Annotated in this window: 58 protein-coding genes, 1 tRNA gene and 2 pseudogenes (2 of these 61 only partly in view); 37 read left to right on the top strand and 24 right to left on the bottom strand. The window is 71.0% G+C overall.

Annotated elements, in window-relative coordinates; translation table 11 throughout:
- The 11 genes from ACW9J6_RS03775 to ACW9J6_RS03725 all read left to right on the top strand — a co-directional run.
- A protein-coding gene (locus ACW9J6_RS03775) for a methyl-accepting chemotaxis protein (RefSeq protein WP_457115082.1) crosses the window boundary here: on the top strand, nt 1-381 show its 3' portion. 1548 nt of this gene lie to the left of the window's left edge; only the last 381 of its 1929 coding nucleotides appear in the window; the start codon falls outside the window, past its left edge; it ends in the stop codon at nt 379-381.
- A gap of 97 nt (nt 382-478) precedes the next feature.
- A complete protein-coding gene (locus tag ACW9J6_RS03770) occupies nt 479-2011 on the top strand; it encodes a chemotaxis protein CheW (RefSeq protein ID WP_457115081.1) in 1533 nt (510 codons plus the stop codon).
- A 54-nt stretch (nt 2012-2065) separates the two neighbouring features.
- Complete coding sequence (gene cheB, locus ACW9J6_RS03765; RefSeq protein ID WP_457115080.1) at nt 2066-3115, top strand: chemotaxis-specific protein-glutamate methyltransferase CheB; 1050 nt, start codon at nt 2066-2068, stop codon at nt 3113-3115.
- Nucleotides 3116-3127: 12 nt separating this feature from the next.
- Entirely contained in the window at nt 3128-3721 is a 594-nt protein-coding gene (locus tag ACW9J6_RS03760) for a HEAT repeat domain-containing protein (protein WP_457115079.1), read from the top strand.
- 10 nt (nt 3722-3731) lie between these two features.
- On the top strand, nt 3732-4601 hold the full coding sequence (locus tag ACW9J6_RS03755; RefSeq protein WP_457115078.1) for a CheR family methyltransferase: 870 nt from the start codon (nt 3732-3734) through the stop codon (nt 4599-4601).
- Between the two features lies 1 nt (nt 4602).
- Nucleotides 4603-4974 carry a response regulator gene (locus ACW9J6_RS03750; RefSeq protein ID WP_457115077.1) on the top strand — a complete coding sequence of 124 codons (372 nt, stop codon included), beginning with the start codon at nt 4603-4605 and terminating at the stop codon, nt 4972-4974.
- Complete coding sequence (locus tag ACW9J6_RS03745) at nt 4971-7520, top strand: chemotaxis protein CheW (protein WP_457115076.1); 2550 nt, start codon at nt 4971-4973, stop codon at nt 7518-7520. Before ACW9J6_RS03750 ends, ACW9J6_RS03745 begins: the two co-directional genes overlap by 4 nt.
- Nucleotides 7517-7762 carry an STAS domain-containing protein gene (locus ACW9J6_RS03740; protein WP_457115075.1) on the top strand — a complete coding sequence of 82 codons (246 nt, stop codon included), beginning with the start codon at nt 7517-7519 and terminating at the stop codon, nt 7760-7762. The genes ACW9J6_RS03745 and ACW9J6_RS03740 overlap by 4 nt, the downstream gene beginning before the upstream one ends.
- Before the next feature lie 11 nt (nt 7763-7773).
- Nucleotides 7774-8535 (top strand): ParA family protein, encoded by a 762-nt coding sequence (locus tag ACW9J6_RS03735; RefSeq protein WP_457115074.1) that lies wholly within the window; start codon nt 7774-7776, stop codon nt 8533-8535.
- Between the two features lie 17 nt (nt 8536-8552).
- The gene (locus ACW9J6_RS03730) at nt 8553-8963 is read left to right on the top strand and encodes a response regulator (protein WP_457115073.1); all 411 of its coding nucleotides are present in this window, start codon (nt 8553-8555) and stop codon (nt 8961-8963) included.
- Between the two features lie 29 nt (nt 8964-8992).
- On the top strand, nt 8993-10255 hold the full coding sequence (locus ACW9J6_RS03725) for a methyl-accepting chemotaxis protein (protein WP_457115072.1): 1263 nt from the start codon (nt 8993-8995) through the stop codon (nt 10253-10255).
- Nucleotides 10256-10287: 32 nt separating this feature from the next.
- Here ACW9J6_RS03725 and ACW9J6_RS03720 read toward each other — a convergent pair whose 3' ends face one another.
- The 3 genes from ACW9J6_RS03720 to ACW9J6_RS03710 form a co-directional block, all read right to left on the bottom strand.
- Nucleotides 10288-10665 (bottom strand): response regulator transcription factor, encoded by a 378-nt coding sequence (locus ACW9J6_RS03720; protein WP_457115071.1) that lies wholly within the window; start codon nt 10663-10665, stop codon nt 10288-10290.
- Between the two features lie 64 nt (nt 10666-10729).
- Nucleotides 10730-11341, bottom strand: a complete 612-nt coding sequence (fixJ, locus tag ACW9J6_RS03715) for a response regulator FixJ (RefSeq protein ID WP_457115070.1) — start codon at nt 11339-11341, stop codon at nt 10730-10732.
- A 196-nt stretch (nt 11342-11537) separates the two neighbouring features.
- Complete coding sequence (locus ACW9J6_RS03710) at nt 11538-11870, bottom strand: hypothetical protein (RefSeq protein WP_457115069.1); 333 nt, start codon at nt 11868-11870, stop codon at nt 11538-11540.
- Between the two features lie 258 nt (nt 11871-12128).
- Between ACW9J6_RS03710 and ACW9J6_RS03705 the strand changes: the two genes are divergently transcribed.
- The 6 genes and pseudogenes from ACW9J6_RS03705 (at nt 12129) to ACW9J6_RS03680 (ending at nt 19187) form a co-directional block, all read left to right on the top strand.
- A tRNA-Arg gene (locus ACW9J6_RS03705) sits at nt 12129-12205 on the top strand.
- A 293-nt stretch (nt 12206-12498) separates the two neighbouring features.
- A complete protein-coding gene (locus ACW9J6_RS03700; RefSeq protein WP_457115068.1) occupies nt 12499-12753 on the top strand; it encodes a hypothetical protein in 255 nt (84 codons plus the stop codon).
- Between the two features lie 474 nt (nt 12754-13227).
- The gene (locus tag ACW9J6_RS03695) at nt 13228-13482 is read left to right on the top strand and encodes a hypothetical protein (protein ID WP_457115067.1); all 255 of its coding nucleotides are present in this window, start codon (nt 13228-13230) and stop codon (nt 13480-13482) included.
- Nucleotides 13483-13606: 124 nt separating this feature from the next.
- Nucleotides 13607-13906: pseudogene (locus ACW9J6_RS03690) on the top strand (transposase); the annotation flags it as partial.
- 687 nt (nt 13907-14593) lie between these two features.
- Complete coding sequence (locus tag ACW9J6_RS03685) at nt 14594-18676, top strand: beta strand repeat-containing protein (RefSeq protein WP_457115066.1); 4083 nt, start codon at nt 14594-14596, stop codon at nt 18674-18676.
- Nucleotides 18677-18914: 238 nt separating this feature from the next.
- Nucleotides 18915-19187 (top strand): hypothetical protein, encoded by a 273-nt coding sequence (locus ACW9J6_RS03680; protein WP_457115065.1) that lies wholly within the window; start codon nt 18915-18917, stop codon nt 19185-19187.
- A 34-nt stretch (nt 19188-19221) separates the two neighbouring features.
- Here the strand turns inward: ACW9J6_RS03680 and ACW9J6_RS03675 are convergent, their stop codons facing one another.
- The 4 genes from ACW9J6_RS03675 to ACW9J6_RS03660 form a co-directional block, all read right to left on the bottom strand.
- Nucleotides 19222-20283, bottom strand: coding sequence for an MBL fold metallo-hydrolase (locus tag ACW9J6_RS03675; protein WP_457115064.1), 1062 nt, complete (start codon nt 20281-20283; stop codon nt 19222-19224).
- A gap of 468 nt (nt 20284-20751) precedes the next feature.
- Nucleotides 20752-21147 (bottom strand): PilZ domain-containing protein, encoded by a 396-nt coding sequence (locus ACW9J6_RS03670; protein WP_457115063.1) that lies wholly within the window; start codon nt 21145-21147, stop codon nt 20752-20754.
- Between the two features lie 91 nt (nt 21148-21238).
- Complete coding sequence (locus ACW9J6_RS03665) at nt 21239-21457, bottom strand: hypothetical protein (RefSeq protein WP_457115062.1); 219 nt, start codon at nt 21455-21457, stop codon at nt 21239-21241.
- A 212-nt stretch (nt 21458-21669) separates the two neighbouring features.
- The gene (locus tag ACW9J6_RS03660) at nt 21670-22296 is read right to left on the bottom strand and encodes a cysteine hydrolase family protein (RefSeq protein WP_457115061.1); all 627 of its coding nucleotides are present in this window, start codon (nt 22294-22296) and stop codon (nt 21670-21672) included.
- Between the two features lie 257 nt (nt 22297-22553).
- On the opposite strand from ACW9J6_RS03660, the gene ACW9J6_RS03655 reads away from it, so the two are divergent.
- Entirely contained in the window at nt 22554-23186 is a 633-nt protein-coding gene (locus ACW9J6_RS03655) for a transglutaminase-like cysteine peptidase (RefSeq protein ID WP_457115060.1), read from the top strand.
- A gap of 147 nt (nt 23187-23333) precedes the next feature.
- Nucleotides 23334-24026 carry a transglutaminase-like cysteine peptidase gene (locus ACW9J6_RS03650; protein WP_457115059.1) on the top strand — a complete coding sequence of 231 codons (693 nt, stop codon included), beginning with the start codon at nt 23334-23336 and terminating at the stop codon, nt 24024-24026.
- A 72-nt stretch (nt 24027-24098) separates the two neighbouring features.
- On the opposite strand, the gene ACW9J6_RS03645 is transcribed toward ACW9J6_RS03650, so the two are convergent.
- Nucleotides 24099-24428, bottom strand: a complete 330-nt coding sequence (locus ACW9J6_RS03645) for a DUF6949 family protein (protein WP_457115058.1) — start codon at nt 24426-24428, stop codon at nt 24099-24101.
- 221 nt (nt 24429-24649) lie between these two features.
- On the opposite strand from ACW9J6_RS03645, the gene ACW9J6_RS03640 reads away from it, so the two are divergent.
- Nucleotides 24650-25327 (top strand): hypothetical protein, encoded by a 678-nt coding sequence (locus ACW9J6_RS03640; RefSeq protein WP_457115057.1) that lies wholly within the window; start codon nt 24650-24652, stop codon nt 25325-25327.
- A gap of 15 nt (nt 25328-25342) precedes the next feature.
- Here the strand turns inward: ACW9J6_RS03640 and ACW9J6_RS03635 are convergent, their stop codons facing one another.
- Entirely contained in the window at nt 25343-25540 is a 198-nt protein-coding gene (locus tag ACW9J6_RS03635; RefSeq protein ID WP_457115120.1) for a DUF3126 family protein, read from the bottom strand.
- A gap of 142 nt (nt 25541-25682) precedes the next feature.
- Nucleotides 25683-26537, bottom strand: a complete 855-nt coding sequence (gene cysE / locus ACW9J6_RS03630) for a serine O-acetyltransferase (RefSeq protein WP_457115056.1) — start codon at nt 26535-26537, stop codon at nt 25683-25685.
- Nucleotides 26538-26695: 158 nt separating this feature from the next.
- Here cysE and ACW9J6_RS03625 point away from each other — a divergent pair, with 158 nt between their 5' ends.
- Entirely contained in the window at nt 26696-27568 is an 873-nt protein-coding gene (locus ACW9J6_RS03625) for an alpha/beta fold hydrolase (protein WP_457115055.1), read from the top strand.
- A 10-nt stretch (nt 27569-27578) separates the two neighbouring features.
- On the opposite strand, the gene ACW9J6_RS03620 is transcribed toward ACW9J6_RS03625, so the two are convergent.
- The 8 genes from ACW9J6_RS03620 to ACW9J6_RS03585 form a co-directional block, all read right to left on the bottom strand.
- Entirely contained in the window at nt 27579-28568 is a 990-nt protein-coding gene (locus ACW9J6_RS03620) for a helix-turn-helix transcriptional regulator (RefSeq protein ID WP_457115054.1), read from the bottom strand.
- Between the two features lie 225 nt (nt 28569-28793).
- Complete coding sequence (pcaF, locus tag ACW9J6_RS03615; protein ID WP_457115053.1) at nt 28794-30008, bottom strand: 3-oxoadipyl-CoA thiolase; 1215 nt, start codon at nt 30006-30008, stop codon at nt 28794-28796.
- A 102-nt stretch (nt 30009-30110) separates the two neighbouring features.
- Nucleotides 30111-31079, bottom strand: a complete 969-nt coding sequence (locus tag ACW9J6_RS03610) for a transglycosylase SLT domain-containing protein (RefSeq protein ID WP_457115052.1) — start codon at nt 31077-31079, stop codon at nt 30111-30113.
- Nucleotides 31080-31312: 233 nt separating this feature from the next.
- A complete protein-coding gene (locus ACW9J6_RS03605) occupies nt 31313-32341 on the bottom strand; it encodes a MaoC family dehydratase (RefSeq protein WP_457115051.1) in 1029 nt (342 codons plus the stop codon).
- A 62-nt stretch (nt 32342-32403) separates the two neighbouring features.
- Nucleotides 32404-33069, bottom strand: a complete 666-nt coding sequence (nfi, locus tag ACW9J6_RS03600) for a deoxyribonuclease V (RefSeq protein ID WP_457115050.1) — start codon at nt 33067-33069, stop codon at nt 32404-32406.
- Nucleotides 33069-34166, bottom strand: coding sequence for a redox-regulated ATPase YchF (ychF, locus tag ACW9J6_RS03595; RefSeq protein ID WP_457115049.1), 1098 nt, complete (start codon nt 34164-34166; stop codon nt 33069-33071). Before ychF ends, nfi begins: the two co-directional genes overlap by 1 nt.
- Before the next feature lie 72 nt (nt 34167-34238).
- Nucleotides 34239-34850 (bottom strand): aminoacyl-tRNA hydrolase, encoded by a 612-nt coding sequence (gene pth, locus ACW9J6_RS03590; RefSeq protein ID WP_457115048.1) that lies wholly within the window; start codon nt 34848-34850, stop codon nt 34239-34241.
- Between the two features lie 85 nt (nt 34851-34935).
- Nucleotides 34936-35589, bottom strand: a complete 654-nt coding sequence (locus ACW9J6_RS03585; protein ID WP_457115047.1) for a 50S ribosomal protein L25/general stress protein Ctc — start codon at nt 35587-35589, stop codon at nt 34936-34938.
- A gap of 298 nt (nt 35590-35887) precedes the next feature.
- Between ACW9J6_RS03585 and ACW9J6_RS03580 the strand changes: the two genes are divergently transcribed.
- From ACW9J6_RS03580 to ACW9J6_RS03560, 5 genes and pseudogenes are all read left to right on the top strand, one after another.
- On the top strand, nt 35888-36400 hold the full coding sequence (locus ACW9J6_RS03580) for a retropepsin-like aspartic protease family protein (protein ID WP_457115046.1): 513 nt from the start codon (nt 35888-35890) through the stop codon (nt 36398-36400).
- A gap of 500 nt (nt 36401-36900) precedes the next feature.
- A complete protein-coding gene (locus tag ACW9J6_RS03575) occupies nt 36901-37053 on the top strand; it encodes a hypothetical protein (protein ID WP_457115045.1) in 153 nt (50 codons plus the stop codon).
- A gap of 130 nt (nt 37054-37183) precedes the next feature.
- Nucleotides 37184-37891, top strand: coding sequence for a sulfite exporter TauE/SafE family protein (locus tag ACW9J6_RS03570; protein ID WP_457115044.1), 708 nt, complete (start codon nt 37184-37186; stop codon nt 37889-37891).
- Nucleotides 37892-38064: 173 nt separating this feature from the next.
- Nucleotides 38065-38202 (top strand): annotated as a pseudogene (locus ACW9J6_RS03565) (transposase); the annotation flags it as partial.
- Between the two features lie 15 nt (nt 38203-38217).
- On the top strand, nt 38218-38415 hold the full coding sequence (locus ACW9J6_RS03560) for a hypothetical protein (RefSeq protein WP_457115043.1): 198 nt from the start codon (nt 38218-38220) through the stop codon (nt 38413-38415).
- Between the two features lie 100 nt (nt 38416-38515).
- Here the strand turns inward: ACW9J6_RS03560 and ACW9J6_RS03555 are convergent, their stop codons facing one another.
- The 3 genes from ACW9J6_RS03555 to ACW9J6_RS03545 form a co-directional block, all read right to left on the bottom strand.
- Nucleotides 38516-39217 carry a TadE/TadG family type IV pilus assembly protein gene (locus ACW9J6_RS03555; protein WP_457115042.1) on the bottom strand — a complete coding sequence of 234 codons (702 nt, stop codon included), beginning with the start codon at nt 39215-39217 and terminating at the stop codon, nt 38516-38518.
- Nucleotides 39214-39798: a TadE/TadG family type IV pilus assembly protein gene (locus ACW9J6_RS03550; RefSeq protein ID WP_457115041.1), complete on the bottom strand. Its 585-nt coding sequence runs from the start codon at nt 39796-39798 to the stop codon at nt 39214-39216. Before ACW9J6_RS03550 ends, ACW9J6_RS03555 begins: the two co-directional genes overlap by 4 nt.
- Before the next feature lie 90 nt (nt 39799-39888).
- Nucleotides 39889-40374 (bottom strand): pilus assembly protein N-terminal domain-containing protein, encoded by a 486-nt coding sequence (locus ACW9J6_RS03545; protein ID WP_457115040.1) that lies wholly within the window; start codon nt 40372-40374, stop codon nt 39889-39891.
- Nucleotides 40375-40710: 336 nt separating this feature from the next.
- Between ACW9J6_RS03545 and ACW9J6_RS03540 the strand changes: the two genes are divergently transcribed.
- The 9 genes from ACW9J6_RS03540 to ACW9J6_RS03500 all read left to right on the top strand — a co-directional run bounded on the left by ACW9J6_RS03540 (nt 40711) and on the right by ACW9J6_RS03500 (nt 49764).
- The gene (locus ACW9J6_RS03540) at nt 40711-40878 is read left to right on the top strand and encodes a Flp family type IVb pilin (RefSeq protein ID WP_457115039.1); all 168 of its coding nucleotides are present in this window, start codon (nt 40711-40713) and stop codon (nt 40876-40878) included.
- A gap of 239 nt (nt 40879-41117) precedes the next feature.
- Nucleotides 41118-41624: an A24 family peptidase gene (locus tag ACW9J6_RS03535; RefSeq protein ID WP_457115038.1), complete on the top strand. Its 507-nt coding sequence runs from the start codon at nt 41118-41120 to the stop codon at nt 41622-41624.
- A 161-nt stretch (nt 41625-41785) separates the two neighbouring features.
- Nucleotides 41786-42592, top strand: a complete 807-nt coding sequence (gene cpaB, locus ACW9J6_RS03530; RefSeq protein ID WP_457115037.1) for a Flp pilus assembly protein CpaB — start codon at nt 41786-41788, stop codon at nt 42590-42592.
- Nucleotides 42593-42630: 38 nt separating this feature from the next.
- Complete coding sequence (locus ACW9J6_RS03525; protein ID WP_457115036.1) at nt 42631-44112, top strand: type II and III secretion system protein family protein; 1482 nt, start codon at nt 42631-42633, stop codon at nt 44110-44112.
- Nucleotides 44113-44135: 23 nt separating this feature from the next.
- Entirely contained in the window at nt 44136-44885 is a 750-nt protein-coding gene (locus ACW9J6_RS03520) for a CpaD family pilus assembly protein (protein ID WP_457115035.1), read from the top strand.
- A 69-nt stretch (nt 44886-44954) separates the two neighbouring features.
- On the top strand, nt 44955-46199 hold the full coding sequence (locus ACW9J6_RS03515) for an AAA family ATPase (protein WP_457115034.1): 1245 nt from the start codon (nt 44955-44957) through the stop codon (nt 46197-46199).
- A 106-nt stretch (nt 46200-46305) separates the two neighbouring features.
- Complete coding sequence (locus tag ACW9J6_RS03510) at nt 46306-47760, top strand: CpaF family protein (RefSeq protein ID WP_457115033.1); 1455 nt, start codon at nt 46306-46308, stop codon at nt 47758-47760.
- The gene (locus tag ACW9J6_RS03505; protein ID WP_457115032.1) at nt 47757-48725 is read left to right on the top strand and encodes a type II secretion system F family protein; all 969 of its coding nucleotides are present in this window, start codon (nt 47757-47759) and stop codon (nt 48723-48725) included. Before ACW9J6_RS03510 ends, ACW9J6_RS03505 begins: the two co-directional genes overlap by 4 nt.
- A gap of 73 nt (nt 48726-48798) precedes the next feature.
- Complete coding sequence (locus tag ACW9J6_RS03500; protein ID WP_457115031.1) at nt 48799-49764, top strand: type II secretion system F family protein; 966 nt, start codon at nt 48799-48801, stop codon at nt 49762-49764.
- A 48-nt stretch (nt 49765-49812) separates the two neighbouring features.
- Here the strand turns inward: ACW9J6_RS03500 and ACW9J6_RS03495 are convergent, their stop codons facing one another.
- Nucleotides 49813-50358 carry a superoxide dismutase family protein gene (locus ACW9J6_RS03495; protein WP_457115030.1) on the bottom strand — a complete coding sequence of 182 codons (546 nt, stop codon included), beginning with the start codon at nt 50356-50358 and terminating at the stop codon, nt 49813-49815.
- Nucleotides 50359-50437: 79 nt separating this feature from the next.
- On the opposite strand from ACW9J6_RS03495, the gene ACW9J6_RS03490 reads away from it, so the two are divergent.
- Entirely contained in the window at nt 50438-51181 is a 744-nt protein-coding gene (locus ACW9J6_RS03490; RefSeq protein WP_457115029.1) for a TlyA family RNA methyltransferase, read from the top strand.
- Nucleotides 51178-52443: a class I SAM-dependent RNA methyltransferase gene (locus ACW9J6_RS03485; RefSeq protein WP_457115028.1), complete on the top strand. Its 1266-nt coding sequence runs from the start codon at nt 51178-51180 to the stop codon at nt 52441-52443. The genes ACW9J6_RS03490 and ACW9J6_RS03485 overlap by 4 nt, the downstream gene beginning before the upstream one ends.
- A 501-nt stretch (nt 52444-52944) precedes the next feature.
- On the opposite strand, the gene ACW9J6_RS03480 is transcribed toward ACW9J6_RS03485, so the two are convergent.
- Complete coding sequence (locus ACW9J6_RS03480) at nt 52945-53670, bottom strand: SOS response-associated peptidase (RefSeq protein WP_457115027.1); 726 nt, start codon at nt 53668-53670, stop codon at nt 52945-52947.
- 2 nt (nt 53671-53672) lie between these two features.
- Nucleotides 53673-54370, bottom strand: the 3' portion of a protein-coding gene (corA, locus tag ACW9J6_RS03475; protein ID WP_457115026.1) for a magnesium/cobalt transporter CorA. It continues 298 nt past the right edge of the window; the window shows 698 of its 996 coding nt (coding positions 299-996); the start codon falls outside the window, past its right edge; it ends in the stop codon at nt 53673-53675.

Here is a 54370-nt window from a genome sequence, read left to right as displayed (position 1 = left end):
GACCGGATTAAGGATCTCGTCAAGGCGATCCAGGACCAGGTCGTGGCGGTGCGCCGCGACCTGGAGGAGATCTCCAGCGCCGCCGCCGCCGAGGTCGAGAAGAACAAGGCGATCACCGCCGACCTGCGCACGGCCGAGCAGGACATGGCGATCGTGCTCGACGGCAGCCGCTCGATCCTCACCGGAGCCGACGAGATCATGACCAATCTCGGCGAGGCCAAGCGGGGCATCGACCAGATCTCCATCGCCGCCCAGCAGGCCGGCCGCGCCGCGATCGAGGCGCAGCAGGCGGCGCGCGAGCAGGCGAAGGGAGCCGAGGAACTCGCCGCGGCGATCGAGGAGATCGCCTCGCTCGCCGATGAGCTCCAGAACCAGGACTGAGCCCCCGTCGCGCGGGGCCGCCCTCAGGGCGCGGCCCCGCTCGCTCCGGCGGATGCCTCCGCCGCGCCTCCCTGTTGCCTCCCGCCCGGAGCCCCCGATGACCGATGACGTGCAAGACGCGGCCGCCCCGGCGGCCGGCGCGCCGACCGTCCGGCAATTCGTCACCTTCCTGATCGATGCCGAGACCTACGCGGTGCCCCTCGCCGAGGTGCAGGAGATCATCCGCCTGCCCGAGATGGTCGAGGTGCCGCTGGCGCCCGCCTCGCTCGCCGGCCTCGCGAACCTGCGCGGCGCCGTGCTGCCCGTGACCAGCCTGCGTCGGCTGTTCTCGCTGCCGGACCGGACGCACGACGACGCCACCCGCGTCGTGGTGATGAGCCAGGGCACGCCGCTCGGCTTCGTGGTCGACCGGATGGCGAGCGTGGTCACCAGCGAGATCTCCGAGATCGAGGGCACCGCCGCTCTGGGCGCCGGGGTCGATTCCGCGCTGCTCTCGGGCATGATCAAGCGGGACGGCGCGGTGATCACTATCATCGACCCGGCCCGGCTCCTCCAGCGCAGCGGCGGGGGCCGCGCGGCGTCCCGCGGCGAGGGCGGCGAGGGCGGCCCGCAGATGCGGGCCGAGGCGGCGGCGGAGGCGCCGGCCACCGACGAGATCCAGCTCGTGTCCTTCGAGCTCGCCGGCCAGGAATACGCCCTGCCGATCGCCCATGTGCAGGAGATCGTGCAGGTCCCCGAGCAGATCAGCGCGATGCCGAACGCCGCCCCGCACGTGATCGGCGTCGTCACCCTGCGCGACCGGCTGCTGCCCCTCGTCTCACTGCGCGCGCTGTTCGGGCTCGCCGCGGCGCCGCTCTCCGAGCAGAGCCGCATCGTCGTGGTGTCCTGGGAGATCCGCGGCGAGCTGCGCTCCGTCGGGATCGTGACCGACACCGTCAAGGAGGTGCTGCGGGTGGCCCGCGGCATCGTCGATCCGCTGCCGGACCTGCTGACGGGCCGGGGCGGCCTGCGGGAGATCGACGGGATCTGCCGGATCGACCAGGGGAGGCGCCTCGTCTCGATCCTCTCGGCCGAGCGCCTGTTCGACACCGCACTGGCGGCCGAGGCCGCCCTTCAGGACAGATCGGAGACCGGCATGGTGCAGGACGACCGCGGGCAGGACGCGCTGGCGAGCGACGAGGAGCAATGCGTGGTGTTCCGCCTCGCCGACGAGGAGTACGGCGTCCCGATCGAGGCGGTGCAGGAGATCGTGCGCGTCCCCGAGCAGCTCACCCGCGTGCCCCGCGCCCCGGGCTTCATCGAGGGCGTGGTGAACCTGCGCGGCAGCGTGCTGCCGGTGGTCGACCAGCGCCGCCGCTTCTCCCTGCCGGAGGCCGAGCGCAGCGACCGCCAGCGCATCATGGTGTTCCTGATCGACGGCCTGCGCACCGGCTTCATCGTCGATTCGGTCTCGGAGGTGCTCAAGATCCCCCGCGCCGCGATCGCCCCGGCACCGGACCTCGCGCAGGACGAGGGCGGCGCCGTCGACCGCATCGCCAACCTGGCGCAGGCGAGCCGCATCATCCTGATGCTCGACGTGGGCCGGCTGCTGAACCGGCGCGAGGTCGGCGACCTGGGCGCGGCCGCCTGACGCGACCGCCCGATCCCCCTTCCCCGAAAGTCCCCGCGAGCCAGCACGACCCTGATGCCGAAGCTCCTCATCGTCGATGATTCCGCCCTGATGCGGAAGCACCTGCGCACGATCTTCGAGGATGCGGGCGTGTTCGACATCCGAACCGCCCGCAATGGCCGCGACGCCCTCGAGCAGATCGAGACCTTCAACCCCGACGTGGTCACCCTCGACATCAACATGCCGGAGATGGACGGTCTCACCTGCCTGGGCGAGATCATGTCCGGGGCGCCCCGCCCGGTGGTGATGGTGTCCTCGCTCACCCGCGAGAGCGCGCCGGTCACCCTGGAGGCGCTGCAGCTCGGCGCGGTCGATTTCGTGGAGAAGCCGGGCGGTACCGTCTCGCTCAACATCGACCTCGTGCGCGACGAGATGATCGCCAAGGTCAAGGCCGCGGCGGTCGCCCGCCCGCGGGGGGCCCGCGGTCTGGTGAACCGGCTGCGGCGGGCCCGGGAGGCGGCGCCCCCGCCCCGGCGCGCGCCGAGCGGGCCGACGCCCGGCGCGGTGCTGGTCGGCGTCTCCACCGGCGGCCCGCGCACGCTGGAGGAGATCCTGCCCGCGCTGCCGGCCGGCTTCCCCTGGGCGGTGGTGGTGGCCCAGCACATGCCGGGCTCCTTCACGGCGGCCTTCGCGCAGCGCCTCGACCGGATCTGCGCCCTCGACGTGGTCGAGGTCGCCGCGCCGATGCCCCTGTCTCCCGGCCGGATCTATATCGGGCGCGGCGACGCCGACGTGGTCGTCGACACGCGCCTCGGCCGGCCGGTGGTCACCTCGGTGGCGTCCGACCCGGCGATGCGCTGGCACCCGAGCGTCGAGCGCCTCGTCGCCTCCGCGCGCGAGGTCTTCCCGCCCGAGGCGCTGATCGCCGTCCAACTCACCGGCATGGGCAACGACGGGGCCGCCGCCATGGCGGAGCTGCGCCGGGCGGGGGGGCGCACCATCGCGGAATCCGAGGAGACCGCCGTGGTCTTCGGAATGCCGGCCGAACTCATCCGCCTCGGCGGCGCGACGCGGACGCTGCGCGCCAACGCCATCCCGAACCAGATCCAGACCTGGCTGTCCTGAGAAAGAGACCGCATGGCCCTCGTCCGCTCGTCCCTCGCCGCCCCGGCCGACACCGCCGCCGACCCGCGCGCGGCGCTGGCGGAGGGCCGCCCGGCCCAGCGCCGCGAGGCGGCCCTGCGCCTCTCCGCCGACCCCGAGGGCGCCGCCCTGCTCGCCGCCCGGCTGTCGGTCGAGGAAGATCCGAGCGTGCGCGAGGCCATCCTCGGGGCGCTCGCCCGCAACGGCGGGCTCGCCGCGGTCGGACACCTGATCGGCCTCCTCGATTCCGAGGACGTCTGGCTGCGCAACGCCGCGATCGAGGCCCTGCAGGGACTCGACGGGGTGGTGATCGACGCCCTCTCGGAGGCCCTCGCCCACGCCGACAGCGACCGGCGCATCTTCGCGGTCAACGTGCTGGCCTGCCTGCGCCACCCGGCCGCCGCCGACCTCGCGCTGCGGGCGCTGACTGAGGATGCGCACGTCAACGTCTGCGCGGCCGCCCTCGACGTGCTCGCCGAGATCGGGCGTCCCGCGATGGTTCCGGCCATCGAGGCGGCGGTGGCCCGCTTCCCCGACGAGCCCTTCCTGCGCTTCGCGGCCAAGGCCGCGATCCGACGCATCGCCTGACGAGGGCCGGATGAGCGCGCTCGCGGCCCGCGCCGCCCCCGCCCCCGCCGTCTCGGACGAGGACTTCTCCCGCTTCCGCGACTTCTTCTACCGCCGCACCGGCATCATGTTCGCCGACAACAAGCGCTACTTCGTCGACAAACGCCTGCAGGAGCGCATGGTCGTCGCCGGCGCGACGACCTTCCGCGACTACTTCAACACCATGCGGTTCCAGGCCGGGGGCGGCGAGTTCCAGGCGCTCGTCAATTTGATGACCGTCAACGAGACCTACTTCTACCGCGAGGAGTACCAGCTCCAGTGCCTCGTGCGCTCGCTGCTGCCGGAGATCGTTCGGACTAAGCGCCCCGGCGATCCGGTGCGGATCTGGTCGGTGCCGTGCTCGACCGGCGAGGAGCCCTACTCGATCGCCTTCCAGCTCCTGGAGAACTGGCCGGCGGTGGACACCTACGATGTGGAGATCGTGGCGAGCGACATCGACACCTCCGTCCTCGCCCAGGCCCGGGCCGGCCGCTACGGGGAGCGCTCCGTGCAGCACCTGCCCGCCCGCACCCTGGCGCGCTTCACCCGGCCGGTGCGGGAGGGCTACGAGGTCATCCCGGACCTGCGCGACTCGATCACCTTCGTGCACGCTAACCTGTGCGACCCGCTCTCGACCGGCATGTTCCGCCACTTCGACGTCGTGTTCTGCCGGAACCTGCTGATCTACTTCGACGACGCGTCGCGCCGCGACGCCGCGCAGACGATCTACACGGCGCTCAACCCGGGCGGCTTCGTCTGCCTCGGCCACTCGGAATCGATGAGCCGGATCTCGTCCCTCTTCGCCGTGCGCAAGTTCGCGGAGGCGATCGTCTACCAGAAGCCCGCCGATGCGGAGGAGTGAGATGGCCCGTGTTCTGGTGGTGGACGACGCCGCGACCGTCCGCCTGTACTACCGCGAGGTGCTGGAGGAGGCCGGTTTCACGGTCGAGGAGGCGGTGAACGGCTTCGAGGGCCTGGAGAAGGCGATCGAGGACCATTTCGACCTGCTCGTGGTCGACGTGAACATGCCGAAGATGGACGGCTACGCCTTCCTCCGGCAGGGCCGTCAGATGCCCGAACTGGCGGCCGTGCCTGCCGTTATGATCTCGACCGAGAGCAAGCCCGAGGACCGCCGCCGCGCCTACGCGGCCGGCGCCAACCACTACATGACCAAGCCGGTGCGCCCCCTCGACCTCACCCGGGTCGCCACCGTTCTGGCGGGATGCGCGCGATGACCAACGCCCTGCTCGCCCAGTTCATCCCGGAGGCGCGGGAACTGCTCGAACTCGCCGGCACCGGCATGCTCCAGCTGGAGAAGGCGCCGAGCGCCGAGGCGCTCAACGACGTCTTCCGGGCGGTGCACACGCTCAAGGGCACGTCGGGCCTGTTCGAGGTCGCGCCGCTGACGCATCTCGTCCACGCGGCCGAGGACCTGCTCGTGGAGGTGCGCGCCGGCGGCCTCTCCCTGGAACCGGCGATCGTCGACGGCCTCCTCGACAGCCTGGATCTCGTCGGGCACTGGATCGACGTGCTGGAATCCCGCGAGCGCCTGCCGGAGGATGCCGAGTCCGAGATGGGCGCGCGCGTCGCGGCCCTGCGCCGCTGGCTCGGCGCCGCTCCGGCCGCGGCCGCGGCGACTGCCTCCGTCGGCGCGGAAGCACCGGGCTGGGTGGCGGCGCTGCCCGAGGCGACGCGCCGGGAGGCCTTCCGCGCGGCGGGGCCGGACGGGGCTCTCGTCGCCTGGACCTACGAGCCCGACGAGGCCTGCTTCTTCCGCGGCGACGACCCGGCCCACCTCGTGCGGCAATCCCCCGGCCTCCTCGCCCTGCGCGTGCTGCCGCGCGGCCCGCTGCCCGAGCCGGAGGCCCTGGATCCCTTCGTCTGCTTCCTGCGCTTCGAGGTTCTGTCGGCGGTGGCCCCGGAGGGGCTGGCCGAGCACCTGCGTTACGTCACCGAGTGCTGCGTTCTCGCGCCCCTGACCGGAGCGGCGCTGGCGGTGCCGCAGGGGCGCCGCGACGCCCTGGAGCTGTTCGGTGACTTCGCGGTCCGCGGCCGCGGCCAACTCGCCGCGGGGGACCACGGCGGGCTCGCCGCCTCCGCGCGGGCGCTCCTCGGCCTGATCGCCGAGGAGACGCTCGCGGCCTCGGCCCTGCGCTGGCTCCTCGACGCCCTGGCCTGCGGCGCCGGGCCGGACCTCGTCGAGCGCCTGATCGCCGCCGTCGAGGGCGAGCCGACGGCGGCCCGCCCCGCGCGCGATTCCGCCCTGGTGGAGGCCGCCGCGGCGCTCGTCGCCGCCCAGGCCGAGGTTCTGGCCGTGCCCGCGGAGCCGGCGGTGGCCCGGGGCCGCCTCGAAGCGGTGGCGACCGTGCTGCGCCGCTGCCTGCCGCTCCTGCCCGGGGAGAGGGCGCGCGCCCTCGGCCGGGCGATCGAGGAGGCGGCGGCGCACGGGGATCCGGCGCCGCTGCGCGCGGCCCTCGGGGTGGCCGCCTCGGCGCCGCGACCGGCCGCGGCCGCTGCCCCGGTGCCGACCGCGCCCGCACCCGACTCGCCGGCACCGGAATCCGTGCCGGCTCCCGCCGCACCGGAGACCGCCGAGGGCAAGGCGCCGGCCCGGGTGCTGCGCGTGGAGCAGGGCAAGGTCGACGCGCTGATGAACCTCGTCGCCGAGTTGACGGTGGCCAAGAACGGCCTCGCCTACCTCGCCGGCCGCGTCGAGCAGGTCTCCGGCTCCCGCCAGCTCGGGCGCGAGATCAAGGAGCAGTACGGGGTCATCGACCGGCTCGCGCAGAGCCTCCAGGTCGGCGTGATGGCGATCCGGATGATGCCGGTCAGCCAGGTCTTCCAGCGCTTCCCCCGCCTCGTGCGCGACATCGCCCGCAAGCTCGGCAAGGACGTCACCCTGGTGATCCAGGGCGAGGACACCGAGGCCGACAAGAACGTGCTGGAGAGCCTCGCCGACCCGCTGATCCACATGGTGCGCAACAGCCTCGACCACGGCATCGAGACACCCCAGGAGCGGCGCGCGGCCGGCAAGGCCCCGCAGGGCACGCTGCGGCTCTCGGCCCGGCAGGAGAACGACACGGTCATCATCGAGGTGGCCGACGACGGCAAGGGCATCGACCCGGAAGCCGTGCGCGACAAGGCCGTGCGGGTCGGGCTCGTCACGCCCGAGCAGGCCGCCGCGATGGCGCGGGAGGAGATCGTCAACCTCGTCTTCGCGGCGGGGTTCTCCACCCGCGAGCAAGTCTCCGACCTGTCGGGGCGCGGGGTGGGCATGGACGTGGTGCGCACCGCCGTGCGCAAGGCCGGAGGCGACGTCTGGCTGAGCAGCCGGGTCGGTGAGGGCACCTGCGTGACGGTGCAGCTGCCCCTGACCATGGCGGTGACCCGGATCGTGACGATCGAGGTGCGCGGGCAGCAATTCGGCGTGCCGATGGACGCGGTGGCCGAGACCGTGAAGGTGCCGCGCGCGCGCCTGCACCGGGTCAAGCAGCGCGAGGCCTTCGTGCTGCGCGACGCGGTGATCCCGGTGGTGCGGCTCGCCGACAGCCTCGGCCTGCCGCCGCCCTCCGAGATGCCGCCCGAGGAGGAGGCGGTGATGGTGGTGCGGGTCGGACGGGAGCGGGTCGGGATCGTGGTGGACGGCTTCCGGGAGCGGATGGAGGTGATCGTCCGCCCCCTCGACGGGCTCTTGGCCGACCTCACCGGCTTCTCCGGCACCGCCCTTCTCGGCGACGGGCGCGTGCTCCTGGTGCTCAACCTCGCGGATCTCGTGCGATGACCCTGACCCTGACGGATTCCATCCTGCGCCTGACGGGCCACTGCCCGGCCGAGGAGGCCGAGCCGCTCCTCGACGCCCTGCGCGGGGCCGAGCCGCCCGCCTGCGTCGATCTCGCCGGCCTCGACCACGCCCACGCGGCGGTGCTGCAGGTGCTGATGGCCCTGCGCCCCACCCTGACCGGCGCGCCGGCCGACCCGGTCACCGCGGCCTGCCTCGCCGGCCTGCCGCGCGGCGCCGACTGACGGGCGCGGCGATGTCGGCGCGGGTCATCGCGGTCGCGAACCGCAAGGGCGGAACGGCCAAGACCACCACGACGGTGAACCTCGCCGCCGCCCTCGGCGCGCGGGGCCGTCGCGTTCTCGTCGTCGACCTCGACACCCAGGGTCATGCCGGACTGGGCTTCGGGATCCGCGCGGCGGCCGGAGAGCCCACGGCCCATGACATGTTCCGGTCCGGATCCGCCGACCTCGCGCGCGCCGTGCGCCCCAGCGCCTACGCCAATGTCGACGTCGCCCCCGCCGACCGCGGCGGCGAGCGCGCCCCCGACCCGGACGTGCCGACGCTGCTCGACCGGGCGCTCGACCCGCTGCGGCCCTCCTACGACCTCGTGCTGGTCGACACCTCGCCCTCCGCCGACGCGCTGCTGGTGAGCGCCCTCGCGGCCGCCGACCACGTGCTCGTGCCGACGCTGCTGCATCCCCTCGCGGTCGACGGGGTCGGCCAATTCGCGCGCTCCTACCTGCGGGTCGCCGGGAGCATCAACGGCCGCCTGCGCGGCCTGAGCCTGCTGCCCGTCCAGGTCGATCTCCGCATGACGATGCAGCGCGCGGCGCGCGACCTCCTGGCGGCGCGGTTCGGCGAGCGGCGCCTGCTCACCGGCATCCGCACCGACGTCGCCCTCGCCGAGGCCTTCGGGCAGCAACAACCTGTAAAGTATTACAAGCCGCGGGCGCGCGCTGTTGTCGATTTCGACATCTTGTGCGACTATATCTCTACGGCAATGGAAACAGAATAAAAGTTTATCGAACGAGAATGCAGCGGACAGGAATTGAAGCCATGGGTGTGATATTATTGGTCGACGATTCTCCCACGATCCTGGCGAGCATGTCGGAGATCCTCAAGCGGTCGGGTTTCAGCGTGGAGACCTGCGCCAATGCCGAGGCGGCGCTGACCAAGGTGCGCGGCGGCGTGGCGCCCGGCCTCGTCATCACCGACTACCACATGCCCGGCATGGACGGGGTCCAGCTGATCCGGGAGCTGCGCAAGCTCGGCCCGACCCGGTTCGCGCCGATGCTCGTCCTGACGACGGAGTCGCAGCAGGAGAAGCGCGACGAGGCCCGCGCCGCCGGCGCCACCGGCTGGCTGGTCAAGCCCGTCCAGGCCGCGGCCCTGCTGCAGGTCATCCAGAAGGTCGCGCCCGCGCTCGCGGCGCGGGCGGCCTGAGCCCCGGCCCCGCGATCGGTGAATCTCCCGTGACTTCCCTCGGCTGGCGCGCCCCGGCGGCGCTGCACCCACCTCCTCTCCGGCCCCTCCTCGCGGCAGCGCTGCCGAGCGCCGCCGGCCTCCTGCTCGGCGGCGCGGCCTGGGCCGCCGGGCTCGCCGATCTCGGCCCGGCCCTCCTCGCGGCCCTGAGCGCGGTCGGCGGCGCGACGGCGGCGATCGCGCTGGCGGAGCATCCGAGACCCGCCGCGACCGCGCGGCCGTCCGTCCCGGTGGAGGCGCCGCCCATCGCCGTCCCGCCCATCGCCGTGCCGCTCCCCGCCCCGCGCGTGGCGGAGGCGGAGGCCCTGGCGGGGCTCGCGCCCTTCTTCACCATCGCGGACGCGCAGCTGCGCAGCATCGCGGACCAGACCGAGGCGGCGGCGTCCGGCATCCTGGCGCAGCTGCGCGCCCTGGACGACGCGGTCACGCAGGCCGCGGCCTTCACCGGCCGGACGCGCGAGCGGATGGTCGGCCTCGTCCAGGCGGGGGATGCGAGCTTCGACGCCCTGGCGCGGGCGCTGCGGGCCTACCTGGAGGAGCGCCTCGAGGCCACCCTGCGGGAGCGTGAGCAGATCCGGGCGATCAGCGACCAGCTCGCGGGTCTTGGCTCGCTGACCACCACCCTCGACGGGCTCGGACGGGCGATCGCCATGCTGGCGATGAATGCCAGCATCGAGGCCGTGCGCGCGGGCGAGCAGGGCGCGGGGTTCCGCGTCATCGCCGGGGAATTGCGGGCCCTCGCCCAGTCGTCGCAGCAGATGGTGACCGAGGCCGGCCGCACGGTGTCGTCGATCGGTGCCGCGGTCGAGGCCAACTGGCTCGCCTCGCGGACGGACGAGCGGGTGCGCGGCGAGCAGGAGCGGCTGCGCGCCCTGCTGGCCGAGGTGGAGGGGCTGGCCGCGTCCCGGGCGGATTCGGCCGCGACCGCCGCGCAGGCGGAACTCGGCGAGATCGACGCCCGCAACCGCGCGATCGGCATGCAGGTGCTGGAGGTCTGCGGTCAGGTGCAATTCCAGGACGTGGTGCGCCAGCAGGTCGAGGCCGTCGCGGCGGCGGTGGCGACGCTGCACCGCTACCTCGACGAGGTCGGATCGGCCCTGGTCGACCGCGCCGACCCGGCCTCGCTGCGCCCCGACACGGTGGTCGAGGGGCTGCGCGCCGGCTACGTGACGGCGATCCAGCACAACCGCGACGCCGCGGTGAGCGGCGGGATCGCGGTGGGTCCGGCCTCGCCCGCGATCGAGCTGTTCTGAGCCCGGGCGCGCCGGGCCAGGCGGGGACGCGCTCAGGGCCAGGCCGAGAGCGCGTCCCGGATGCCCGCCAGCAGCGCGCCGTCCTCGAAGGGTTTCTCCACGAGGTAGAGGAAGCCCGCCCCAGCGGCCCGGCGGCGCAGGTCGTCGGTGGAGAGGCCGGTGATCAGGATCGCGGGGAGCGCGACCCGGCGCTCGCGCAGGAGGCCGACCAGCTCCACCCCGTCCATGCCCGGCATGTAATAGTCGATGAGGAGGCACCCGGCCGCGGGCAGCCCCACTTCACCGAGGAGCTGCGCCCCGTCCGCGTAGAGGCGCACGTCGAGCCCTTCGAGTTCCAGGACGAACTTGAGGGCGTGGCGGACGGCCGCGTCGTCGTCGACGACGAGAACCGGTCCCGAGGAGGCGGACATGGGGCGGCGGATCCCTGCGCTCCGCGAAGGGTAGGACGCCGCCGCGGGCGGACCTTGATCTGTCTCAATCCGGCCCCCCCCGCGCCGCGATCGCCATGCGCACGAGGTCCGGGAGGGTGCCGGCCCCCATCTTCGTCATCAGGTTCGCGCGGTGGATTTCCACGGTCCGCGGGCTGATGCCGAGATCGCGCCCGATGACCTTGTTGGCCTTGCCGGCCACGAGCGCGTCCATGACCTGCCGCTCCCGGCCAGTCAGCGCGGCGATGCGGCCGCGGATCGAGTCCGCCGCCTCGCCCCTCGCCGCCCGCTGCGGATCGCCGAGCACCCGGCGCACGGTCGCGAGGAAGACCTCGTCGTCGAAGGGCTTCTCGATGAAGTCGAGGGCGCCCTCCTTCATGGCGGCGACCGCCAGCGCAACGTCCGCGCGCCCGGTCATGACGATCACGGGCGGCGGGTTGTCCCGCTGCCGCAGCCGCCGCAGGAAGGCGATGCCGTCGAGACCGGGCATGCGCACATCCGTGACGACGCAGCCCCGCGTCTCGCCGACGCTGTCCAGGAAGGCCAGGGCGGATTCGTGCAGGCGCACCGGCAACCCGTCGGAGGCCAGCAGGAAGGCGAGCGACCGGCGGACCGCGACGTCGTCGTCGACCACGTGCACGACCGCCTCAGCCGACATGGTCCAGCTCCTCCGGTCGACCGCGCCCGCGGCGATGCGGAAGTCGTTTCCTGCCCGGCGGCTGCGCTCCGCGGACCACGCCGCCGGACGGCGCGACCATGGCGCGGCGGGGCAGTGCCGGAATCTTATCCCACGTGAACCAGGGCGGGAACCCGTCGCGTGCGAGCCGGCGCGGCGCGCGATCCGGGCGCCGGACTCATCCGCCGAGCGGGATGGCGCGGCGCGCCAACAGCTCGCCGCCGAGCCCGTGCAGGTCGATGGCCGGGGACTTGATCGGAACCGCGTCGCGCCGCCCCTCTCCGGTCGGCTTCACGCCCCGCCGCCCGTCGGTGATCGTCGCCGCGACGGTGCGGGGCGCCGATCCGCAGAGCCACGCCGCGTCGGTGCGGTTCGGGGCGCCGAGGTCGGGACGGCCCCGGCCCTGCTCGCCGTGGCAGCCCGCGCGGGTCTGCGCGAAGATCTCACCCCGTTGCAGCCTGAGGCAGGGCGCGAAGGCGGAACCCGATTGCGACAGCACGTCGTTCGCCACCGTCTCAACCTCGTCGCGCTTCAGGAGTCCCTCCCCCGAAGGCCGGCATCCCGCCCGTGCGCGTGTCCGGATGCGTCGCGCGGATGCCGACCCGGATCGTCTCGGCGATCGCCTTCCCGGGGTCCCGCCCCACAGCCCGTCGTCGTCCTGCCGGTTGGGGTAGGCCCCCCGGCCCGTCGCTGCCGTGCCGTGGCGGGCCGCGCGACGGGACCGGATGACAGTCTCGGAGCGGTTTGCTACGGGAGAGGCGTCGGGTTTGGCCCCGTAGCTCAGCTGGATAGAGCAGCCGCCTTCTAAGCGGCAGGTCGCAGGTTCGAGCCCTGCCGGGGTCGCCAGATTTCCTTCCGGGATTTCAGAGACTTGTCATCAGCCTTCGAGGCCGACAGGTCCGTTCGCACCATGCTGAATTGAGAACGGACGGGGGACAAAGGGGCGATGCGGGACACAAGGTCCCAAGGAAAGTCTCGAAGGGTGTTCCGGTGGCGTTCTGGGGCCGCCACTCTACCGTGACGTCGTTTTTGAATCAGCGCCCGTCCCGCCTTCCCCCATCGTCCTCGATTGGTCCCGCGGCCTCGCCAGCCTCTCGCATGGTCGGTTGCGAAGTGGGGCGCCTGGACGTCCCACTCCGATGCTGAGCAGCTCGATCAATCGATGTGTGGTTTCACTTCACGGCGTGCTTTGCGGCCTCGACCGTGTGCCTATGCGCATGCTCGCTGTGTTCATGCGCGCTGGTGGCGTGCCGTTTAGCCTCTTCCGCGTTGCCGTGAGCGTGGTGGTGGGCAGCCTCGTGATGATGATGAGCCGCGGCGGCGTGATGCGCCGCAGCCAGCATGTGCTTTTCATGAGCCGGATGTGTCATCGTGGCCATAATTTTCTCCCTTAGAGTGTGCATCGAATGACCGCCGTCCAATCTAAGTGAAAAAAGTCCAAATACATATCTCTCTCACTTAGAGAGAAGTTGCGGCGATCAGCATGAATATAATGGAAATATATACACTTTCATTGATGTAGATCAAGCAATATCGTCACTTGGATTGCGAGCTATGGGCTCTGGAGCTTGTATGTTATGCGTCAACCGTATACGCCGCGTCATAGACGAGTTCGGCACAGAGGCCGGTCGGCTCTGCTGGGACACTCACCTTGTTCGGCGTTCACCCGCAGGCCGGCGCCATCCGAGGCGACTGGTGCGGGGTGCTGATGCCGTCCTCCTACGCGGTCCTCGAGATCGCGGAGTGCCGCGTGCGGAAGCACCTCTGGACCTCGTGGAAGGGGCACACCAGGGCGCGGAGGCGGGGTGCCGATCTGGACGTTCGCGCGTTAGGCGGGCGTGACACCACCCAAGAGGCCGGACAGCCCGATGCACGACCCGATCAGCAAAGCCTACACGGCCCTGCTCGATTCTGTTGCACACCATGAGGCAGCCGCTCAGCGCTTTGCTGAGATCGCACGTGCGGAAGAGGATGCCGGCGAGCCGATGAAGGCGAGGCTGCTGCGCCGCTACGTCCGCGACATGCGGGTGACAGCATTGCGTATGTCGGCCGAGGCAGCTGCTCTGGCGGCCCGGCACCCTCGTCTCGGTCGTGTCCCTGATGGTGGGGTCGCTCGACGGTAGCGAGGAAGTTCGTCCGCGCGGCCTCCACAGCGGTGTAGAGGACGGGCTGCCTCGCGGGGTGGTCATCGGCGGTTGCCGGGAAGGGTCGGGTTGCGAGCACAACCCCGAACCCGAGAGACCTCCGATGACCGACGAGATGATGAGCCTGCGCGGGCTGCGGAGGAAGAGCGCCGACGCGGACCTGCTGCGCGAGATGATCGGTTTTCCGGCCGAGCGGCTGATGGAGCTGGCGGTGGGCGGCCTGACGGGGGCGGCCCACGGCGAGAAGAGCGCCGAGCGGTTGGTCCAGCGCAACGGCTACCGTGACCGGGACGGGCAGACGCGGGCCGGCACGGTGGAACTGCGCATCCCCAAGCTGCGCAAGGGCTCGTACTTCCCCACCTCCCTGGAGCCGCGGCGCATGGCCGAGAAGGCGCTCACCGCACGAACCCGCTGGGGCGCCTCAACGGCGAGATCAAGCGGCGCACCGAGGTGGTCGGTATCTTCCCCAATGAGGCCGCCATCACCCGCCTGGCCGGCGCGATCCTGCTCGAACAGAACGACGAGTCGGCCGTCCAGCGCGCCCGCTAGATGACGCTGGAAAGCATCGCCGCGATCAGCGATGAACCGCTCGTCAGCCTGCCCATCCTGGCAGCCTGATCATCCCGGCTTCGCCCGGTGACCGCGGTGGCCACGCCGCAGCGACACCTCGACAGGGAAAACGACCCCCCGGCACAACCGTCGGCCGATCATCGCGCGCGAGCGGGCGACGTGAGCGCAGGGGCGGCAGCGGATCAGCGTGACTTCGCATTGCCGGCTCCCAGCGTCGCCGCGGGCCTGGCGTTTGGGTGTGAGGGCAAGGGCGCTGAGGATCGCGGGCCAGTCAGCCGTGACGGCGGCAAGCTGGGCGAATGTCAACAACGACCCATCGCGGCGAGCCCACTCGCGATCGCGACGTGCCCGGAGCGTGGACGTGAGCGCTGACGACCAGGAAGGTCGCGCGGTTCGCCGTGTCAGTTTCTGCACGGTAACCGATTGGTAGGTTGTAGCATGGTAAATATTTCCTCCAGTACCGACGAATCCGTCTCACGCGCCGTCTAACGGAGTACGAGTGCGGAGGGGAGCGAAACGAATGACTGGTCTATACGTTTTCACGGGAGTTGCCGGCATTCAGTCGCGCAATTGGTATGGGGAAATCGATACTCTTGACGTCAACGGCACCGTAATCAACCAGATATTTAATTGGACATATTATCTCGATCCGCAAAATACACCGGACTCGTACGCCCTGAACGCGCTCTACGCCTCCGACCCGCTCCCCACAACGGCGAGTGACGTATCCATCGGCGCCCCCGGAGGAGCCGCAACCTACGACGTATCGATCTCCGGGCGGGACAGCTACGGGAGCACCGCCGCAGCCCGGATCGCGACGATCGCTGAGGGCTCCTCGGTGACGATCAGCGGCGCGGGCGGGCTGACGCTGGGCAGCGGTCTCGTCAACGATGGCACCGTGCGCTTGACGAGCGGCGGGATCCTGTATTCGGGCGGAGACGTCGTGACCCTGTCCGGGAATGGGCAGATCGTGATGTCCTACTTACAGGACGGCTACACCGCTCAGATCAGGGCGGGATCGAGCCAGCAGACATTGGTGAATCGGACAACGATTTCGGGCACCGGGCAGATCGGTGCCAGTTACAACAGCTACGGAGATAACGGCAACGAGCTCAACTTCATCAACGAGACCAGCGGTGTGGTCGATGGAAACGGCAACGTGTCGCCTGGCTCCGACAACGGCCAGCTCGTCCTGCAGATGCACAACGCCATCACGAACAACGGCGTTCTCCGGGGGTCGGGGACGGGTGGCCTTCTGATTTTCCAGAACACGGTCAGGCAGGGCGCGACCGGTCGCATCGAAGCGACGGGACAGGGCAGCCTCGTCACGCTCGCCGGCGCGACGGTCCAGGGTGGGACCTTTGCGACGTCGGACGGCGGCGTGATCGCGATTGGCAATTTCGGCGGCAATTCCGGCGGACCCAATCTCCTCGACGGCGCCTCCGGCTTCGGGGCCATTCACAATCAAGGCTCGTTCCTCATCGCGGACGGGACCAGCACGGCCGCCAAGGGCACCCTCGACAACGCTGGGACGATCACCCTCAACGCAACCGGCCACGGGGCGACGCTCCAGGTCAGCCAAGGCGACCTCACGCTGACGGGGGGCGGCTCGATCCGAATGACCAGCGTTCCGGGAGGCTATTCCTACAACAGCCTGATTACGGGGTGCTCCCAAAATACAAGCACCGTTCTGCATAACGCCAGCAACACGATCTCGGGAGCCGGCACGATCGGCTCGAACTACGGCTCGATCGGCGATGCTGGTTATGAGCTGGCGCTCGACAATCAAGCCGGAGGCATGATTTGGGCGACTGAAACCGGAGACCAGGCGCTTCAGCTCAGCATGCATCAGGGCGTCAGCAACGCGGGAGCGATCGTAGACACCGGTTCCGCAGGCCTTGTCATCAACGCGACGACGGTCACTCAGTCGGGGCGGGGTTACATCGGCGCGGCCGGACAAGGTGCCCACGTCGACCTTCGCCAATCGACGATCAACGGAGGTATCCTCATCACGGTGAGCGGAGCCGTGATCCGTGCCAACACTGCGACGCTGGACGGCGGCACGGCTGCCGGCGCCGTCACCAATATTGGTGCGATCGATAGTTCATATCTGACAATCACTGGGCAGATCGTTAATCGAGGAAGTATCACCGGTTACATCAACGTCGGTAGCGCCGGCGCGACACTCTCGGGCGGTGGCGGTATAACGCTCTCCACCTTGAGTGGATCTTCTGCATTTTTTCATAACGTCGACAATGTGGTTAACGGATCGGGAGCCGTCTTAGTCAATTTTCAGAATGACGCAGGCGGCGTCATCAATGCAGACAGTTCCACCGATTCAATTACCCTTTATAGCGGCACGGATTCGAATGCCGGCCTCATCGAGGCCACTGGTCAGGCAGGACTGCGCATCGTCGGCAGTACCATCGATCAACGAAGCGGCGGCAGGCTGTTCGTTGGCGATGGATCCGTCATTCATCTCGGTGGCGGGGCGACACTGCTGGGCGGTTCCCTGCAAGGGACCGGCACGGGCTTCTATGACGTGGAAGGGGCGACGGCCCTGGCAGCGGTGAACATCGCGGCGGAGGTCAGGGTCGCGGCGGGTCGCACGCTGTCCGATGTCGGCGACGTCGCGAACGCGGGCGTCGTTCACCTCAACGGCGGGGCGCTGCAGGTCAATGGGAACTGGACGGGCGGAGGACACGTCGCACTGGCGGCGGGGAGCACCCTCTCGGTGATGGGCGCCCTGACGAATGTCGACAATCTGCTCTCCGGCGTCGGAACGGTGGTCAGCGGCGCGACGGGATCGTCGCTCATCAATGCCGGAACCATCGATGCGGACTCATCCGGCGGCGTTCTCGCGATCGCCGGCGGCCTCTCCCTCGCCAATAGCGGTCTCTTGGAAGCCGAAAATGGCGGCACACTCTCGGTCGCGGCCGCCGTGACCGGATCCGGAACAGCCCTCGTGAAGAACGGCGGCACGCTGTCATTCGAGAACGCGTTCCAGGGCAACGTCACCTTCTCGGGGGATGGCACATCCGAGGCGCTGAGGCTTGCGAGAGCCTATAGCGGCACGATCTCGGGCTTCGGCCTGGGCGACCGGATCGACCTCACCAACCTGACCTATTCCGGCCAGCTCAGCGTGAGCTACGCGGGGTCCTTCACCAGCGGCACCCTCGCGGTGCGCGACGGGAGCGGCGCGACGCTCGCCAGCCTCAAGCTCGCCGGCGCCTACATCCAGAGCGACTTCACCCTCGCCGACGACGGCGCGGGTCACGCCCTCCTGCGGCTCTCGGCCCTGAACCCGATCCCGCCCCAGCCCTCCCCGGTCTTCCTTCCCGATTTCGGGCTCGCCCAGGGCTGGGGATCGCTCAACAACCCGCGCCGCTTCGTCGACCTCGATGGCAACCACGGCGCCGACTATCTCGCCTTCGGCGCTGAATACACCTTCGTGGCGAGCGGCGGCACCTTCGCCAACGGCCAGGGCCGCACCGGACCGAGCTTCGTCGGCCCCGCCGCCATCGTCCACGATTTCGGCACCAACATGGGCTACACCGCCCAGGCCCAGCGCGGTGCCGCCATGACCGGCGCCGGCGTTGCCGCCAGCGTCTACGGCCAGGGCTACGCCGGGGTCTACTGGTACGCCGCCCAGAGCCCGACCTCCCGCCAGGACGCCGCCGGCCAAACCTACTCCGTTCCGATCTACGACAGCGCTCCGCACTTCTACGCCAATTTCGGCACCCAGCAGGGCTGGACCGAGCACAACGGCTTCCAGATCCTCAAGACCAGCACGAGCGACGCCTACGCCTCCATCCTCGGCTTCGGCAACGACGGCATCGTGGTCGGTGGCCAGGCCTTCGCCCCGGGCGCCGACGCCTCCCAGGCCACCGTGCTGCCGGCGAGCATCGGCAACACCGGCGGCTGGGACCAGCTCACGGACGTCCGCACCTTCCTGGACAGCGACGGCGGCATCGTCGACCTCAACCACGACGGCGTCGCCGACTTCATCGGCATGGGCCCCCAGGGCACCGTCTTCGCCTACGGCCAGGAGGATCCCTCCAGCCACCAGTACACGCTGGGCCCGGTCCAGACCGCCACCTTCGGCGGCAGCACCGACCTCGGCCGGGCGCAGGGCTGGACCGACCAGAATACTCAGCGCCTCGTCGTGCACGACGCGGTGACGGGCACCGACGACATCCTGGCCTTCGGGGCGGCGGGCGTGTTCGTGGCCGAGGGGCAGGACCCTTCGAGCAACGGCGGGCAGCCCTTCGGGGCGCTGCACCTCGCCATCGCGGATTTCGGCAGCAACCAGGGCTGGTCGAACGCGCTGACGCCGCGGCTGGTAGGGGACGTGAACGGGGACGGGACGCCGGACATCGTGGGGTTCGGGGCCTCGTCGACCTTCGTGGCGCTGGGCGCGCGGGACGCCTCCGGTCACCTAAGCTTCACGATGGACCCGACGAAGACGATCGGGGATTTCGGCTACCAGGAGGGCTGGGACAGCGCCACGACGGTGCGGGCGCTGGCGGACGTGGACGGGTCGGGGCACCAGAGCCTGGTGCTGAGCGGCTATGCCGGCACCCAGGTCTGGCAGGTCGCCTGAGGCGCTGCGGAGGGATGGGTGCCTCTGCCCGGCTGTCCGCTGGGCTCGCTCGATCCGGTCACGCCACCGAGGGGACGAGGGGCGGACCTCTCGCATCAGATTCACCCCCCCCCCCCCCGCGCCCAGGTCAGCCCCGGACCAGCCTCGCGCCCCAGAGTGGCCGGACGGCAGCCTTCCTGAGGCCGTTGTTCTGCGGACGCTGGCGAATCGCGCGGGACGCGCGTGGGGGAGATGACGAATGAGCAGCGCGATCAAGCACCAGGAACGCATGCGGGACCGCGCCAGGGCGTTGGGGGAGGCGCGCAAGCTCGCCCGATCGGGGCAGTACGAGGATCACGTCGGCATCGTCGCGACGCTCCAGGTCGAGGGGTTGGTCGGGGCGGCCTCGAAGTGGTTCGCGGATCCGTTCTTCACGCTCCAGCTCGACCGGCTCTGCGCCATGGCGCGGGAGCGGGCGACCCGGCAGCCGCTCAAGATCGTGCGCGAGCGCGGACGGCCTGCCGCCGCCTGAGGCGCGCTTCACGGAGAGGGCGGGGCGTGGCGCCTCAGCCCTCCCAGACCTGCCCCGGGCGCAGGGCGAGGAACCGCTCGGCGTCCCATTCCGCCGCCACCAGCGCCGCCGCCAGCGCCTGCTCGGGCGCGTCGACGCCCTCGTTGGTGAGCCGGAACGTGCCCCAATGGTGGCCGAGCGCTTGGCGGGCCTCGACGGCCGCCGCGATCCGCACCGCCTCCTCCGGGTTGACGTGCTGAGGGGCCATGAACCAGCGCGGCTCGTAGGCGCCGATCGGCAGGGTGGCGAGGCGCACCGGGCCGAAGCGCTCGCGCACCGCCGGGAAGATCGCGCCATCCCCGTAGCCGGTGTCGCCCACGTGGTAGAGCACCCCCGCGGGCGTCGTCAGCACGAAGGCGCACCACAGCGCCATGCGGCGGTCGTTCACGCCCCGGGCGGACCAGTGGTAGCTCGGCACGAGGTGGACCGCGAGCCCCGCCCCGAGCTCGACCGTGCCGCCCCAGTCGCGGGTCTCGACCGCGATGGCGTCGTCGTAGGAGCGGATGATCGCGTCGTTGCCCAGCGGCGCCACCACGACCGGCTGATGCTCCGCCCAGAGGCGCGCCAGGGTGGGCCCGTCGAGATGGTCATAGTGGTTGTGGGTGATCAGCACCGCGTCGATGGGGGGGAGATCCGCCAGGGCGATCCCGGGCGGGTTCACGCGCTTGGGCCCGGCGAAGCCCACCGGGCTCGCGCGCTTGGCGTAGACGGGGTCGATCAGGATGTTGCGCCCCGCCACCTGGATCAGCAGGCTCGCGTGGCCGAGATGGACCACGCGCAGGCCGGCCACCCGCTCCGGCGGCGTGTCGGCGAGGAAGGGGCTCGGCCAGCGGCGCGGCCAGGAGGTCCGTCCGCCCCCGAGCTGCCAGCGCGCCAGCTCGGCCAGGTCCTTGTCCTGCGCCTGCCCGGGCGAGAAGAAGCGCGTGCCGTCGAAATGATCGCTCACCGGCCCGCGATAGTAGGGATTCTGGCTGCGCCGGTGCGCCGCGTAGCCGACGCCGCCGAGCGTCATCACGGTCACCGCACTCGCGAGCGAGATCATGCGCCTTCGCTTCATGACGCCCAAGCTGGCATCCGCATGGTCGTGGTCAAGGCCGCGCCTCCAGGGCGGATGGCCGCGGCGGAAGCGCTTGCATGGCCGCCCGCGGTCCCTACATTCGGCTCATCGTCAACAACCGAAAGGAGGTGATCCAGTGTCTCATTGTCATCAGCCGCACGTGTCGGTGGACCTGACCTGGATCGTCGCCTCCGGCTTCGCCGCCTGAGCGCTCGATCGAACGGTTCGCCGGGCTGCGGTTCGGCAATGGAAGGGCTGCCCTGGCGACGGGGCGGCCCTTCGTCTTTGGGGGAGAGGGCGTCGGCCTCCGCCCGGTTCGGCGGCATCGGCGTCCGCGAGCGGCCCGTCGCGGCGCGCGGTCCCGCCTTGAGCAGGCTTCAACCAGGTTGAACCGTGAAGCCTGCTCCCGGTCTCTGATTCTGCCGCATGTCCTACGCTGAACCGGGGGCCACCTCAGCGGGCAATGCTCTACCCGATCTTCTCCACCATGGCCGCCTCGGCCTCCGCCAGGAGGCGGCGGAGCGTGGCGTTCTCCGCCTCCAGCTCCTGGATGCGCCGCAGAAGCGCGGCCGTGGAGAGGTCGGCCGGAGCCGCGGCGTGCGGGTGGGCGGCGGGTTCCTCCTGGAAGGCGACGCCCACCCCATCGTTGCGCCGCCAGCGCAGGGTCGCCCGGTAGATCTTGTCCTTGGCCGGAATGTGTAGGTCGAAGGAGTCCGGCAGGACGGCGGTCTGGCTCAGGGCGAGGCGCGCGCCCGTGGGCGACAGATCGCGGACGAGGCAATCCATCGACGCATTCCCGTTGTTGAAGACGATCCGTCCCTTCAGGAAGGTCCTCAGACGCACCTCTCTGCGCAGCTCAGACATTCCGCCCGCTCAGCCGTTCGTCGCCAGAAGCGCGACCGGGCGGAGGATGCGTCCGGGACCTTAAGGAACCATCCACGCGATGGCGCAGCGGTCAGGCGTCGACGCGCTGGAACAGGTAGAAGCCGTTGAACCGGACCGCCGTCGCGGCCGCATCCGTGTCGAAGCCGCGCGGACGCCGGCCGCTGCCGTCGAGCTTCCCGTCGAAAACCCAGCGCTTGCCCGTCACGAACGACGGCACGGTGTAATCCTCCGGTACGGCACAGGTCAGGCCGTTGGGATCCGTCAGGCGGAAAAGGTTGTAGCAGCGCATTGCCGCACCTCCGGATATCAGGGTCATCATCACAGTGGGATACGACGTGTTTCCGACGAGAGTGTGTCATCCGCCGCCCCGGGGTTAAAGATGTTGGCGGGCGACGGAACGATCCTTCGACGCTCGCCACGCGCCGTTCACGTCTCCGTGTGGTTGGTTTCGCGGTGTTTCCCGATCAGGACTGTGCCTTTTGACGGATCATGTCCCTGATATCATGACCAATTGCGCAGGATCTGATCGATCGTCGCTGTCTCGATCTGCTGTCCGAAGCGTTGCCCGTAGAGCAGCAGCATCGCGTCGTGGGTCGCGTCGCAGGACGAGCAGAGCCCGTCCGTCGCGAGCACCACCCGGTAGCCGCGGTCCACCGCCCCGAGCACGCTGGCGAGGACGCAGACATCCGTCTCGCCCCCGGTGACGACGAGGGTCCGCGCGCGGCGCTCCCGCAGCAGCGCGGCGAGGGGCGGCTCCAGCCACGGGGAGTAGACGGTCTTGTCGATCACCGCGGCCGGGGGTGTCAGGGCGGCGAGATCGGGCACGAGGTCGACCATCTCCTCGCCGAGCGCCGCGATCGTCATGCAGGACCATCGCTCGTAGTAGCGCTGCCAGCACCCCTCCCCTTCCCCCGTGCGGCGGGCCGGGATGAAGCGCGTGAACACGGTGCGCTCGGGGAAGCGCTCGGCGAGGCGGCGGACGGCGGGCAGCACGCGCAGCATCCAGGGCGTGTGCCACGCGGTCTCGCGCGCGAAGAGGTTCTGCATGTCGACGCACAGATGCACCGCCGCGGCGTCGAGCGGGCCGTTGGGCAGCGCGTCGGTGGCGGCGGGCGTCGGAATCCCCATGGCGTCGTCCCTCTCCTGCCCGGACCAGTCCGGGGGCTGGACAACGGCGCCGGGCGGCACAGTGTTTCCCGGTCGCCCGCATGGTTGCTCGATCGTCACCGCGATCCGCGGGATTTAAGGCGAAGTCTCGACCGGCTCTTGGCCCTGCACTGAGGCGGGGGCGGCGCGGCGGGAATTCGATAAAATTGCGCGGATCCATTTCAGCGGGTCCGAGCGGCCGACGGGCCATCGTCTCCTCAACGAAGGGGACGGCACCGATGTTCGGCGACATTCAGAAGGGCGTGATGGGTGTGGCGGCGGCGCTGGCGCTGCTCGCCGGCACCGCGGGGGCGCGGGCGCAGACCATGGCCGCCCTGCCGGCCACCACCCTCGCCGCGCCCGCCCTCGGGGCCGCCCGGCCGATCGCTGCCTGGACGGAGTTCTGCCAGCGCTACGCGTCGGAATGCGCGGTGGACCTGTCGGAGGCGGACACGATCACGCTGAGCCCGCGGCTGTGGCAGACGATCACGGCGGTCAACCGCTCGGTCAACACCCGCATCCAGCCGATCACCGACCAGGAGCACTGGGGCGTGCCCGACCGCTGGGACCTGGCCGAGGACGGCATGGGCGACTGCGAGGACTACCAGCTGCTCAAGCGCAAGCTGCTGGCCGATGCGGGGCTGCCGCGGCGGGCGATGCGCATGACGGTGGTGATCGACGAGAAGGGCGAGGGCCACGCCGTACTGATGCTGCGCACCGACCGCGGCGACCTCGTGCTCGACAACAAGACCAGCGCCGTGCTCCCCTGGCACCGCACCGGCTACACCTTCATCAAGCGCGAGTCCCAGGACACCGTCGCCTGGGTCTCGATGGGCGGCGCGACCGGACCGACCATGACCGCCAACCGCTGAGCACGAATCAGCCCGGAAAAAAGTGTTTCGAATTGGAACCAAAATGGGGCGCGGGCGTTCATCAAGGTTTAAATTTTTCTGTTGAGCGGGTCCCCACCCCGTGGCAGCCTGACGTGCAAGAACGATGCACACGGGTCGATGGGGCAGATGCGGGTTGTGGTGGATGGCCTTGGCCGGGCGACGAGCGTCGATCGCCGAGGCCTCGTCTCCCGGTGCGTGCGGGTCGCGCAGGCCGGGCTCGTGGGCGGCACGCTGCTGATCGGCGGCGCGACGAGCCAGGCGCAGACGCAGACCCTCGCGTCCCTGCCCGACGCCCGCGCGGGCATCGACCGCGGCCCGGTGGCGAAGCCGGTCAGCGCCTGGGTCGAGTTCTGCAGCCGCTACCCCGGCGAGTGCGACGTCGACACCCGGGAGCCGGCCACCATCGCGCTGACGTCGGCGGTGATGAGGACCCTCGCGGCGGTCAACCGCCGGGTCAATACCCGGATCAAGCCGCTGACCGACCAGGCGCATTGGGGCGTCGTCGACCGCTGGGACTTTCCCGATGACGGCTACGGCGACTGCGAGGACTACCAGCTCCTGAAGCGGCGGATGCTGGTCGAGCGCGGGCTGCCCAAGCGCGCCCTGCGGATGACGGTGGTGATCGACGAGATCGGCGAGGGTCACGCCGTGCTGATGGTGCGCACGGACCGCGGCGACTACATCCTCGACAACAAGACCAACGCGATCCTGCCGTGGCAGCGGACGGGCTACACCTTCGTGAAGCGCGAGGGCCAGGACGGTCTCGCCTGGGTCTCGCTCAACGGCGTCGCCTCCCCGGTCACCACCGCGAACCGCTGAGCGGGACGGCCCGCGGCTACCTCCCGAGGGTCGACGTGGCGACGCCGGCCCTCTCGTCGCGCCGACGACGTCTCAGGTCCCGGCGACCAGCTGCGCGAGGTCGAGCACGACGCGGCCCGAGAGCAGGCTCCAGCCGCAGGCGATCATCGTCGCCAGCATCACGAAGGGGATCGGGCGGCCCTCCAGGCGCCGGCCGCGCACGGTGTTGCGCAGGATGATGAAGGGCGCCCCGAAGGCCAGGACCGGCAGGCAGGCCAGGGCGTCCACCCCGCCGCGCTGGAGCAGGCTGAAGCTCGCCCGCCGCGCGGTCAGCAGCTCGAAGCCGCTGGCGAGCAGGCCCGCGAAGGCCAGCCCGAGGACCAGGGTCTGAAGATTCTCGACGGCGGTCGGTGTCAGCGTCATCGTCAGCTCCGCACGGGACCGGGACGCCGCCACTCTGCCGCGCCGCTAACGGGTTGTTATGGTTAAGAACTCGTTATCCACAACGGGGAAGCACCCGTCCCGGGGGAGGACTGCGTAGCGACCGCGCGATCCCGCGGCACTGCGGTAATCCGGCGTTAAGCGTCCGGGCGGATCGTCGGTGCTGCGAGGCCGCCGGACGGCCGTGAGCGGGGACGACGGCGATGGGGCCGGTGGCAGGCGTCGCGACGATGCGCAGGGCACGGCCCGCGCCGCCGCGGCGGATCCCGATCGATCACCGGGTGATGATCGCGGCGGGCGCGACCCTGCTGCTGTCGCTCGCCTCCACGGGCCTGATCGCCGCGTGGGCGACGCGGCCCCAGGCCGAGGCCGGGCTGCGGCTCGTCGCGGATCCGTCGGGCCGGACCCTGTCGCTGCCGGCCGCGTGGTTCACGGGCGCCGCCCCGCGCGAGGCCACCGCCGACCGTCTCGATCTCGCCATCCCGTGGAAGGATCTCGCGATGCCCGATGCGCCCGGGCGCCTGCGCGTCACCGTCACCCGGTCCCCCGAGACCGAGGCGCCCCTGAGCCCGGCCCGGCGCTACGCCCGTTTCCTGACGGCCGAGATCGAGCCGAGTCCGGGCGGATTGCTGCGGCGGCGCTTTCGCGCCGGCTCGCCGTTCGAGGGGGAGGACCTCTACCTCGCGCAGGCCGAGGGCGGCCGCTTCGCCGCCCGCTGCGCCGTCGATCCCGGGCCGGAGCCCGAGGGCGCCTGTCTCAGCGAGGTGCAGTTCGGGGACCTCTCGCTGCGTCTGCGATTCGCCGCGGAGCGCCTCCCCGGCTGGCAGGCGGCGCTGCAGGCGCTGGAGCGCCTGTTCGGCCCGGACCCGGCGAAGGGCTGAGCGCCCGGCCGCGGCTCAATCGTCCAGGTCGGTGTCGAGGATCGCCATCGAGAAGTTGTAGGAGCGATCGCCGTCCTCGTTGTCCTCCGAGAGGACGCCGATGAACTCGTCGTCGAGATAGACCTCCGCCGAATCCGTCTTCTTCGGCCGGCCCACGAGGCGGAGGGAGTGGTTGGCGAACTTGCGGCGCAGGTATCCCTCCACCTTCGCCATTTCGGACTTGTTCACGCTGACCTCTTCGCGGTTGCCGTGACGATGCCCCGGGCGATGCGCCGGAGCGCCGCGCAGGGGTCGGAGGCCCGCCTTGCCATGGGGTGCGCTCCGGGGCAAGCCGCTCCGCGGCGACCGCGGGACCTCAGATCCCGTCCATGGCGTGCACGAACGGGTCCATGTCGACGACCTGGTTCATCGACCGGGCCGGGTCGGCGCAGCCGGCCGAGCCGACCACGCGGGCCGGCACGCCCACCACCGTGGTGCCGGGGGGCACCGGGTGCAGCACCACCGAGCCCGCCGCCACCCGCGCGCAGGCCCCCACCTCGATGTTGCCGAGGATCTTGGCGCCGGCGCCGATCATCACCCCGTGGCGGATCTTCGGGTGGCGGTCGCCCCCGTGCTTGCCGGTTCCCCCGAGGGTCACGGCGTGAAGGATCGAGACCTCGTCCTCGATCACCGCGGTCGAGCCAACCACCAGCCCGGTGGCGTGGTCGAGGAACACGCCCCGCCCGATCTGGGCCGCCGGGTGGATGTCGGTCTGGAAGACCTCCGAGGCGCGGCTCTGCAGGTAAAGGGCGAGGTCGCGGCGGCCGCGATTCCACAGCCAGTGGCTCAGGCGATGCGCCTGGATGGCGTGGAAACCCTTGAAGTAGAGCACCGGCTCGATCGCCCGTCCGGCCGCCGGATCGCGGTCCACCACCGCGCCGATATCGGCCCGGAAGGCCTGGCCGATGCGCGGATCGTCGCTCACGGCTTCCGCGAAGCTCTGGGCGATGAGGTCGGCCGACAGGGAGGCGTGGCCGAGCCGGGCGGCGACCCGGTGGGAGACGGCGGATTCGAGCGTGCCGTGGTTGAGGATCGTGGCGACGATGAAGGAGGCGAGCCGCGGCTCCTCGCGTACCACCACCTCGGCCTCCTGCCTCAGGCGGCGCCAGACCGGGTCGACTACGGCGATCGGGTCCGGCCGGGCGTGGGAGGGGACGGGATTGGACGACATCGAACCTCTCCTCGGGCGAGGAATGCGGTGGCCGGGCGCGGTCACGGCCGGCATATCCCAACCGGAAACTTCCGCATAGCGTGGGGAGTGAGCCGGTCGTCGGCAAGCCCCGACCTCGCCTCGCGACCCAGCCTCCCGCCCTCCCTCGAGCCCCGACGATGCCCCCCTATGCTCCCCGCCTCGCGTCCGAGAGCCGCTTCCTGTCCGTGCGGGGCCTGCGGCTCCACCTGCGCGCCTGGGGTCCGGAGGAGGCGCCAATCCTCCTGCTCCTGCACGGCAGCCGCGACGCCTCGATCACCTTCCAGTTCCTCGTCGACGCCCTGTCGCAGCACCGGCGGGTGATCGCGCCCGACTGGCGCGGCCACGGGCTCAGCGACCCGGCGCCCGCCGGCTACTGGTGGCAGGATTATCTCGCGGACCTCGACGGGATCCTCGACGCGCTGGCCCCGCCCGGGCCGGTGGCCCTCGCCGGGCACAGCCTCGGCGGCAACATGGCCCTCCTCTACGCGGGCCTGCGGCCGGAGCGCGTCGCGCACCTCGTCTCCCTCGACGGGTTCGGGCTGCCGGAGCGCGGTCCGGCCGAAGCCCCCGGCCAGCTCGCGCGCTGGCTCGACGCGCTGCGGGCCCCGGCCGCCCCGACGCGCTACCCGAGCCTGCCGGCCATGGCCGCGCGCCTTGCCGCCGCCAACCCAGCGCTCGGAACCGCGCGGGCGCTCTTCCTCGCCCCGCATCTCGCCCGGGAAGACCCGGCGGGCGGCTGGACCTGGGCCTTCGACCCCGCCCATCGCCGACCCTTCGCGACTCTCTACCGCTTCGCCGAGGCGGCGGCCTGCTGGCGCCGGATCACGGCGCCCACCCTCTTCGTCGGCTCGGGAGCCCCTTTCCCGCCCGCCCTGGCGGGGGAGATCGGGGCACGGGTCGCCCTCGTGCCCGGTGCGCGCTACGAGCGTCTCCCCGGCACCGGTCACAACCTGCACCACGATGCGCCCGACGCCGTCGCGCGGACCCTGGAGAACTTCCTGGCGACGTGAGGCGCGCGGGTCAGCGACGCTGACGCAGGCCGAAATGCGTCTCGACGAGACCGGTCAGGCGCGCGGCCGTCTCCGCGACCGTGAGGTCCGCGGTGTCGAGCGCCGCGCGGGCGCGGGCGTAGAGCGGCTCGCGGCTGATCAGGACCGCCTTCAGCTCGCGCAGCGCGCTGTCGTTGTCCGGCAAGCGCGGCCGCGGCGCGCCGAGCGCCGCCTGCTCGCGGACGCGCCGCAGGTGCTCCTCCGGCCGGGCCTTCAGCCAGACCGTGTAGAAGGAGGAGAGCAGCAGGTCGAGGGTGACGGGCTCGGCCACGATGGCGCCGCCGGTCGCCAGGACGATCGGACCGTCCTGCACCGCGAGGTTGCGCAACGCGGCCTGCTCCAGGCGGCGGTAGCCCTCCTGGCCGTAGATCGCGAAGATCTCCGCGACCGAGAGGCCGTTCTCGCGCTCGATCTCGCGGTTGAGCTCGACGAAGCGCCAGGTCAGGCGCTCGGCCAGGATGCGCCCGAGGGTCGACTTGCCGGCGCCGCGCAGCCCGATCAGCGCCACGCGCGGCGGTCCGATCTCGTCCGACACCGGCGCGGCGCCGACGCCCGACAGGGCGCGCTTGGCCGCCGCTACCTGCGCGGGCGAGGCGCCCTGGAGGAGGTCGCGGAAGACGGGCCAGTCCGGGGAGGCGTCCACCGGGGCGATCAGATCCTCCAGCCGAACGCCGATCGCGTTCGCCACCCGCCGCAGCAGGATGATCGACACGTTGCCGTGCCCCGTCTCCAGCTGCGCGATGTACCGCTCGGACAGGCCGGAACTCTGCGAGAGCACCTTGCGGGACATGGCCCGGACCGACCGCGCGGTGCGCACCCGCTGGCCCAGTTCGGCGAGGAAGCGGGCCTCGGCCTCGGCCGGATCGGCGGGCGGGCTCGGCGGCGCGGACCGCGCGGCGCCGCCCGCGGCGGAGGCGCCAGTCGCCGCATGCAGCGGGTGGAGGGAGGAGGAAGGACGCATCGCCGTGTGACTTCGTGAGGGAGTGCGGCGCCGCTTCGCGGTGGAACCGGGGACCGAGGGCGACCCCCGCCGGCCGGAGCGCCTGCTTACCCTATAGGAGAGCGGCTGGCGACTGCCTGTGTTGCGGTGCACACGGCCCGATCGGGCCGCTCGTCCCGGCAAGCAAGGGGCTGGCCGCTCCGTCGGGCGGCGATCCGGGCCGTTTGCCGCAGGAACCGGAGGATCTCAGCCGACGCGCTCGACCGCGAGGGCGACCCCCTGCCCCACCCCAACGCACATCGTGGCGAGGCCGAGCCGGCCGCCGCTTCGGCCGAGCTGGCGGGTGACCGCCCCGGCGATCCGCGCTCCCGACATGCCGAGCGGGTGCCCGAGGGCGATGGCGCCGCCATGCGGGTTCACGTGCTCGGACGCGTCCGCCAGGCCGAGCCCGCGCAGGCAGGCCAGGGATTGGGACGCGAAGGCCTCGTTCAGCTCGATCGCGTCGAAATCGGTCGGCCGCAGGCCCAGCCGGGCGCAGAGCTTCTCCACGGCGGGGATCGGCCCGATCCCCATCACCCGCGGCGGCACACCCGCCGAGGCGATCCCGAGGACGCGGGCGAGGGGCGTGAGCCCGTGCCGCGCGGCGGCCTCGGCGCTCGCCAGGACGAGGGCCGCCGCCCCGTCATTGACGCCCGAGGCGTTGCCCGCGGTCACGGTCCCGTCGCGGCGCACGAAGGGCTTGAGCCGCGCCAGGGCCTCGGCGGTCGTGTCCGGGCGCAGATGCTCGTCCGCCTCGACCCGGCGGTGCGCGCCCTTGCGCGTCGGGATCTCCACCGGGACGATCTCCTCGGCGAAGATCCCCGCGGCGGCGGCGCGGCCGGCCCGATGCTGCGAGCGCAGCGCGAAGGCGTCCTGGTCGTCGCGGCCGATCTGGTAATCCTCGGCCACGTTCTCGGCCGTCTCCGGCATGGAATCGACGCCGTACTGCTGCCGAAGCACCGGGTTGATGAACCGCCAGCCGATCGTGGTGTCGTGGATCTCGGCCTGGCGCTGCCACGCCTCGCCGCTCTTGCCCATGACGAAGGGCGCGCGGGTCATCGATTCGACGCCGCCGGCCAGCGCAAGGTCGATGTCGCCCGCCCGGATCGCCCGCGCCGCCGCCCCGACCGCGTCGAGCCCCGAGGCGCAGAGGCGGTTCAGCGTGGCGCCCGGCACCGTGTCGGGCAGGCCCGCCAGCAGCAGCGCCATCCGGGCGACGTTGCGGTTGTCCTCGCCGGCCTGGTTCGCGCAGCCGAGGAAGACTTCCTCGACGCCCTCCTTCAGCGAGGGATGGCGATGAATGAGCGCCGCCAGCGGCACGGCGGCGAGGTCGTCCGCCCGCACCTCCGCCAGGGCGCCGCCGTAGCGGCCGATCGGCGTGCGCACGAAGTCGCAGATGTAGACGTCCCGCGGCGCGGCCATGTGCGTTCCCTCCCGCTGCTGCCGCGCTTTCGAAAACGCGGTACGGCGTACCATAGAGGGGTTCGCGCCCGAACCAAACCCGCAATCCGGGGAACCGGGATGCTACTGGCTGGCCGGGAGCGCGGCGTCGGGCGCCGCCGAGGCCGTCATCGGGACGGGCTTGGCGGGCTTGCGGGCGGCGAAGTGCCGGAACTCCACCGGCCGGCGCGGCGGCAGCGGCACGTGCACGGCCGGCTCGGCCTCCGCGACGGTGGCGGCGGGATCGGCCGAGGCGACGGTGGTGACGGCCGGGGTCGCCGCGGCAGCCACGGGCTCGGCCGCGGGCGCAACGCCGCCGCGCAGCCCGTAGGTCGGGACGGGCAGCCCGGCGATCGGCGAGGCTCCCGCATAGGCGAGGACGGGGGCGGCGGCCGGGCGCGGCGGCGGCAGCGGGGCGGCGAGAGCGGGCGCGGCCGGCGGCGCCTGCGGGGGCGCCGCGGCCGGGGCCGGCTCGGCAGGTGCCTGCGCCTGCACGGCGCTCGACAGGGCGGCCACCGAGGGGTCCGCCGAGGCCGTGACGACCGCGGCGGGACGGGGCCCACCGCCGAAGATCTTGCCGAAGAACTGGTTGAGCGGATTCGCGGGCGGCGGCGCCTGGAGCGGCGCCTCGAGTTCCGCCACGTCGGTGCGGATCCCGGCGCGCTTGGCCGCGTAGTAGTAGCCCTTCGCGTAGTAGCTGTAGGCCTGGGCCTCGTTCCCGTGGGCGGTCTTGTAGGCCCCCGCCAGGTAGGCGACGCCGTAGGTGAGGTTCACCCGCGCGTCGAGGAGGCCGGAGGCCGGGCCGGCGTAGCCGAGGGCGCGGGCGGTTCCGTGCTTGATCTGCATCAGCCCGAGCGCACCCCCGCGCCCCACGGCGCGCGGGTTGTAGCCACTCTCGCGCTTCACGACCCGGTGCACGAAGCTCGCCGGAACGCCGTTCGCCTTGGCCTGCGCCTCGATCAGCGCGTCGATGTTGTCGCGGGGTGCCTCCAGCGCCAGGGCCGGAACGGGCGCCGCGATCGCAAGGACGGCGAGGATGAGGCGCTGGCGCATGCAGGATTCCGGACTGGGAGCATGTGCGGAATCGCACAGGCGGGACGGGCATCCTGGGTCACGTCCAAATGCGGCGGGAAAGAGACTTGGCTGTAACAGGCCGGCAAAGATCGGTTGAGGCGTGGCGGTTTCCACGCCGCCTGTGGCGCGTGAAGCACAGCCGTTCGCGGAGCGGCCGCAAAGACGGTCGTGATCCCGGTTGGCCGGATTAAAGTCTTGGGATCAATCGAAATTTAAGCACGATCGACCGCCCGGACGGGCCACGCACCCTGCCGGGTGGGCGCCAGATAGGCGCCGTCGAAGCGCAGGACCAGCTCGCCCGCCTGATTGACGCCCTCGGCGCGGTGGCTGACGAGTCCCCAGCCCGGGCGGGAGCGGGAGGCCCGCGTGTCCGTGATCGTGACGCTGTAGCGGATCCGGTCCCCCGCGTAGACCGGCCGCAACCATTGCAGGTCGCGGAAACCGGGTGACGGGCCGCTGGCCGCCGCCGGCTCGCCGCGCCCGCGCGCCGCGGCTGCGCCGCGGTCGCGGGCGGCCACCATCCGGTTCATCCAGCCGGCCGCACTGTGCCAACCCGAGGCGATGAGGCCGCCGAAATGGCTCTGCCGGGCCGCGTCCTCGTCGACGTGGAACGGCTGCGGATCGAAGCGGCGGGCGAAGTCGAGGATCTCCTCGCGGGGGAAGTCGTAGGTGCCGAGGTCGAAGGGCCTCCCGAGCGGCAGATCCTCGATCGGCCCGGCGGGGAAGGCCTCGCCCTCGGTCGGAGGCTCCGTCGGGACGGGGGCCCGGGGGACCGCGCGGGGCGGCAGCGGCGCCGCGCCCCGACGCCCGAACATCACCGGGAAGGTCTGGGTGAGCACCGTCTCCCCGTCCTGGTTGGCGAGGTCGAGGCGCAGGCGCACGAAGCCGCGGTCGGGCTTCGAGGCGGAGGGGCGGCTCTCCAGCACCGTCAGGTCGGAGGTGAGCGCGTCGCCCGGGCGCACCGGACGGAGCCAGCCCAGCTCCTCGATCCCCGGCGAGCCCATCGAACTCGCCTCCAGGATGAGGCTCTCGGCCAGGAGCCGCATGCCGAGCCCGCAGCTGTGCCAGCCGGAGGCGACTAGGCCGCCGAGCAGGCTTTCCCGCGCCGCCTCCTCGTCCACGTGGAAGCTCTGCGCGTCGTAGGCGCGGGCGAAGGCGACGACCTCGTCCCGCGTCACGATCACCGGCCCGCCCCTGCGCGTGAAGCCGGGGACGAGGTCCTCGAAGAAGATGGTGGGCATCTGGGTGATCCGGGCTCCGGGCATCCTGCCCGGCTAGCACCCGGATCCCGGTCTTTCCAGCCTCAGCCGAAGGCGCCCGCCGCCTTGTGCGCCTGCCGGATCGGCTCGGGCAGGCGGTATTTCGGCGCGCAGGCGAGCACCAGCGCCACGGCGCTCGGGATGTCGGCGCGGTGGCCGGGCGAGATGAAGAGCGGGTGGGTGCCGGTCCGGGTGCGCACCACCGCGCCGATCGTCTCACCCCGGTGGATCAGGGGAACGTGGGCGCCCTTCTCGTCGGGCAGCGGCGCGTTATGGCCGACGAGCCGCGTCTTGCCGCAGCCGATCGTCGGCCGTTCCAGCCACAGGCCCATATGCGAGGCGATGCCGATGCGGCGGGGATGCGCGGTGCCCATGCCGTCGAACAGGAAGACGTCCGGCCGGGCTTCGAGCCGCCCGAGCGCCTCCTCCAGCACCGGCCCCTCGCGGAAACTCAGCAGCCCCGGCACGTAGGGGAAGGGCGTCGGCCGCTCCGCCGTCACCGTCTCGACGATCCGGAAATCCGGGAAGGTGGAGACGACGATCGCCGCGTTGGAGCGGTTCTCCTTGACGCTGACGTCGACGCCCGCCACGAGCCGGATCGCCGAGAGGTCGAGCGGGCGATCCGCGATGATCTCGGCGGCGAGGCGCTGCTGCAGGGCGACCGCCTCGCCCGGGGTGACGTCCCAGGGGTGGCGCGGGTGGAGCTCCATCAATTCGCGAAGCGGAAATGCAGCACGTCGCCGTCCTGCACGAGGTACTCCTTGCCTTCGAGCCGCAGCTTGCCGGCCTCGCGCGCGCCGGCCTCGCCCTTGAGCCCGACATAGTCGGCGTACGCGATGGTCTCGGCCCGGATGAAGCCCTTCTCGAAATCGGTGTGGATCACGCCCGCCGCGGCCGGCGCCCGGGTGCCCTTGGTGATGGTCCAGGCGCGGGCCTCCTTCGGCCCGACCGTGAAGTAGGTGATGAGGCCGAGGAGATCGTAGCCCGCGCGGATCACCCGGTTGAGGCCGGGCTCGGCGAGGCCGACCGCCTCCAGGTACTCCGCCTGCTCGACGGGGGGCAGCACCGCGATCTCGCTCTCGATCTTGGCCGAGACCACCACCGCCTTGGCACCCTCCTCCGCGGCCCGCGCGAAGACCGCGGCCGAGTGGGCGTTGCCGGAATCCGCCGATCCCTCCTCGACGTTGCAGACGTAGAGCACGGGCTTGGCCGTCATCAGGCCGAGCTGCGCGAACAGGCGCTCCTCCTCGGGCTTGCGCGCGACGAGGCGCGCGGGCTTGCCGTCGCGCAGGAGCGGCAGCGCCCGCTGCACGAGGTCGAGCACCTCCTTGGCCTCCTTGTCCGCACCCTTGGCCTTCTTCTCGAGGGCGGTGAGGCGCTTCTCCAGGCTGTCGAGGTCGGCCAGCATCAGCTCCGTCTCGATCGTCTCGATATCGGCGATCGGATCGACCTTGCCCTCGACGTGGGTGACGTCGCCGTCCTCGAAGCAGCGCACCACGTGCGCGATGGCGTCGACCTCGCGGATATTGGCGAGGAACTGGTTGCCGAGCCCCTCGCCCTTGGAGGCGCCGCGCACGAGGCCGGCGATGTCGACGAAGGTCAGCCGGGTCGGGATGATCTCCCGCGACCCCGCGATCTGCGCGAGCGCGTCGAGGCGGGGATCGGGCACCGCCACCTCACCGACATTCGGCTCGATGGTGCAGAACGGGTAGTTCGCCGCCTGGGCGGCCGCCGTCTGCGTCAGCGCGTTGAAGAGCGTCGACTTGCCGACATTGGGCAGGCCGACGATGCCGCATTTGAAGCCCATGGTTCCAGTCCCGAGCGGTGGAGCGGCCGGCGGCCGGCTCGGCTCCCGTGGTTGCGTTCACGAGCGGTCGTATCAGGCCGGCTTGCCCCCGACGCCCTTCACCTCATTCCACCCCCGCCCCTCCAGGGCGAGGTGGACCTTGTTCTGGAAGCTCGCATCCTCGCCCGCGGCAAGGAGCGCGGCGTGGTCGGCGAGCGCGTCGCAGAGGTCGTCCACCCAGGGGCGCTCGGCTTTGGCGAAGTCGTTGAGCACGTAGGCGTGCACCAGCGCCTTGTCGCCCGGATGCCCGATCCCGAGGCGCACGCGCCAATACTCGTTGCCGCACAGCGCCGTGATCGAGCGCAGCCCGTTATGGCCGGCATTGCCGCCGCCCTTCTTCACCCGCACCTTGGCCGGGGCGAGGTCGAGTTCGTCGTGGAACACCACCACGTCGTCGAGGGCGATCTTGTAGAAGCGCTGCGCCTCCGCCACCGCGCGGCCGGATTCGTTCATGTAGGTTTCGGGCTTGAGGAGCAGCACGCGCTCGCTCCCGACCAGCGCCTCGCTGGACTCGCCCTGGAACTTGCGCCGCCACGGGGCCGCGCGGTGACGGCGGGCGACCGCGTCGAGCGCCATGAAACCGATATTGTGCCGGTTGCCCGCGTAGCGGGACCCGGGGTTGCCGAGGCCGACGAACAGCCGCATGGCGCGTCAACGCTCCCAGAATGGAAAAAGCGCCCCGGCCGGGCCGGGGCGCTGCGCGTGGCTGGGGGGCCGAGCCGCGAGGGGCTCAGTCCTCCTTCGCCGCCTCGGCGGCCGATTCGGCCCGGGCGGCCTCCGCCACGGCAGCTTCCTCGGCCTCGACCTCGGCGCCGAGGGTGGTCGGCGGCACGATCGTCGCGACGGTCTCGGACGGGTCGAGGGCGAGGCTCGCGCCGGCGGGCAGGGCCAGGTCGGAGACGTGGACGGCGTCGCCGATGTCCTTGCCGGTCAGGTCGACATTCACCGCGTCGGGAATGGCGTCGGGCGAGACGTCGAGGGTGAGCGTGTGCAGGACCACGTTGAGCGTGCCGCTCTTCTGCTTCAGGCCCGGCGCCGCGTCCTGGTTCACGAAGTGCACCGGCACCTCGACCTCGACGCTCTGGCCCGCCACGACGCGCAGGAAGTCCACGTGCAGCGGCGTGTCCTTGACCGGATCGAGCTGGTAGTCGCGCGGGATCGCCCGGATCTTGCGGCCGCCGACCGTGATCTCGAACACGGTGCTCTTGAAGCCGCCGCCGTAGATCAGGTGGTGGGTCTGGTTGGCGTCGAGCGAGATCGACTGCGGCGACTGGTTGCCCCCGTAGATGACGGCGGGGACGCGGCCCTGGCGACGAACGGCCCGGGCGGCCCCCTTGCCGACCCGGTCGCGTGCCACGGCCTCAAGCGACTTCACGGCGCTCATGGCGTGATCCTCAAAAACAGTGATGTGAGTGGCTCAAACGCCGAAGGCCGCCCGTTGCGGAGCGGCCCTGTCAACCGACGTCGCCGCGCCCCGGCCTCCAAGGGTGTCCGGTGGCGCGGGAGCGCACTTAGCAGTGCCCGGCGCGCAAGGCAAGGCGCGCGCGGTCCCGCGTCCTTTCGCGGATCCGCGCAAGGGCGCCGAAACCACATTCCGGAATCGCCCGCGACGGCCCGACGCCGCGCTGGCAATCGGTAACGCTGCCGGGTCAGGGTAGCCCATCGCCCGCCGGAAGACGCGCATGAGCCGTCCCATCTACTGGGCCCTCGGGGTCCTCGCCACGTCCATCTGCTTCGGCAACGGCGCCGCGACGCGGATCGCCTCGGCCCTGCACGCGGCGCCGCCGCGCGAGGAGGCGGCCCTGGCCACCGATCCCGACGGCGCCCCCATCGTCACGCTCCAGCAGGACTGGAGCGGCCACTACACCGTCCATCCCATGGTCGACGGGCACCGCACCCGGATGATGGTCGATACCGGCGCCACGCTCTGCGCCTTCACCTTCGAGGACGCGGAGCGCGCCGGGCTGCGCCTGACGGAGCGGGACTTCACCAAGCCGATGTCGACCGCGAACGGAGTGGTGCGCGGGGCTCAGGTGCGCATCGCGGAGATGCAGGTCGGGGGCATCACCCTGCACGGCGTGGAGGCGGTGGTGCTGCCGCGCGGACGGCTCGACATCAGCCTCCTGGGGATGTCGTTCCTGCGCCGCCTGCGCAGCTTCGAATCGGCGGCCGGCCGCCTCACGCTCAAGGGCTGATCCACGGGCGGCGCGATCGAAGCCATCGGTGCCTTCGGTCGTCGGCGGTGTCGCCGCGACCGGCGGATCGCAGGGCGTTCGGGTTCGCCGAGACCTCGTCCTCGTCGTCGCGTCGGCACGTCGCGGCCGGCGCGGGTATGCCGCGGGGCGCTTGATCGGACATCGTCTGTTTGCCGGATCGCCAGTCGCTCAGCCTTGCCCGGAGCGATCATCGTGGGTGGTTGTGGGTCGGTCCTCAGCGGAGCGCTATTCTTTTATTCCTAGAGTTCAAGCAGAAGGACGGGCTGTGGCAGTATCGTTGCCTAAGCCATGGCGTATCCGTCATTCGGATGATGCTCCGGCTCCGGAATCCGCTTAGAATCGTAGTATCAGGGAGGAACGAGTACACGATCTGGGCATTGAGAGGCTCAGCCTCCGCCCGGTACACTCGCGCGCATTGCTGCCCCTGCGGCGTGCGTCACCGTGAGAACAGGCGATTGTTTTGATGTGAGGAGGCTCCCATGAGGGTCGTGCTCATCGTCGCGCTCGTCCTGGTTTGGGTCACCCAGCTTGAGGCGTACTTTCGGGGTCCATTGGACGCACCAGACACGAGCGGTGCCGAGAGCCTGGAGGGCTATCCGACGCTGGCGACCTTGGTGAGCGATGAAGACTAGCGCCGGAGCGCGCCGTCTTGGGCTGCGAACCGCCGTCGAAGGTCAGCGTGCCCCGCTCATTGCTCTCGCCGGAGCTTTCGGCGCTTGCCTCGTCGCGTCTGGCGGCGAGGAGACGCCCGCGGCGTCTGTGATGCTGGCCGTGACCATTGCCTCGGCCATATCCAGCATCGCGGGCTTCGCCTTCTCCGCGATCTGCGGCGCGATCGTCTTTCATCTCTCGGCCAATCAGGTGCAACTCGTCGAGACAATGATCGTTTGCAGCGTCGCCAATCAGTCCGCGATGGTCTGGGCGATGCGCCGTGATATCGAGTGGCGCCGCCTGAGGCCCTTTCTCCTCGGTGGCTTCGCGAGCCTGCCGGTCGGGGCCTGGATCCTGCTGAACGTTGCGCGCCAGACCTACGTGCGTTGGCTCGGCGCCTTTCTCATCGTCTACGGCACCTACATGCTGCTGCGGCGGCCAGTGGTCATCCAGCGCCAGTCCGAAGCCTGCGACGCGCTGGCGGGCGTGCTCGGCGGCATCACCGGCGGTGCGATCGGATTTCCAGGCGCATTCGTCACCATCTGGTGTGGCTTCAAGGGCTGGAGCAAGGAACAGCAGCGAGCAGTCTTCCAGCCATTCATCCTCTTCATGCAGGTTGGTGCGCTGGTCTTAATCGCGGCGCTGAATGCCGGGCCGCACGGCCGAATCAGCGTCGATTGGGGCGACCTGCTCTGCGTGCCCGGCTCGCTCCTGGGGACGGCCGTCGGGATGCACCTCTACCGGCGCCTGTCCGACACGCACTTCGCGATCGTCGTGAATGCGTTGCTGATCGTGTCGGGTCTCAGTTTCGCGATCTGAGAGACCTTTTTCACAACAAGGTAACAGGAATCCGCGCGGGCAGAGGGCGGGATTCATGCTCGGGATGGGGACCGAGCCGAGACGTGGCCGGATGGACGAGACTGCCAGGACGTCGAAGCGGTACCTGTCCGACCTGACGGACGAGGCGTGGGCGCGGATCGCTCCCTCCATGCCCCCGATCGAGCCTGGGCGGGCGGCCGCGGCGCGTGGACCTGCGCGAGGTCGTGACCGCTTCGCGTCACCTCGTGCGCTCGGGCTGCGGGTGGGAGATGCTGCGGGCCGAGTTCGGCCCTTGGCGGACACTCTCCTAGTGGGTCCGCCGCCAGATGAGGCGTTTTCCGTTCCAGACCCTCCGCGACCTCGCCCTGATGGGCGACCGGCAGCGGGCAGGCCGCGAGGCGAGCCCCTCCGCGACCGTCCTGGACAGCCCGTCGGTCAAGGCGCCGGCGCCCGGAGCCATGCGGGACGACGTTGCCGCCAAGACGGTGACCGGTCGCGAGCGCCACATCGCCGTACGACGCTGAGGACCTTCGATCGTCCCCGGAAAGCCGCCCGTCACGCGCGGAGCGGCACGCTCAAGGCACCCGCGACTGCGCCCCCAGATCCCCTCCGGGAGCGGTCACTCTATCCCTGATAGGTCGCCGGACAGGGGGAGCCCACGCCCGTCCCGTTCGGCAGCGTCACCTCCGGGCCGTCCCCGTAATACTGGGTGCCGTTGCGAACCGGCCAGGGAATCGTCTCGGTGAGCGCCTTCAGTTGGGTGGCGTTGTAGAAGCTCGAACCGAGCAGCGGCGTGTAGGTCATCGTCAGCTCGACCTGGATGTAGCGGGCATTCTGGCGCTTGTACGCGTCCGGAGGCACCGGCGCGGCCGTCGACGCAAGGGGGGACAGCGTGCTCGGGTCGCTCGCGCCGCTCGCCTGCGTGCCGGAGCACACCGACACCTGTGTTCCGGCGGAATCGTAGACGCCGATCGCCTTGAAGGTGAAGGTGGCGTTCGATGCGTCGTAGGGCTGGATGACGGCCTTGGCCGCCTTCACGATCGTCTGAAGCGTGGTCGTCGAGACCTGATCCTGCTCGCGCGCAACCAGGTCGGCCATCGTCCGGGCCGCGAGCGTGACTTTGCGGCTGGTGTTGATGTAGCGCGTGAGCTCCGTTGCACCGAAATAGAGCGCCAGCATCACCGGGAGGATGAGGGCGAACTCCACCGCCGCCACCGCGTCCTCGCCGCGCATCAGGCGGCGCGCGGCATCCGCGAGATGGCGATCCGCTCGGCGCGCCGCCGCGTCGCGATCCGGCGCGGGGGGGATCCAGGCACGTCCCGTCATGACTTGTACGGCTCCGTCCGGAATGCAACCGAAGATTGCAGGATCCGCTGGTTGGTGCCGAATGTGGCCGGACTGACCATGCTGAAGAAGATCGGGAAGGGCACCGCCGCCTGGACGAGCACGATCTTGCCCGGGCCCGGCTGCGTGCCGACGTTGTCGCCCGTGGCGTCGCCGTAATGCGTCCCGAACCCGGTCGTCCAGGTCTTGGTGCTCGGGTCCACGGGCTGCAGCGTCGCGAAGCTCCCCGAATCATCGAGGGTGCGGATGTCGACCTTGACGTCGTCGCAATTGAACAGCGTCACGCGATTGGCGCAGAGGTTGTTCTTGCGGAACGCGTCGAGGGCCTGGGCGGCGGTGGCGCCGGCCTGCCCGTTCTGGAAGCCGCCGGTGTAGATGCTGCGGGCGGCGTCCGACACCGCCGCGTCGAGGAGCTGGCCCGCGAAGAACACGATCGCCGTCTCCATGATCGCCGCCAGGAGCCCGAAGAACGGGATCGCCACCAGGGCGAATTCCACCGCCGCGACGCCCTGCCGGGCGCGGGCGAATCTTCGGAACCGGGTGAGGAACGCGAACGACGCCATGGCAGAGGATCCGATTGCGGCGCGAACCGCGCCCGACCTACCCTGAAGCCATAGGCCGAAAGGTTTGCCGAACCGTTGACCCGAGGTCCGCTATTTGGCGGTTGCGAGGGCGTTGCGCTGACCGGCCTGCCCCGTCACCTCGGTGAAATACTTCGCGGTGTCGCCGAGCTGCGCGGTGGGCTGGCAGGCCGGCGTGCACGAGTAGGATTCCCGATCCAGGCCCCGCTGCACGGTCACCACCGAGGTCGTGGCCGCCTGCACGCTGATGAAGGATTCGGCGAGCATCCCGCCGGCCTGATCGAGTGCGATCAGGTTGGTGGTTCCGAAGCTCTTGCCCGTCAGGATGACGATCCCGTTCCTTTGAAGCGACACGTCCGCGATGATCGGGTTGCCGACCACCACGGTGGCCGTCTTCTCGGGCAGCCGGATGATCTTGGCGTTGTCGACCGAGACGACGACCACGGAGCCCTCACCGGCCGGCTCCCGGGCGCCGGCCGCCGCGGGCAGGGCGGCCAGGGCCAGCGACAGCCCCAGGGCGGGGACGGCACGCGTGCGGCGACGAACGGGCGCGGGCATCAGATGGGCCTCGGCGGCGGACAGGTCTCAGGACTCCTCCATGCCGCAAGGATGGTTTCCGAAGCCCTAATCACCGGCCTGCGCGATCGCGGAATTCCCGACCGGCCGGGTCCGTCGGGAACCGACCATGGTCGCCGCGCCGTCGTGGCACTCCGCCCGGGCAGACCCCCGACACCGATCGTTAACCATCGGCCGGCATGCGATGCCGACATCGTTCCTTGGGCATCGCTTTAACTCAACCTCAACGGCCGTGGACTAGGTTGCGGACAGTTCCGCTCGGCGGTGAGGTCGCTGGTCGACGGAATGAAACCGGGAACGAGTGCGAGGAACTAAGCCATGAAGACCATGCTGAAGCGTTTCGCGACGGACGAGAGCGGTGCCACCGCCATCGAGTACGGCCTGCTCGCGACCCTGATCGCCGTTGCCCTGATCACCGCGGCGGGCAGCGTCGGCACCAACCTGAGCTCCATGTTCAACAAGGTCGCCGGCAACCTGAACCGCTGAACCACCCGCGGTTCGGGGCATCGTCCGGCGGACCGCTCCTGGGCCGTCCGCGAGCCGATCGGTTCGCGCGCGCCTCTCACCGGCATCGCCCGGCGCCTGCGCCGGCGTGATTCCGGAGCGGCGCGGATGGCCGCCCGCACGACAGCCGGGGCCCACGCAACCGGCGGGCGCGGGACATGCTCCTCGACGGGATCCGGCCCATGGGCCGGGCCCCCTCCCGGATTCGAGATATCGCGTCCATGGCCAGCCTGACCCTTCTCGTCATCTTCCCGTTCCTCATGGCCTACGCGGCCGCGAGCGACCTTCTGACGATGACAATTCCGAACACGCTGTCCCTCGGACTGGTCCTGCTGTTCCCGGTGGCCGCATTCACCCTGGGGATGCCGGTTGCCGAGGCCGGATCCCACGTCGCGGCCGGCGGCCTGACGCTCGCCCTGACCTTCGGGCTGTTCTGCGGCGGCCTCATCGGAGGGGGCGATGCGAAGCTCGCGGCGGCGACGGCGCTCTGGCTCGGCTTCGAGCCGCTCGCCGACTACGTTCTCGTGTCCTCGCTCGCGGGCGGGATCCTCACGATCCTGATCCTGCAGCTGCGGGTGCATCCCCTGCCCCGCCTCGCGGCGGGCTGGCCCTTCGCGCTGACCCTGCACGATCGGCGCACGGGCGTCCCCTACGGGATCGCGCTGGCGGTGGCGGCCCTGGTCGTCTGTCCTACCGCGCCGATGTGGCGCGCCCTCCTCGGGGCGTAAACGCTCCGCGCGCGCCTGCCCACTCGGCATCCCGTTCCTGAACAGGGCCGGACGCGCGCCCGAAACGGTTGAGAGCAAACGATTAACCTTAATTTGAGGAATGGATGGTCTGGTGATGGGGCCGACGGCGCTCTGCCGTTCGAACCCTCACCGGTTGGTCCATGAAGTCCTCTCGCGCGCTCCTCATCGGCATCGCCGCCGCGACCGGCCTGGCGGCGTTCTACATGATGAGCGGCAGCCCGCCCCCTCCCCCGCCGCCCGTCGTGGTCGCTGCCGCCCCGGCCGCTCCCGAGACGGTCGACGTGCTGGTCGCCGCGGCGGACCTGCCGATGGGCCAGACGCTGAAGCCCGCCGACCTGCGCTGGCAGGCCTGGCCCAAGGGCGCCGCGGGCGATGGCTACATCCAGCGCCAACAGAATCCCCGCGCCCTCGAGGACACGGCCGGATCCTTCGTCCGCAACCCGTTCCTGGTCGGCGAGCCGATCCGCCGCGAGAAGCTGATCCGGGCCAATGGCAGCGGGTTCCTGTCGGCGATCCTGCCCTCGGGGATGCGCGCGGTGGCCATCTCGATCGACGCCCGCGGCAGCAACACGGCGGGCGGGTTCATCCTGCCCAACGACCGCGTCGACGTCCTGCGCACCTACCGCGACGACGAGGCGTCGCGCTCCACGACCTCGGACGTCCAGGTGTCCGAGACCATCCTGCAGAACGTGCGGGTGCTGGCGGTCGGTCAGACCGTCCAGGAGCGCAACGGCGAGCGGGTGGTCACCGGCGACACCGCGACCCTCGAACTCACCCCGGCCCAGGCCGAGCAGATCACGCTCGCCCAGAAGGTCGGGCAGCTCTCGCTCGCCCTGCGCAGCCTCGTGGATGCCGGCTCCACCCAGGCCGAGGCGCCGGAGCCGCAGAAGGAATCCGCCCTGACCGTCGTTCGTTACGGCGTCTCCCGCCAGGTGCCGCGCCGGTGAGCAGGCACCCCGACGGACGCGCCCAGAGAGCCCGCCCCATGACGAGATTCTCCCCCTCGCGCTCCGCGCGCGCGCTCCTGACGGTCCTGGCGGCCGGGCTCCTCGGACCCGGCGGACCGGCGCGGGCCGAGAAGGCTCCGGCCATCGCCGCGCCCGTGCTGGCGATCGGAGCGCAGGACGCCGCGATCGCGCGCCGCGTGGACGTCACGCAGGGCCGCTCCCTGGTGATCGACCTGCCGCGCGACGCCAAGGAGGTCTTCGTCGCCAACCCCAAGGTCGCGAACGCGGTGGTGCGCTCGACCCGCAAGGTCTTCATCATCGGCGTCGAGAACGGGGCCACCTCGATCTTCGTGATGGATGCCGAGGGCCGCCAGATCGCCGCCCTCGACGTGACGGTGGGCCGCGACCTGAACGTGCTGCGCCAGACGCTGGCGTCGAGCATCCCGAGCGGGCACTTCGACATCCGGCCGGCCGGCGATTCGGTGCTGCTCACGGGCACGGTCGCCTCGGCCGTGGAGGCGCAGCAGGCCATCGACATCGCCAACGCCTTCGTGGGCATCGGGGGCGGCGGAACGCCGGGCCGCGGCGCGGTCATCAACAATCTCACGATCCGCGGCAAGGACCAAGTGATGCTCCGCGTCACCGTCGTCGAGGTGTCGCGGACGGTGCTCAAGCAATTCGGCGTGAACATGAGCGGGAGCTGGTCGAACCTGTCCCTCGCCAACGTGACGCCGCTCGCCCTCAACGGCGACCGTTTCCCAACCGGAAACAGCCTCGAAGCCACGGTGACGGGATCGGGCGGCGCCACCCTGAAGGCGACGCTGCGGGCCTTCGAGCAGGCGGGCGTGTCGCGCATCCTCGCCGAGCCCACCCTGACCGCCATCTCCGGCGAGGCCGCCAAGTTCACGGCCGGCGGCGAGATCGCCGTCCCGTCCGGCCTGAGCTGCACCGCCGCCGCCACCGGCACCGCCAGCACCTGTACGCCGGGCATCACGTTCAAGTCCTACGGCGTCGCGCTGAACTTCACGCCCGTGGTGCTGAGCGAGAACCGGATCTCCATCCGCGTCGGCACCGACGTCACCGAGATCGACCAGCAGAACGCCTACAGCTACTCGATCGGCGGGGCGACGACCGCGGTGCCCGGCTTCACGGTCCGCAAGTCGGAGACGACGATCGAGGTCGCCTCGGGCGCCACCATCATGACGGCGGGCCTGATCCAGCAGAAGAACCGCGCGGCCGTCACCGGCCTGCCCGCCCTGATGAACCTGCCGGTCCTGGGCGCCCTGTTCCGCTCCCGCGACTACCAGCGCGACGAGACCGAGTTGATGATCATGGTCACGCCGTTCATCGCGAAGGCGATGGAGCCCGCCCAGGTGAAGCGGCCCGACGACGGCTTCGTCGACGCCACCGACACCCAGGCGATCCTGCTCGGGCGCTTCAACCGGCTCTACGGCGTGGTCGGCGCGCAGCCCCTCGCCCACAAGTCCTACCGGGGCCGGTTCGGCTTCATCACGGACTGATCCCCCTTCCGGCCCCCACACGGATGCCCGCGATGATCCGAACCTTCCGCCCCGCCCTCCTGCCCGCCGCGCGGGCGCTGAGCCTCGCGGCCCTCGCCCTGTCCCTCGGCGCCTGCGTGTCGAACGGGGTCGCCACGACCGGGTCCCTCGGGCCGACGACGGTCGAGGCGCGCCACCCGATCCTCCTCGCCGACGGCACCCGCACCCTCGACGTCTTCGTCACCGGCGTCGGGCACATGGACCCGCGGCAGGCGGAGGACATCGACGCGTTCCTGACCGAATTCCGCCGCTACGGCCGGGGTGTCCTGGTGATCGAGGTGCCGCGGGGCGCCCAGATTCCGGGCCCGGCCGTCGCCCGCACCGCCGCGATCCTGCGGACCCGCGCGCTCGCCCGTGGCGTCCCGGACCGGGCTCTCGTGATCGCGCCCTATCCGGTCGCGAATCCCGCCGTCGCCGCGCCGCTGCGCATGAGCTTCCAGCGCATGGAGGCGAAGGTCGGCTCGGCCTGCGGGTTGTGGCCCCAGGATCTGGGCGTCAGCGATTACAAGGGCGACATGCGCAACGAAACCTCGTGGAACTTCGGCTGCGCCTACCAGTCGAACGTCGCGGCGCAGATCGCCGACCCGATCGACCTCGTGCGCGGCCGCCAGGAGGGCCGCATCGACACCGTCGCGCGGACGCAGGACATCGAGAGCTTGCGGACCGGAAAGGATCCATCAACCAGTTGGAAGCAGGATGGACAGGCCAGCGTCAAGTCGCAGGTCGGTGGGTGACCTGCGGTCCACGGTACCGCGCCCGCGCAGCCGCCCCAGCCGATCGAGCGCAACTCCGCGAGCCTCTCCATGCCTCACAGGACCGACATGGCCGAACGGGTGATCGCGCCGGTGCCGCGCATCACCATCCAGGCCTTCTGCGAGACCTCCGAGGTCGCCGCCGTGATCGAGCAGGCGGCCGAGGACCGGCGCATGCAGAAGGCCCACCTCAAGGTGCAGATGGGCGGTGCACCGGCGGCCACGGAGGCGTTCCGGAGCGCGCCGACCCCGAACGTGCTTCTCATCGAGATGCAGGGGGGCCGCACGAGCCCGATCGCGCTGCTCGACGGTCTGGCGGAGGTCTGCGACCCCGGCACCAAGGTGGTGATCGTCGGGCACGTCAACGACGTGCTCCTCTACCGGGACTTCATCCGCCGCGGCGTGAGCGAGTACCTGATCGCCCCGATCGACCCGGTGTCCGTCATCGCGGCGATCTCCGACCTCTACGCGGAGCCCGGCGCCGATCCGCTCGGGCGGACGGTGGCGGTGGTCGGCGCCAAGGGCGGCGTCGGCGCCTCGACGCTCGCCCACAATCTCGCGTGGTCGATCGCCCGCGACCAGGGCACCTCCACGGTGATCGCCGACCTCGACGTGGCGTTCGGCACCGCGGGCCTCAACTTCAACCAGGATCCGCCGCAGGGCGTCGCCGAGGCGGTGTTCGCGCCCGAGCGGATCGACGCGAACTTCGTCGACCGGCTGCTGTCGAAGTGCACGGACAACCTCAGCCTGCTGGCGGCGCCCGCCACGCTCGACCGCACCAACGATTTCGGCGAGGGCGCCTTCGACGGCCTGATCGACATCCTGCGCGGCATGGTTCCGTGCATCGTGCTCGACGTCCCCCACATCTGGACGGCCTGGAGCCGCAAGATGGTGGTCGGGGCCGACGAGATCCTGATCGTGGCGGCGCCGGAACTCGCCTCCCTGCGCAACGCCCGCAACCTCGTGGACCTGCTGCGGCACGGGCGCCCCAACGACCGGCCGCCCCGGCTCATCCTCAACATGGTGGGCATGCCCAAGCGGCCGGAGATCGCCCAGGCCGAGTTCAGCAAGGCCCTGGACCTGCCGGTCACCGCGGCCGTGCCGTTCGATCCGGCCCTGTTCGGCGCGGCGGCCAATAACGGGCAGATGCTCGCGGAGCTGCAGGCCGGCGGCCGGGTGACCGAGATCGTCACCACGCTGGCCAGCGCAGTGACGGGGCGGGCGGAGACGAAGAAGTCCCGTCCCACCCTGCTGGACCCGCTCCTCGCCAAGCTGGTGAGGCGCAAGGCATCCTGAGCCCGGCGCGGCGCGCCGGGGTATCGATCTGACGCCGTGATGCCGCTCCGGTCGTGGCGGGTCGCGGAGCGTGCGGCGCGACCGGAGCGAAGGTGTCGCAGGACCCATGTTCGGCAGGAGACCCGGCGCGACGGCGGCCAAACCAGCGGCGATGCCCGTCGCCGCACCCGCCTCGCAGGCGGCGGCCGCCCCCGTCCTTCAGGACAGCGGCGGGTCGCGCCACGAGACCCCGAGACCCACCCCGGTGGTGGTCGAGGTCGCGCGCTCCGAGGATTACTACCGCACCAAGAGCATGATCTTCGGCGCGCTGATCGAGGCGATCGACCTCGCGCAGCTCGCCCGGCTGGAGGCCGACGCCGCCCGCGAGGAGATCCGCGACATCGTCACGGAGATCATCGCCCTCAAGAGCGTGGTGATGTCGATCGCCGAGCAGGAGGACCTGCTCGACGACATCTGCAACGACGTGCTCGGCTACGGCCCCCTGGAGCCGCTGCTCGCCCGCGACGACATTGCCGACGTGATGGTGAACGGCGCCAACCGGACCTACATCGAGGTTGCGGGCAAGATCCAGCTCACGAACGTGCGCTTCCGCGACAACCAGCAGCTGATGAACATCTGCCAGCGCATCGTCAGCCAGGTCGGCCGGCGGGTCGACGAAGCCTCGCCGATCTGCGACGCGCGCCTGCCCGACGGCTCGCGCGTCAACGTCATCGCGCCGCCCCTCGCCATCGACGGCCCCGCCCTGACCATCCGCAAGTTCAAGAAGGACAAGCTCACCCTCGATCAGCTCGTCCGCTTCGGCTCGATCTCTCCCGAGGGCGCCAAGATCCTGCAGATCATCGGCCGGGTGCGCTGCAACGTGGTGGTCTCGGGCGGCACCGGCTCGGGCAAGACGACGCTCCTCAACTGCCTCACGCGCTACATCGAGGACGACGAGCGGATCATCACCTGCGAGGACGCAGCGGAACTGCAGCTCCAGCAGCCGCACGTGGTCCGGCTCGAGACGCGCCCGCCCAACCTCGAAGGGCAGGGCCAGGTCACGATGCGCGACCTGATCAAGAACTGCCTGCGCATGCGGCCCGAGCGGATCATCGTCGGCGAGGTGCGCGGACCGGAGGCCTTCGACCTCCTGCAGGCGATGAACACCGGCCACGACGGCTCGATGGGCACGCTGCACGCCAACTCGCCCCGCGAGTGCCTGTCGCGCATCGAATCGATGATCTCCATGGGCGGCTACTCGCTGCCCTCCAAGACCATCCGCGAGATGATCTCCGGCTCGATCGACGTGGTGGTGCAGGCGGCGCGCCTGCGCGACGGGTCCCGGCGCATCACGCACATCACCGAGGTGATGGGGATGGAGGGCGACGTGATCACCACCCAGGATCTCTTCGTCTACGACGTGGTCGGCGAGGATCAGAACGGCAAGCTCGTCGGACGCCACCGCTCCACCGGCATCGGACGTCCGCGCTTCTGGGACCGCGCCCGCTACTACGGTGAGGACCGGGCGCTCGCCGCCGCCCTCGACGCGGCCGAGGTCAAGGACGCCGGGGTCGACGCATGACGAACGGCCAGGCCCTCATCGCCGCGCTGCTCCTGGCCGTCGCCGTCTCCGCCATCGTCTACGCGGTGGTGATCCCGCTGCTGCCGTCGGAGGCCCGCGCGGCCAAGCGCCAGAAGGCGATCGTCGGGCGGCGCTCGCCCATCGAACGGATCCAGAGCGTCAACCGCCGCGAGCAGGTCGCCAAGAGCCTCAAGGAACTGGAGGCGAAGGAGAAGAAGAAGCGGCCGAGCCTGGAGCTGCGCATCACCCAGGCCGGCCTGACGATGAGCAAAAACCAGTTCTACATCACCTGCGGCGTGCTGGCCGCCTTCACGGCCCTGGCCGTCTTCATCCTGAGCGAGAGCCCGCTCATCGCCCTCGGCCTCGCCTTCGCGGCGGGGCTCGGCGCGCCGCAATGGCTGCTCATCTACCTGCGCAAGCGGCGGATGGCGCGGTTCGTGCGCGAGCTGCCCAACGCCATGGACGTGATCGTCCGCGGCATCAAGTCGGGCCTGCCGGTGGGCGACTGCCTGCGCATCATCGCCCGGGAGGCGCCCGAGCCGGTACGCACGGAATTCCGCGTCCTCGTCGAGTCGCAGGCCGTCGGCGTCCCGGTCAGCGAGGCGGCCCTGAAGCTCTACGAGCGCATGCCGGTCTCCGAGGCGAACTTCTTTGCGATCGTCATCGGCATCCAGTCCAAGTCGGGCGGCAACCTCTCCGAGGCGCTCGGGAACCTGTCGCGCGTGCTGCGGGAGCGCCGCCGCATGGCCGAGAAGGTGACCGCCATGAGCATGGAGGCGCGCGCCTCCGCGGCCATCATCGCCTCCCTCCCCTTCGTGGTGGCGATCCTGTGCTGGTTCTCCAGCCCCGACTACATCTCCCTTCTGTGGACGACGCAGGTGGGCCAGATCGCCCTCGTCCTGTCCGGGATCTGGATGCTGGTGGGCGTGCTGGTGATGAAGCGCATGATCACCTTCGAGATCTAGCCGGACCGACGATGCCGCAGGATCCTCCCGCCCCCGACCGGCTTCCCCCCCGCCCCGCCCGGCGAGGCGCGGGATGCTAGGCCTCCTCCTCAACCTGATCGACCCGCGCTTCGTGGGCTCGCTCCTCGCCGCGGTGGCCGCGGCGGCGACCGCCTACACGCTGGTCCAGCCCTTCCTCGAACCCGATCGCCTCGCGCAGCGCATGAAGAGCGTCGGCGACGAGCGGGACCGCATCCGCCTGCGCGAGCGCGACCGGCTCAACCAGAAGGGCAGTCTGCGCCAGCAGCCCAAGGCCTACATGAAGCGGGTGGTCGAGCGCTTCCGGCTCGACAACTGGCTCGCCACGGAGGATGCGAAGAACCGCCTGCTGATGGCCGGCTACCGCGGCCCGCAGGCCGAGACCGCCTTCCTGTTCTTCCGCCTGATAATGCCGGTCGGTTTCTTCGTCGCCTCGACCTTCTACCTCTTCGTTCTGCACGTCCTGAACCAGCCGTTCTCGATCCGGCTGCTCATCGTGATCGCCTCGGTCTATGCCGGCGTGAAGGCGCCCGAGATCTTCCTCAAGAACAAGGCCGACAAGCGCCAGGCGGAGATCCGCAAGAACTGGCCGGACGCCCTCGACCTGCTGCTGATCTGCGTCGAGTCGGGTATGGCGATCGAGCATTCGTTCCGGCGCGTCAGCGTGGAGCTCGCCAACCAGTGCATCATCCTGGCCGAGGAGATGGCGCTCACCACGGCCGAGCTGAGCTACCTGAGCGACCGCCGGGTGGCCTACGAGAACTTCGCCCTGCGCACCGGGCTCGAATCCGTGAAGTCGGTCTGCACGGCGCTGATCCAGGCGGAGCGCTACGGTACCCCGATCGGCCAAGCCCTGCGCGTCCTGGCGCAGGAGAGCCGCGACCAGCGCATGAACGAGGCCGAGAAGAAGGCGGCGGCGCTCCCCCCCAAACTCACCGTGCCGATGATCCTGTTCTTCCTGCCGGTGCTGTTCGTGGTGATCCTCACCCCGGCCATGGTGCAGGTCTTCGGCAGCAAGTAGGGCGCCTCCTCCCGAGGCGCCCTCCCCGCCGCGAGGCGCGCCTGCCGCCTACTTGATCTCCGCGCAGGCGATCCGGGCGCCCGCATTGCCGATCGGCTGCGTGGTGTGGTCGTCCTCGTTGGCGTGGATCACCAGAGCGGAGCCGTCCGAATCCTTGAGGCCGCCCTCGCCGGTGAGCGGCGTCTCGCTCGACACCTCGGCATTCACCGAGCCGTCGGCATTCGCGAAGACGTTCGGCATGTCGCCCTCGTCGGGCCCCTCCGGGTTGAGCAGGCCGTGCTTGCTCGAATCGTGGTTCACGTGTCCCTTGGACAATTCGAACTTCGCGGTGTCCGAGCAGTTGGCGACGCTGTGGAAGTGAATCCCGTGCCAGCCCGGCGGGAGGCCGCCCGGCTGGATGGTGAGCCGCAGCACCAGCGCGTTGGCGCCGTCGCGGATCCGGATCCGGCCGATCGGCTCGCCCTTGGTGTTCACCACCGGCGCCTCGTAGACCTGCGGTGCGGCCGCCTGGGGCGCGGCCGTCTCGGCCTGCTGGGCCGCGGCCGGCGCCGCGGCGAGCGCCGCGACTGCGGCGAGCATCAATCCTCGGGTCATCGCCCTCTCCTCTGTCCGACCGTTAAGGTAAGGGAGGCGGCCGAGGTCGACAGGTCGGACCGGGCGGAAGGACGCGGAATTGAGCGAGGAGCGGGTGCGAGCCGATCGCCTCCTGGTGGAGGCAGGGCATTTCGAGAGCCGGGCGCGAGCCCAGGCGGCGATCGCGGCCGGGCTGGTGCGGGCGGACGGGGCGCCGGTGCGCCGGGCCTCGGACCTCCTGGCGCGGAGTGCGCGGCTCAGCGCCGAGGCGCCGCACCCCTACGTGTCCCGGGGGGGAGTGAAGCTCGACGCCGCCCTCGACGCCTTCGGCCTCGATCCCTCCGGACGGGTCTGCCTGGACGTCGGCGCCTCGACGGGCGGCTTCACCGACGTGCTGCTGCGCCGCGGCGCCACCCGGGTCTTCGCCGTCGATGTGGGACGCGGGCAGCTGCATCCGCGGCTCGCGAGCGATCCCCGCGTCGTCTCCCTGGAGGCGATTGACGCGCGATCGCTGGCGCCCCTGCCGGAGGCGCCGTCGCTCGCGGTGGTGGACGTGAGCTTCATCTCGCTGCGCCTCGTCCTGCCGTCCCTGCCGCCGCTGCTGGCGGCGGAGGCGGATCTCGTGGCGCTGATCAAGCCGCAATTCGAGGCGGGACGGGACCGGGTCGGGCGCGGCGGCCTCGTGAAGGACGAGGCCGTGCAGGCCGAGGTCTGCGCCGGCATCCGCGACCTCGTCGCGGCGTTGGGTTTCCGGGTGGCCGGGCCCATCGCCTCGCCCATCGAGGGCGGGGACGGCAACCGCGAGTTCCTGATCGGGGCCTCGCGCGGGGAGACGGGTGAATGAGCGAGGCCGAGCAGACCTTCCCGGTGGAGATCCGGCGCCTCGGCGCCCGGGGCGACGGCATCGCGGCGGACGGGCTCCTGGTGGCCGGGGCCCTGCCGGGCGAGACCGTGCGGGTCCGGCCGGAGGAGACCCGCGGCGGGCCGCCCCGCGCCCGGCTGGACGCGGTGCTCACCCCGTCTCCGGATCGCGTCGCCCCGTTCTGCCCCTATTTCGGCGCCTGCGGCGGCTGCGCGATCCAGCACCTCGCGCCCGAGCCCTACGCGGCCTGGAAGCGCGACCTCGTCGTGACGGCGCTGGGCCGGGCCGGGATCGAGGCGGATGTGGCGCCCCTGCGCGACGCGCACGGGGCCGGGCGGCGGCGCGCCACCTTCCACGTGCGGCGGATCGAGGGCGCGGCCGAGGCCGGGTTCATGGCGGCGCGAAGCCGCGCCCTGGTGCCGATCGACCATTGCCCGATCACCGAGGCGGCGCTGCATCGCGGGCCGGACGCGGCCCGGGCGCTGGCGCGGCCGCTGGGCGGCGGCGGAAAGCCTCTCGACGTCCAGGTGACCGCCACGGCGGGCGGGCTCGACGTGGATCTGCGCGGGCACGGCCCGGCGGACGGACGAGCGCGCCAGGCGCTGGTCGCGCTCGCGGGGGACCTCGACCTCGCGCGGCTCTCCCTCCACGGCGAGGTGCTGCTGGTGCGTCAGCCGCCCGTGATCCCGGTCGGCCGCGCGGTCCTGGTGCCGCCGCCGGGCGGGTTCCTGCAGGCGACCCGGGCCGGAGAGGTCCTGCTCGGTGACCTCGTGGTGGCGGGGGTCGGGACGGCGAAGCGCGTCGCCGACCTGTTCTCCGGCGCCGGCGCCTTCTCGCTGCGTCTCGCCGAGGCCCGCGCGGTGCACGCCGTCGAGGGCGACGAGGCGGCCCTCGCGGCCCTCGATCGGGCGGCGCGCGGCGCGACGGGCCTGCGCGCGGTGACGACCGAGCGCCGCGACCTCTTCCGCCGGCCGCTGCTGGCCCCGGAGCTCGACCGCTTCGACGCGGTGGTGTTCGACCCGCCACGGGCCGGCGCCGAGGCGCAGGCGGCGCGCCTCGCGGAGTCGAAGGTGCCGGTGGTGGTCGGGGTGTCGTGCGATGCCGGGACCTTCGCGCGCGATGCCGCCCTGCTGATCGCGGGCGGCTACCGGCTGGAGGAGGTCGTCCCCATCGACCAGTTCCGCCACTCGCCGCACGTCGAGGTCGTGGGCGTCTTCCGGCGCGAGGGCAAGCGGCGGCGGTGACGGGTGCCGATGGGGCGCGCGACGCCCCACCCTCCCGCGCAGAGGCTACCGTGTGCAGCCAGCTCCGAAAACTCTATCCCTGTCAGTAGGATAGATGAAACCATCGCGAGGCTTCCGAGGAGCGCATCAGGGCCAATCCGCGAGTATGCCCTGACGGCCTGATCGGCATTATTGGTCAAATATCCTGAAGTTTAACCAGATTTAATACGGCGATAAGAACACAAATGGGAGCACAAGATTCCATCAATGGCAATAAAACAACCTCCTCATGCTGAGGTGCGAGCGGAGCGAGCCTCGAAGCACCCCAGAGCATCTGGTCCAAGGCACCTTTTCTCTTGGATGAGCCGCCTGGGGTGCTTCGAGGCCGCTGCGCGGCACCTCAGCATGAGGATTGTCGCGCATTCCGGACGCGGTCGTTCGATGAGCCGGTCATCGAGATGTGTGCACACGGTCTCCGCAGAGGGGGGAGGGTTTAGAACCGCCGTCTCCGGACCAGCGCGATCAGAACAGCGTCCCCTGTTCGGGCAAGGCCGGCGGCGGGGAAGCGGGCGGCGTCACGGCCTCATCGCCCACCAGCAAGCCCGGATCGTCGTTGCGGTGGTCGTTCACGCGCCGGCTCGCGGCCGACAGCGTCAGCCATTCCTCCGGGCAGGGCCGGCACAGGGCGGCGGCCTGCCCGGCCTCCACCTCCCGCAGGTCGAGCCAGCGATCGACCGCCTCCGGCGGCAGGATCGCCGGCATGCGTTCGTGGAGGGCCGCCAGCGTCCCGTTGGCCGCGCAGGTGACGATCGCCGCCGTGTCGATCTCCGAGCCGTCGGCGCTGCTCGAGGTCTCCCACAATCCGGCGAGCGCCATCGGGCGCCCATCCGCGCGGCGGATCAGGAAGGGGGCCGCGCCCTTCGGCCCGCCGCGCCGCCACTCGTAGAACCCGTCCGCCAGGAAGACGCAGCGCCGGTAGCGCAGCGCGTTGCGGAAGCTCGGCTTCTCCGCCGCGGTCTCGATTCGGGCGTTGATGATCAGCGGGAAATCGGCCGGATCCTCCACCCAGGAAGGCAGGAAGCCCCAGCGCATCAGCACGAAGCGCCGCCGCCCGTGCTCGGCCGTCACCACCGCCACGGGTTGCGTCGGGGCCACGTTGTGGCGCGGCGGGAAGTTGGGCCGGTCCGCGTAGCCGTAGGCCTCGTGAAACACCTCCGGCGGCGACAGGATCACGAAGCGGCCGCACATCGCTAGAGCCAGCGCTTCCAGCGGAAGAAGGCGTAGGGCAGGATCGCCGCCACCACCATCATGACGATCGCCATCGGGTAGCCGTAGGGCCATTCCAGCTCCGGCATCGTCTTGAAATTCATCCCGTACATCGAGGCGATCAGGGTGGGCGGCATGAACACCACCGCCATGACCGAGAACAGCTTGATGATGTTGTTCTGCTCCAGGTTCACCAGCCCGAGGGTGGCGTCGAGCAGGAACTGGATCTTCCCGCTCAGGAACGTGGCGTGCTCTTCCAGGGACTGGAGGTCGCGCAGGGTCGAGCGCACCTCCTCGCGAACCTCGCGCGGCGCCTTGCTGGCCCGGTAGCTCGCCGAGAGCGAGAGCAGGATCCGCTCCATCGAGACCAGGCTCTCGCGCTGCTTCGACAGGAGGTCGTTGTGGCGCCCGAGCCCACGCAGGGTCTCCTGCAACTCGGCATTGCGCGCCCCCGGATCGTCCCGCTCGGCGAAGACCATGCGCGAGAGCCGGTCGATGCGCTCGCCCTGGAACTGGAGCACGTCCGCGGCGCGGTCGATCACGGTCTCGATCAGGCCCGACAGGATCGCCTCGCCGCCCAGCATCACGCCGGCGGGCCGCGCCGCCCGCAGCACGAACATCCGGAAGGCCTGCGGGTCGTCGTAGCGCACCGTGGCCAGCCGGTTGTCGCGCAGGATGAAGG

The organism is Methylobacterium sp. JK268 (assembly GCF_054052225.1).
This window is presented reverse-complemented; position numbering and strand designations above follow the sequence as displayed.

Coding starts and splice junctions, on each gene's coding strand:
- ychF (WP_457115049.1), bottom strand. CDS start 34,166: ATGGGCTTCAAATGCGGCATCGTCGGCCTGCCCAATGTCGGCAAGTCG.
- ACW9J6_RS03520 (WP_457115035.1), top strand. CDS start 44,136: ATGCCCGCGATGATCCGAACCTTCCGCCCCGCCCTCCTGCCCGCCGCG.
- ACW9J6_RS03505 (WP_457115032.1), top strand. CDS start 47,757: ATGACGAACGGCCAGGCCCTCATCGCCGCGCTGCTCCTGGCCGTCGCC.
- ACW9J6_RS03660 (WP_457115061.1), bottom strand. CDS start 22,296: ATGGGGATTCCGACGCCCGCCGCCACCGACGCGCTGCCCAACGGCCCG.
- ACW9J6_RS03720 (WP_457115071.1), bottom strand. CDS start 10,665: ATGTCCGCCTCCTCGGGACCGGTTCTCGTCGTCGACGACGACGCGGCC.
- ACW9J6_RS03665 (WP_457115062.1), bottom strand. CDS start 21,457: ATGCGCTGCTACAACCTTTTCCGCCTGACGGATCCCAACGGCCTGACC.
- nfi (WP_457115050.1), bottom strand. CDS start 33,069: ATGGAGCTCCACCCGCGCCACCCCTGGGACGTCACCCCGGGCGAGGCG.
- ACW9J6_RS03770 (WP_457115081.1), top strand. CDS start 479: ATGACCGATGACGTGCAAGACGCGGCCGCCCCGGCGGCCGGCGCGCCG.
- ACW9J6_RS03760 (WP_457115079.1), top strand. CDS start 3,128: ATGGCCCTCGTCCGCTCGTCCCTCGCCGCCCCGGCCGACACCGCCGCC.
- ACW9J6_RS03755 (WP_457115078.1), top strand. CDS start 3,732: ATGAGCGCGCTCGCGGCCCGCGCCGCCCCCGCCCCCGCCGTCTCGGAC.
- ACW9J6_RS03550 (WP_457115041.1), bottom strand. CDS start 39,798: ATGGCGTCGTTCGCGTTCCTCACCCGGTTCCGAAGATTCGCCCGCGCC.
- ACW9J6_RS03500 (WP_457115031.1), top strand. CDS start 48,799: ATGCTAGGCCTCCTCCTCAACCTGATCGACCCGCGCTTCGTGGGCTCG.
- ACW9J6_RS03625 (WP_457115055.1), top strand. CDS start 26,696: ATGCCCCCCTATGCTCCCCGCCTCGCGTCCGAGAGCCGCTTCCTGTCC.
- ACW9J6_RS03545 (WP_457115040.1), bottom strand. CDS start 40,374: ATGCCCGCGCCCGTTCGTCGCCGCACGCGTGCCGTCCCCGCCCTGGGG.
- ACW9J6_RS03645 (WP_457115058.1), bottom strand. CDS start 24,428: ATGACGCTGACACCGACCGCCGTCGAGAATCTTCAGACCCTGGTCCTC.
- ACW9J6_RS03575 (WP_457115045.1), top strand. CDS start 36,901: ATGAGGGTCGTGCTCATCGTCGCGCTCGTCCTGGTTTGGGTCACCCAG.
- ACW9J6_RS03525 (WP_457115036.1), top strand. CDS start 42,631: ATGACGAGATTCTCCCCCTCGCGCTCCGCGCGCGCGCTCCTGACGGTC.
- ACW9J6_RS03585 (WP_457115047.1), bottom strand. CDS start 35,589: ATGAGCGCCGTGAAGTCGCTTGAGGCCGTGGCACGCGACCGGGTCGGC.
- ACW9J6_RS03695 (WP_457115067.1), top strand. CDS start 13,228: ATGCACGACCCGATCAGCAAAGCCTACACGGCCCTGCTCGATTCTGTT.
- ACW9J6_RS03560 (WP_457115043.1), top strand. CDS start 38,218: ATGAGGCGTTTTCCGTTCCAGACCCTCCGCGACCTCGCCCTGATGGGC.
- ACW9J6_RS03635 (WP_457115120.1), bottom strand. CDS start 25,540: ATGGCGAAGGTGGAGGGATACCTGCGCCGCAAGTTCGCCAACCACTCC.
- ACW9J6_RS03650 (WP_457115059.1), top strand. CDS start 23,334: ATGCGGGTTGTGGTGGATGGCCTTGGCCGGGCGACGAGCGTCGATCGC.
- pth (WP_457115048.1), bottom strand. CDS start 34,850: ATGCGGCTGTTCGTCGGCCTCGGCAACCCCGGGTCCCGCTACGCGGGC.
- ACW9J6_RS03675 (WP_457115064.1), bottom strand. CDS start 20,283: ATGAAGCGAAGGCGCATGATCTCGCTCGCGAGTGCGGTGACCGTGATG.
- ACW9J6_RS03540 (WP_457115039.1), top strand. CDS start 40,711: ATGAAGACCATGCTGAAGCGTTTCGCGACGGACGAGAGCGGTGCCACC.
- ACW9J6_RS03620 (WP_457115054.1), bottom strand. CDS start 28,568: ATGCGTCCTTCCTCCTCCCTCCACCCGCTGCATGCGGCGACTGGCGCC.
- ACW9J6_RS03570 (WP_457115044.1), top strand. CDS start 37,184: ATGCTGGCCGTGACCATTGCCTCGGCCATATCCAGCATCGCGGGCTTC.
- ACW9J6_RS03670 (WP_457115063.1), bottom strand. CDS start 21,147: ATGTCTGAGCTGCGCAGAGAGGTGCGTCTGAGGACCTTCCTGAAGGGA.
- ACW9J6_RS03555 (WP_457115042.1), bottom strand. CDS start 39,217: ATGACGGGACGTGCCTGGATCCCCCCCGCGCCGGATCGCGACGCGGCG.
- ACW9J6_RS03680 (WP_457115065.1), top strand. CDS start 18,915: ATGAGCAGCGCGATCAAGCACCAGGAACGCATGCGGGACCGCGCCAGG.
- cpaB (WP_457115037.1), top strand. CDS start 41,786: ATGAAGTCCTCTCGCGCGCTCCTCATCGGCATCGCCGCCGCGACCGGC.
- cheB (WP_457115080.1), top strand. CDS start 2,066: ATGCCGAAGCTCCTCATCGTCGATGATTCCGCCCTGATGCGGAAGCAC.
- ACW9J6_RS03605 (WP_457115051.1), bottom strand. CDS start 32,341: ATGCCCACCATCTTCTTCGAGGACCTCGTCCCCGGCTTCACGCGCAGG.
- ACW9J6_RS03495 (WP_457115030.1), bottom strand. CDS start 50,358: ATGACCCGAGGATTGATGCTCGCCGCAGTCGCGGCGCTCGCCGCGGCG.
- ACW9J6_RS03580 (WP_457115046.1), top strand. CDS start 35,888: ATGAGCCGTCCCATCTACTGGGCCCTCGGGGTCCTCGCCACGTCCATC.
- ACW9J6_RS03685 (WP_457115066.1), top strand. CDS start 14,594: ATGACTGGTCTATACGTTTTCACGGGAGTTGCCGGCATTCAGTCGCGC.
- ACW9J6_RS03480 (WP_457115027.1), bottom strand. CDS start 53,670: ATGTGCGGCCGCTTCGTGATCCTGTCGCCGCCGGAGGTGTTTCACGAG.
- ACW9J6_RS03745 (WP_457115076.1), top strand. CDS start 4,971: ATGACCAACGCCCTGCTCGCCCAGTTCATCCCGGAGGCGCGGGAACTG.
- ACW9J6_RS03510 (WP_457115033.1), top strand. CDS start 46,306: ATGTTCGGCAGGAGACCCGGCGCGACGGCGGCCAAACCAGCGGCGATG.
- ACW9J6_RS03730 (WP_457115073.1), top strand. CDS start 8,553: ATGCAGCGGACAGGAATTGAAGCCATGGGTGTGATATTATTGGTCGAC.
- ACW9J6_RS03700 (WP_457115068.1), top strand. CDS start 12,499: ATGCTGAGCAGCTCGATCAATCGATGTGTGGTTTCACTTCACGGCGTG.
- ACW9J6_RS03610 (WP_457115052.1), bottom strand. CDS start 31,079: ATGCGCCAGCGCCTCATCCTCGCCGTCCTTGCGATCGCGGCGCCCGTT.
- ACW9J6_RS03515 (WP_457115034.1), top strand. CDS start 44,955: ATGCCTCACAGGACCGACATGGCCGAACGGGTGATCGCGCCGGTGCCG.
- ACW9J6_RS03655 (WP_457115060.1), top strand. CDS start 22,554: ATGTTCGGCGACATTCAGAAGGGCGTGATGGGTGTGGCGGCGGCGCTG.
- ACW9J6_RS03485 (WP_457115028.1), top strand. CDS start 51,178: ATGAGCGAGGCCGAGCAGACCTTCCCGGTGGAGATCCGGCGCCTCGGC.
- fixJ (WP_457115070.1), bottom strand. CDS start 11,341: ATGTCGGCTGAGGCGGTCGTGCACGTGGTCGACGACGACGTCGCGGTC.
- pcaF (WP_457115053.1), bottom strand. CDS start 30,008: ATGGCCGCGCCGCGGGACGTCTACATCTGCGACTTCGTGCGCACGCCG.
- ACW9J6_RS03535 (WP_457115038.1), top strand. CDS start 41,118: ATGGCCAGCCTGACCCTTCTCGTCATCTTCCCGTTCCTCATGGCCTAC.
- ACW9J6_RS03750 (WP_457115077.1), top strand. CDS start 4,603: ATGGCCCGTGTTCTGGTGGTGGACGACGCCGCGACCGTCCGCCTGTAC.
- cysE (WP_457115056.1), bottom strand. CDS start 26,537: ATGTCGTCCAATCCCGTCCCCTCCCACGCCCGGCCGGACCCGATCGCC.
- ACW9J6_RS03735 (WP_457115074.1), top strand. CDS start 7,774: ATGTCGGCGCGGGTCATCGCGGTCGCGAACCGCAAGGGCGGAACGGCC.
- ACW9J6_RS03640 (WP_457115057.1), top strand. CDS start 24,650: ATGGGGCCGGTGGCAGGCGTCGCGACGATGCGCAGGGCACGGCCCGCG.
- ACW9J6_RS03740 (WP_457115075.1), top strand. CDS start 7,517: ATGACCCTGACCCTGACGGATTCCATCCTGCGCCTGACGGGCCACTGC.